At 44.0% G+C, this 57,671-nt stretch carries 54 protein-coding genes and 1 pseudogene (2 of these 55 running past the window's edge); 34 read left to right on the top strand and 21 right to left on the bottom strand.

The window, feature by feature from the left end:
- The 7 genes from ACS8E3_RS04920 to ACS8E3_RS04890 form a co-directional block, all read left to right on the top strand.
- Positions 1 to 93: the 3' portion of a hypothetical protein gene (locus ACS8E3_RS04920; protein ID WP_439241845.1), read on the top strand. It extends 1,419 nt beyond the left edge of the window; 93 of the gene's 1,512 nt are visible here — the last part of the coding sequence; its start codon lies off the left edge, out of view; it ends in the stop codon at positions 91 to 93.
- Positions 94 to 233: 140 nt separating this feature from the next.
- Positions 234 to 479, top strand: a complete 246-nt coding sequence (locus tag ACS8E3_RS04915; RefSeq protein ID WP_439241843.1) for a PA3496 family putative envelope integrity protein — start codon at positions 234 to 236, stop codon at positions 477 to 479.
- A 156-nt stretch (positions 480 to 635) separates the two neighbouring features.
- Positions 636 to 1,196 carry a UPF0149 family protein gene (locus tag ACS8E3_RS04910; protein WP_439241841.1) on the top strand — a complete coding sequence of 187 codons (561 nt, stop codon included), beginning with the start codon at positions 636 to 638 and terminating at the stop codon, positions 1,194 to 1,196.
- Between the two features lie 72 nt (positions 1,197 to 1,268).
- Positions 1,269 to 1,742 (top strand): YbjQ family protein, encoded by a 474-nt coding sequence (locus tag ACS8E3_RS04905; protein ID WP_439241839.1) that lies wholly within the window; start codon positions 1,269 to 1,271, stop codon positions 1,740 to 1,742.
- Positions 1,743 to 1,820: 78 nt separating this feature from the next.
- Positions 1,821 to 2,324, top strand: coding sequence for a YbjQ family protein (locus ACS8E3_RS04900; protein ID WP_439241837.1), 504 nt, complete (start codon positions 1,821 to 1,823; stop codon positions 2,322 to 2,324).
- Positions 2,325 to 2,381: 57 nt separating this feature from the next.
- A complete protein-coding gene (locus ACS8E3_RS04895) occupies positions 2,382 to 3,290 on the top strand; it encodes a hypothetical protein (RefSeq protein WP_439241835.1) in 909 nt (302 codons plus the stop codon).
- Between the two features lie 428 nt (positions 3,291 to 3,718).
- Positions 3,719 to 4,612 (top strand): bile acid:sodium symporter family protein, encoded by an 894-nt coding sequence (locus ACS8E3_RS04890; RefSeq protein WP_439241832.1) that lies wholly within the window; start codon positions 3,719 to 3,721, stop codon positions 4,610 to 4,612.
- A 140-nt stretch (positions 4,613 to 4,752) separates the two neighbouring features.
- On the opposite strand, the gene ACS8E3_RS04885 is transcribed toward ACS8E3_RS04890, so the two are convergent.
- Positions 4,753 to 5,934, bottom strand: a complete 1,182-nt coding sequence (locus ACS8E3_RS04885) for a formate/nitrite transporter family protein (protein WP_439241829.1) — start codon at positions 5,932 to 5,934, stop codon at positions 4,753 to 4,755.
- 295 nt (positions 5,935 to 6,229) lie between these two features.
- On the opposite strand from ACS8E3_RS04885, the gene ACS8E3_RS04880 reads away from it, so the two are divergent.
- The 7 genes from ACS8E3_RS04880 (at position 6,230) to ACS8E3_RS04850 (ending at position 13,009) form a co-directional block, all read left to right on the top strand.
- The gene (locus tag ACS8E3_RS04880) at positions 6,230 to 9,190 is read left to right on the top strand and encodes a valine--tRNA ligase (RefSeq protein ID WP_439241826.1); all 2,961 of its coding nucleotides are present in this window, start codon (positions 6,230 to 6,232) and stop codon (positions 9,188 to 9,190) included.
- A gap of 31 nt (positions 9,191 to 9,221) precedes the next feature.
- A complete protein-coding gene (locus ACS8E3_RS04875) occupies positions 9,222 to 9,533 on the top strand; it encodes a BrnT family toxin (protein ID WP_439241823.1) in 312 nt (103 codons plus the stop codon).
- Positions 9,520 to 9,789, top strand: coding sequence for a hypothetical protein (locus ACS8E3_RS04870; RefSeq protein WP_439241821.1), 270 nt, complete (start codon positions 9,520 to 9,522; stop codon positions 9,787 to 9,789). Before ACS8E3_RS04875 ends, ACS8E3_RS04870 begins: the two co-directional genes overlap by 14 nt.
- 299 nt (positions 9,790 to 10,088) lie before the next feature.
- Positions 10,089 to 10,625: a toll-Interleukin receptor gene (locus ACS8E3_RS04865; RefSeq protein WP_439241818.1), complete on the top strand. Its 537-nt coding sequence runs from the start codon at positions 10,089 to 10,091 to the stop codon at positions 10,623 to 10,625.
- A gap of 61 nt (positions 10,626 to 10,686) precedes the next feature.
- Positions 10,687 to 11,814: a toll/interleukin-1 receptor domain-containing protein gene (locus tag ACS8E3_RS04860; RefSeq protein ID WP_439241816.1), complete on the top strand. Its 1,128-nt coding sequence runs from the start codon at positions 10,687 to 10,689 to the stop codon at positions 11,812 to 11,814.
- The gene (locus ACS8E3_RS04855) at positions 11,799 to 12,383 is read left to right on the top strand and encodes an SLOG domain-containing protein (RefSeq protein WP_439241813.1); all 585 of its coding nucleotides are present in this window, start codon (positions 11,799 to 11,801) and stop codon (positions 12,381 to 12,383) included. The genes ACS8E3_RS04860 and ACS8E3_RS04855 overlap by 16 nt, the downstream gene beginning before the upstream one ends.
- Positions 12,383 to 13,009, top strand: coding sequence for a TIR domain-containing protein (locus ACS8E3_RS04850; protein ID WP_439241810.1), 627 nt, complete (start codon positions 12,383 to 12,385; stop codon positions 13,007 to 13,009). Before ACS8E3_RS04855 ends, ACS8E3_RS04850 begins: the two co-directional genes overlap by 1 nt.
- 288 nt (positions 13,010 to 13,297) lie before the next feature.
- Here the strand turns inward: ACS8E3_RS04850 and ACS8E3_RS04845 are convergent, their stop codons facing one another.
- Entirely contained in the window at positions 13,298 to 14,428 is a 1,131-nt protein-coding gene (locus ACS8E3_RS04845) for a sterol desaturase family protein (RefSeq protein ID WP_439241808.1), read from the bottom strand.
- 379 nt (positions 14,429 to 14,807) lie between these two features.
- Here ACS8E3_RS04845 and ACS8E3_RS04840 point away from each other — a divergent pair, with 379 nt between their 5' ends.
- The 3 genes from ACS8E3_RS04840 to cspE all read left to right on the top strand — a co-directional run bounded on the left by ACS8E3_RS04840 (position 14,808) and on the right by cspE (position 16,384).
- Positions 14,808 to 15,296, top strand: coding sequence for a hypothetical protein (locus tag ACS8E3_RS04840; RefSeq protein ID WP_439241805.1), 489 nt, complete (start codon positions 14,808 to 14,810; stop codon positions 15,294 to 15,296).
- 216 nt (positions 15,297 to 15,512) lie between these two features.
- Positions 15,513 to 15,935 carry a YbaN family protein gene (locus ACS8E3_RS04835; RefSeq protein ID WP_439241802.1) on the top strand — a complete coding sequence of 141 codons (423 nt, stop codon included), beginning with the start codon at positions 15,513 to 15,515 and terminating at the stop codon, positions 15,933 to 15,935.
- Positions 15,936 to 16,174: 239 nt separating this feature from the next.
- On the top strand, positions 16,175 to 16,384 hold the full coding sequence (cspE, locus tag ACS8E3_RS04830) for a transcription antiterminator/RNA stability regulator CspE (RefSeq protein ID WP_025644841.1): 210 nt from the start codon (positions 16,175 to 16,177) through the stop codon (positions 16,382 to 16,384).
- Positions 16,385 to 16,619: 235 nt separating this feature from the next.
- On the opposite strand, the gene ACS8E3_RS04825 is transcribed toward cspE, so the two are convergent.
- On the bottom strand, positions 16,620 to 17,702 hold the full coding sequence (locus tag ACS8E3_RS04825) for a YeiH family protein (RefSeq protein WP_439241800.1): 1,083 nt from the start codon (positions 17,700 to 17,702) through the stop codon (positions 16,620 to 16,622).
- Positions 17,703 to 17,950: 248 nt separating this feature from the next.
- On the opposite strand from ACS8E3_RS04825, the gene ACS8E3_RS04820 reads away from it, so the two are divergent.
- Positions 17,951 to 18,880 (top strand): LysR substrate-binding domain-containing protein, encoded by a 930-nt coding sequence (locus ACS8E3_RS04820; RefSeq protein ID WP_439241798.1) that lies wholly within the window; start codon positions 17,951 to 17,953, stop codon positions 18,878 to 18,880.
- Between the two features lie 227 nt (positions 18,881 to 19,107).
- Here the strand turns inward: ACS8E3_RS04820 and ACS8E3_RS04815 are convergent, their stop codons facing one another.
- Together ACS8E3_RS04815 and ACS8E3_RS04810 are read right to left on the bottom strand one after the other, a co-directional pair.
- On the bottom strand, positions 19,108 to 19,563 hold the full coding sequence (locus ACS8E3_RS04815; RefSeq protein WP_439241795.1) for a universal stress protein: 456 nt from the start codon (positions 19,561 to 19,563) through the stop codon (positions 19,108 to 19,110).
- Between the two features lie 148 nt (positions 19,564 to 19,711).
- Positions 19,712 to 20,173 carry a universal stress protein gene (locus ACS8E3_RS04810; protein WP_439241793.1) on the bottom strand — a complete coding sequence of 154 codons (462 nt, stop codon included), beginning with the start codon at positions 20,171 to 20,173 and terminating at the stop codon, positions 19,712 to 19,714.
- A gap of 276 nt (positions 20,174 to 20,449) precedes the next feature.
- Here ACS8E3_RS04810 and ACS8E3_RS04805 point away from each other — a divergent pair, with 276 nt between their 5' ends.
- Complete coding sequence (locus tag ACS8E3_RS04805) at positions 20,450 to 23,500, top strand: insulinase family protein (RefSeq protein WP_439241790.1); 3,051 nt, start codon at positions 20,450 to 20,452, stop codon at positions 23,498 to 23,500.
- Between the two features lie 84 nt (positions 23,501 to 23,584).
- On the opposite strand, the gene ACS8E3_RS04800 is transcribed toward ACS8E3_RS04805, so the two are convergent.
- A complete protein-coding gene (locus ACS8E3_RS04800) occupies positions 23,585 to 24,148 on the bottom strand; it encodes an NUDIX hydrolase (protein ID WP_439241788.1) in 564 nt (187 codons plus the stop codon).
- 341 nt (positions 24,149 to 24,489) lie between these two features.
- Here ACS8E3_RS04800 and ACS8E3_RS04795 point away from each other — a divergent pair, with 341 nt between their 5' ends.
- Complete coding sequence (locus ACS8E3_RS04795; protein WP_439241785.1) at positions 24,490 to 25,263, top strand: NUDIX hydrolase; 774 nt, start codon at positions 24,490 to 24,492, stop codon at positions 25,261 to 25,263.
- A 40-nt stretch (positions 25,264 to 25,303) separates the two neighbouring features.
- On the opposite strand, the gene ACS8E3_RS04790 is transcribed toward ACS8E3_RS04795, so the two are convergent.
- From ACS8E3_RS04790 to nhaA, 3 genes are all read right to left on the bottom strand, one after another.
- The gene (locus tag ACS8E3_RS04790; RefSeq protein ID WP_439241783.1) at positions 25,304 to 26,659 is read right to left on the bottom strand and encodes an oxygenase MpaB family protein; all 1,356 of its coding nucleotides are present in this window, start codon (positions 26,657 to 26,659) and stop codon (positions 25,304 to 25,306) included.
- A gap of 144 nt (positions 26,660 to 26,803) precedes the next feature.
- On the bottom strand, positions 26,804 to 27,376 hold the full coding sequence (locus tag ACS8E3_RS04785; RefSeq protein WP_439241780.1) for a DUF2799 domain-containing protein: 573 nt from the start codon (positions 27,374 to 27,376) through the stop codon (positions 26,804 to 26,806).
- Between the two features lie 91 nt (positions 27,377 to 27,467).
- A complete protein-coding gene (gene nhaA / locus ACS8E3_RS04780) occupies positions 27,468 to 28,667 on the bottom strand; it encodes a Na+/H+ antiporter NhaA (RefSeq protein WP_439241778.1) in 1,200 nt (399 codons plus the stop codon).
- Between the two features lie 454 nt (positions 28,668 to 29,121).
- Here nhaA and ACS8E3_RS04775 point away from each other — a divergent pair, with 454 nt between their 5' ends.
- The gene (locus tag ACS8E3_RS04775) at positions 29,122 to 29,877 is read left to right on the top strand and encodes a TSUP family transporter (protein WP_439241776.1); all 756 of its coding nucleotides are present in this window, start codon (positions 29,122 to 29,124) and stop codon (positions 29,875 to 29,877) included.
- Positions 29,878 to 29,984: 107 nt separating this feature from the next.
- Here the strand turns inward: ACS8E3_RS04775 and ACS8E3_RS04770 are convergent, their stop codons facing one another.
- Together ACS8E3_RS04770 and radC are read right to left on the bottom strand one after the other, a co-directional pair.
- Positions 29,985 to 32,957, bottom strand: coding sequence for an acyl-CoA dehydrogenase (locus ACS8E3_RS04770; RefSeq protein ID WP_439241773.1), 2,973 nt, complete (start codon positions 32,955 to 32,957; stop codon positions 29,985 to 29,987).
- A gap of 298 nt (positions 32,958 to 33,255) precedes the next feature.
- Positions 33,256 to 33,939, bottom strand: a complete 684-nt coding sequence (gene radC, locus ACS8E3_RS04765) for a RadC family protein (protein WP_439241771.1) — start codon at positions 33,937 to 33,939, stop codon at positions 33,256 to 33,258.
- A 348-nt stretch (positions 33,940 to 34,287) separates the two neighbouring features.
- Between radC and coaBC the strand changes: the two genes are divergently transcribed.
- Positions 34,288 to 35,640 (top strand): bifunctional phosphopantothenoylcysteine decarboxylase/phosphopantothenate--cysteine ligase CoaBC, encoded by a 1,353-nt coding sequence (coaBC, locus tag ACS8E3_RS04760; RefSeq protein WP_439241768.1) that lies wholly within the window; start codon positions 34,288 to 34,290, stop codon positions 35,638 to 35,640.
- Between the two features lie 23 nt (positions 35,641 to 35,663).
- On the opposite strand, the gene ACS8E3_RS04755 is transcribed toward coaBC, so the two are convergent.
- The 3 genes from ACS8E3_RS04755 to ACS8E3_RS04745 all read right to left on the bottom strand — a co-directional run bounded on the left by ACS8E3_RS04755 (position 35,664) and on the right by ACS8E3_RS04745 (position 38,688).
- Entirely contained in the window at positions 35,664 to 36,584 is a 921-nt protein-coding gene (locus ACS8E3_RS04755) for a histone deacetylase family protein (RefSeq protein ID WP_439241766.1), read from the bottom strand.
- Positions 36,585 to 36,709: 125 nt separating this feature from the next.
- Positions 36,710 to 37,492, bottom strand: a complete 783-nt coding sequence (locus ACS8E3_RS04750; protein ID WP_439241764.1) for a YbjN domain-containing protein — start codon at positions 37,490 to 37,492, stop codon at positions 36,710 to 36,712.
- A gap of 83 nt (positions 37,493 to 37,575) precedes the next feature.
- Positions 37,576 to 38,688 carry a hypothetical protein gene (locus ACS8E3_RS04745; RefSeq protein ID WP_439241762.1) on the bottom strand — a complete coding sequence of 371 codons (1,113 nt, stop codon included), beginning with the start codon at positions 38,686 to 38,688 and terminating at the stop codon, positions 37,576 to 37,578.
- Positions 38,689 to 38,911: 223 nt separating this feature from the next.
- On the opposite strand from ACS8E3_RS04745, the gene ccmA reads away from it, so the two are divergent.
- The 5 genes from ccmA to ccmE all read left to right on the top strand — a co-directional run bounded on the left by ccmA (position 38,912) and on the right by ccmE (position 42,670).
- Complete coding sequence (gene ccmA, locus ACS8E3_RS04740; RefSeq protein WP_439241760.1) at positions 38,912 to 39,616, top strand: heme ABC exporter ATP-binding protein CcmA; 705 nt, start codon at positions 38,912 to 38,914, stop codon at positions 39,614 to 39,616.
- A gap of 104 nt (positions 39,617 to 39,720) precedes the next feature.
- Entirely contained in the window at positions 39,721 to 40,479 is a 759-nt protein-coding gene (locus tag ACS8E3_RS04735) for a heme exporter protein CcmB (RefSeq protein WP_439241758.1), read from the top strand.
- A gap of 246 nt (positions 40,480 to 40,725) precedes the next feature.
- Positions 40,726 to 41,514, top strand: a complete 789-nt coding sequence (ccmC, locus tag ACS8E3_RS04730; RefSeq protein WP_439241756.1) for a heme ABC transporter permease CcmC — start codon at positions 40,726 to 40,728, stop codon at positions 41,512 to 41,514.
- A gap of 214 nt (positions 41,515 to 41,728) precedes the next feature.
- A complete protein-coding gene (gene ccmD / locus ACS8E3_RS04725) occupies positions 41,729 to 41,938 on the top strand; it encodes a heme exporter protein CcmD (RefSeq protein WP_439241754.1) in 210 nt (69 codons plus the stop codon).
- A 231-nt stretch (positions 41,939 to 42,169) separates the two neighbouring features.
- Positions 42,170 to 42,670, top strand: a complete 501-nt coding sequence (gene ccmE, locus ACS8E3_RS04720) for a cytochrome c maturation protein CcmE (RefSeq protein WP_439241752.1) — start codon at positions 42,170 to 42,172, stop codon at positions 42,668 to 42,670.
- Positions 42,671 to 42,792: 122 nt separating this feature from the next.
- Here ccmE and ACS8E3_RS04715 read toward each other — a convergent pair whose 3' ends face one another.
- Positions 42,793 to 43,641, bottom strand: coding sequence for an aldo/keto reductase (locus ACS8E3_RS04715; RefSeq protein WP_439241750.1), 849 nt, complete (start codon positions 43,639 to 43,641; stop codon positions 42,793 to 42,795).
- Positions 43,642 to 44,008: 367 nt separating this feature from the next.
- Here ACS8E3_RS04715 and ACS8E3_RS04710 point away from each other — a divergent pair, with 367 nt between their 5' ends.
- Both ACS8E3_RS04710 and ACS8E3_RS04705 read left to right on the top strand, forming a co-directional pair.
- Entirely contained in the window at positions 44,009 to 45,223 is a 1,215-nt protein-coding gene (locus tag ACS8E3_RS04710) for an MFS transporter (protein ID WP_439241748.1), read from the top strand.
- Positions 45,224 to 45,279: 56 nt separating this feature from the next.
- A complete protein-coding gene (locus ACS8E3_RS04705) occupies positions 45,280 to 46,536 on the top strand; it encodes an amidohydrolase family protein (protein ID WP_439241746.1) in 1,257 nt (418 codons plus the stop codon).
- A 98-nt stretch (positions 46,537 to 46,634) separates the two neighbouring features.
- Here ACS8E3_RS04705 and ACS8E3_RS04700 read toward each other — a convergent pair whose 3' ends face one another.
- From ACS8E3_RS04700 to ACS8E3_RS04675, 6 genes are all read right to left on the bottom strand, one after another.
- On the bottom strand, positions 46,635 to 47,591 hold the full coding sequence (locus tag ACS8E3_RS04700; RefSeq protein WP_439241743.1) for a MetQ/NlpA family ABC transporter substrate-binding protein: 957 nt from the start codon (positions 47,589 to 47,591) through the stop codon (positions 46,635 to 46,637).
- Between the two features lie 303 nt (positions 47,592 to 47,894).
- A complete protein-coding gene (locus ACS8E3_RS04695; RefSeq protein WP_439241741.1) occupies positions 47,895 to 48,581 on the bottom strand; it encodes a methionine ABC transporter permease in 687 nt (228 codons plus the stop codon).
- A gap of 30 nt (positions 48,582 to 48,611) precedes the next feature.
- Entirely contained in the window at positions 48,612 to 49,382 is a 771-nt protein-coding gene (locus ACS8E3_RS04690) for a methionine ABC transporter ATP-binding protein (RefSeq protein WP_439241739.1), read from the bottom strand.
- 263 nt (positions 49,383 to 49,645) lie between these two features.
- Positions 49,646 to 51,757, bottom strand: a complete 2,112-nt coding sequence (locus ACS8E3_RS04685; RefSeq protein WP_439241737.1) for a sensor histidine kinase — start codon at positions 51,755 to 51,757, stop codon at positions 49,646 to 49,648.
- A gap of 81 nt (positions 51,758 to 51,838) precedes the next feature.
- Positions 51,839 to 52,558 carry a response regulator transcription factor gene (locus ACS8E3_RS04680; RefSeq protein WP_439241735.1) on the bottom strand — a complete coding sequence of 240 codons (720 nt, stop codon included), beginning with the start codon at positions 52,556 to 52,558 and terminating at the stop codon, positions 51,839 to 51,841.
- 386 nt (positions 52,559 to 52,944) lie between these two features.
- The gene (locus tag ACS8E3_RS04675; RefSeq protein ID WP_439241733.1) at positions 52,945 to 54,198 is read right to left on the bottom strand and encodes an efflux RND transporter periplasmic adaptor subunit; all 1,254 of its coding nucleotides are present in this window, start codon (positions 54,196 to 54,198) and stop codon (positions 52,945 to 52,947) included.
- Positions 54,199 to 54,600: 402 nt separating this feature from the next.
- Between ACS8E3_RS04675 and pilG the strand changes: the two genes are divergently transcribed.
- From pilG to ACS8E3_RS04650, 5 genes and pseudogenes are all read left to right on the top strand, one after another.
- The gene (pilG, locus tag ACS8E3_RS04670) at positions 54,601 to 54,978 is read left to right on the top strand and encodes a twitching motility response regulator PilG (RefSeq protein WP_025644776.1); all 378 of its coding nucleotides are present in this window, start codon (positions 54,601 to 54,603) and stop codon (positions 54,976 to 54,978) included.
- 91 nt (positions 54,979 to 55,069) lie between these two features.
- Entirely contained in the window at positions 55,070 to 55,432 is a 363-nt protein-coding gene (locus ACS8E3_RS04665) for a response regulator (RefSeq protein WP_025644774.1), read from the top strand.
- A gap of 3 nt (positions 55,433 to 55,435) precedes the next feature.
- A complete protein-coding gene (locus ACS8E3_RS04660; protein WP_439241730.1) occupies positions 55,436 to 55,966 on the top strand; it encodes a chemotaxis protein CheW in 531 nt (176 codons plus the stop codon).
- A 506-nt stretch (positions 55,967 to 56,472) separates the two neighbouring features.
- Positions 56,473 to 57,522 (top strand): annotated as a pseudogene (locus ACS8E3_RS04655) (methyl-accepting chemotaxis protein); the annotation flags it as partial.
- A gap of 64 nt (positions 57,523 to 57,586) precedes the next feature.
- On the top strand, positions 57,587 to 57,671 hold the 5' portion of the coding sequence (locus ACS8E3_RS04650) for a hypothetical protein (protein WP_439241728.1). Its footprint extends 80 nt past the window's final position; only the first 85 of its 165 coding nucleotides appear in the window; its start codon is at positions 57,587 to 57,589; its stop codon lies off the right edge, out of view.

Raw genomic sequence — 57,671 nt, 5'->3', positions numbered from 1 at the left:
GAATGCGCGATATTTGACGGGGGGAATGATGCTATGATGCAGCGCTTAGCCGATGTGCGCAACTCAGTGCTAATGACAGAAAGTGAAGCCTAAATAGCTTAGATAATAGAGAGCGTTATGAAGATAAAATGCGCTTAATGACGAAAAGCATTGACAAGACCCTTTAGAGACTTTATAAGGCATATATAAAGTGAATGATTTTGAATTTTTGGTACAAATAATAGGAGTTTGTCATGAGTGATCCTGATATTGATGATTTTAATGATGAATTTGCCGATGACGATGATGCAAAGATGGTAGAAGAGGCAGAGACTAGTGTACGTACGCGCCTTAGCAGTTTAGAGAAGCGTCGTCTCATTGATAATTTATTAGAAGAAAAGCGTCTAGCAAAAGCCTTAAAAGACGACTTAGCAGATGATAATGACGATGATCTCGATGACGATTGGGATGCCGACTGGGATGATGACGAAGAGCTCTAGCTCTCAACGTCCTTATGCCCTTTTGCCAAAAAGGGCAACACACTTAGCTGAAATAATATATTTGCTAATCGTGTTAAGCTAACACATCCCAATCTAGTACATCCTAATCTAAAAGTAGTCTTAAAATTTGCCAACCTAACAATAAGGAAGCGCCTCATGAGTAGCGACCCATTGAGCTTTGATCAATTACTAGATTTTTTGGACAATCAAGAGAGCCTATATGTGCTCGATAGTATCGCTACCCATGGGTTTTTGACTGCTACGGTGATCGGTCGCCCCCTGCCAAATTGGTTAGAGTCACTATTCGAAGGTCAAGCTGACAAACTACCAGAAAACGTGGTAGATGGCGTAAAACGGTGGCGTCAGGCTATCCTTGCTGAGCTCAAAAATGAGCAGCCAATCGAGCTACCATTTGATGAAGATACAGAGCATGAAGACACTGCGATGGACTTCTCTGAAGAGTCAGATATCGTCGCTTGGTCGATAGGATTTGTCGATGCGATGTATGCTGATGACGCTGAGGACTGGTTTGAGAACGAAGAGACTGCTGAGGATGTCGCTGTCTTAACTTTGCCTATGGTCGTATTCAGCGGCATCGATGATGAGGATGAGGAGCTGGTACAAATGCGCAGTGATGACAATAAAATGGCACAAATGGCTAACAGTATTGAAGGTAACTTGACTGAGCTATTTTTGTTATTTCATACCGACGATTAATTTCGAGTCACAAGCAATACATCAACACTGCATAGATGTTTTTAATGAGTCAATGACTAACAGGGCCATACCATGAGCGTGCAACTCTCCAATATTGAGCACTTACCCGGCTATCGTATTACTGAGCGCTTAGATGTCGTCTATGGCAGTACCGTACGCTCAAAGCATGTCGGTAAAGATCTATTTGCAGGTCTAAAAAACATCGTTGGCGGCGAGCTGACGGCTTATACTGAGCTGTTAGAGGAGTCGCGACAAGAAGCGATAGATCGTATGGTAGTCAAAGCAGAGGCTATAGGAGCCGATGCTATCGTAGGCCTGCGTTTTTCGACTTCTAGTATCGCCCAAGGAGCCTCTGAGCTTTTTGTCTATGGCACGGCGGTCAAGGCAGTACCCGCAGAGCAGCCATTACCAAATCAGTATCCTAGCGATACTGGTTATCAGTCTTATCAGACTCCTAATAACCAAGCTTCTAATAATCAGGAGCAGCCAACGTCTGCCAACCCTCCAGCAGATGACTTGCCTCGATTTAATCCTTTTGGTGAGTAGTGCCTTTTCACCAAGCTAAACCATACCGCTAAATCAAGCCGTTAAGCGCTTAGACCTTTTTATCACTAGAGACGGGTTATGAATAACTCTTTAACGCAGATGTTGATCAACTATGCACCGCTCATTATTTTATTTATAGTAGGGTGGTTCTTTGGTGCGCGTCATGAGCGTCAGCATTTAGGTCGTTTATCGGTAGCAGAAAAAGAGCTGAGCCATATTATCGTTTCAAGCGAGCGTTTTTATCGTCCTAAACTTGCGCCTAATAGCGAAGGGGAGCTGGTATTAGGCAGCGTTGTCATCGCTCAAGACTACTTTAAGATGGTTATCGCCAAAGTGCTTAGCTTATTTGGCAAAAACCTCACCACGTACGAGACTTTGCTGGATCGCGCTCGCCGTGAAGCGCTCGTGCGTATGCGCGCGCAAGCGCATAGCAAAGGCTGCAATCATATCTATGGGCTGCGGCTTGAAGTCAGTAACATCAACCAGCTTGGCAGTATGGTCGAAGCTATCGCTTATGGCACCGCGGTCATTAGCTTTGACAATTCTCAAACCTCGCTACCACCATCTACTAGTTCGCTGTAAACAAGGTTTCAAACTCGTTTAAACCACCCTTCCTTTACTACCTCTTAGGTATCCCTTATGAAAAATATATTGGCATTTAGTGTACTTTTGGGCGCCTCTATAGGGCTTGTCGCTTGTGGTGACGATGATTCGTCCTTTAACACGGTAATAGCGCCTGATAAACCAGACGATCACGCTACTGAAATAGCGTATTCAAAGATAGCGCTTGGCTTTAGCGAGGGTTTAGCATACTCAGAGCGCTCAGATATAGTCCTTCGTGATGGACAAATTCAAACCACGTCTAAGATCTTTAAAGGCGTTAATAATAGCCCTAATTTATCATTTCCTTATACTTATATTGCGTCCAACTATTACCGAGCATTTGAAGCTACTGATGAAGAGTTTAAGGCGCTTATTAGTCAGACATTGAAGGTGTTAACGCCTACCTCCTACTCATACACTTTAGATTCTTTGACAAATAATAAGTCATTAACGCTTACCCCTAGTTTAAAAGCATACGATATATCGGGTATAACTACAGCCGACGAAGAACGATTTTTTACCCCGCTATCGCTTTATGAGCTCAATAACGCCCAGTTTCCAGCTAACTCAATTTGTTATACCGAGAGTGTTGAGAAGGTAAGCTTTCCTGTCTTTAAAGTTGGATTCGCATTTTTTAATGAAAATACTATCGAGGAGTGGCTAGACCAAGCTAATGCCATAAACTCAAATCAGTATGATTATGAAATAGTACAAGTTGGTGAAGACAATCAACACCGTGCCATACGATTAGTAGACCCTAGCAACTATAAAGGTGAGGTGGGCTATGAAGCAGCTGTAGAGATTGATGGTAGTGTTTATACCGCTGATTATATTGTCGACGGTTATCGCCAATATACAGGTGCTGATAGCAGTAGTGTCAATTGTACTTATTTTAATGAGGTAGCCGCCGATTATTTAGAAAACCAAATTTTAATAGAAGATTAACTGGCTCAGCCTCTTAAAGGAGTACACGAGACTGATAAGAGGCAAAGTATAAGAAATGCTTAGCCACTTTTATTGCTATGTTATTAGCAGCGATACTAGCCTTAATTCAAACACAAAAGCCCAATGTTGACTGGAGAGTAGTGCAATTAGCATAGTTGATAACGAGATAACCTCGCTATACTAATTTGCCGTCTTTATTTTTATGGTTCGTTTAGAGGGTTTTATTACGGCTACTAGCATTCGATAAAAACGGTGAAATTTGTAGCGAACCATTGCGGTAGTAGCCTAAAGGTACAGTGAAAATATCAGCAGTAATCGTTGATAGCCTTAGTAAAATTTTTTTTATTTAATCTTGCGCCATGGATTAGGTGGAGGAATTAAAATTATTAACACATAACCTTATTGGTTATGTCTACATGGATGTAGTTATGGATAGTCTTCAACTAGTTACCTTTGTCAATTCAGTCGTTATTCCGATCTGTTTATTCTTGATCATGATGGGTATGGGCTTGACCCTAGTCGTAAACGATTTTAAACGAGTGGTAAAATTCCCTAAAGCAGTAAGTATAGGGTTGGCCAATCAGTTAATTATGCTACCGCTTATCGGCTTTGCCCTTGCCAATATTATGCCGCTGCGTCCTGAATATGCAGTAGGGGTAATGCTATTAGTCTTATGCCCAGGCGGAACCACTTCTAATCTATTTACATTTTTAGCCAAAGGCGATGTGGCACTCTCGGTGACGATGACTGCTATCGCTAGCGTCATTACGGTCTTCACTATCCCAGTTGTACTGAGTTATTCGCTTATTCACTTTATGGGCGCAGGCAGTGAGTTTCAGTTGCCTATCGTCAAAACCATGATTTCACTGTTTGTCATTACTATCTTGCCTATCAGCATTGGCATGCTAATAAAGCGCTATAAACCTAAATTAGCCGATAGCTCGCAAGTGCTTGTCTCCAGATTTGGAGTCACGTTTTTGGCGATGTTAGTAGTGTTTTTGAGCTATGTGCAAAGAGATATCATCGTTGAAGCTTTTGTTAATACCGGTCCGGTTTCGTTGATTCTCAATCTAGTTACTATGGCGCTCGGCTACTTCTCTAGTAAGCTGCTGGGTTTAAACTTAGCACAAAGAACTTCGATTACGATGGAGGTTGGCCTACAAAACAGTACGCTATCGATATTTATGGCGCTGACACTATTGTCTAACTATGATATGTCGATGACACCGGCTATCTATACGCTGATTATGTTCTTTACCGCCGGTATCTTAGTTAAAGTATTCAGTGGTAAGGCCAGAAAAGAGCAAGCGGCTTATGCTTAATTAGTAAAATAAATAAAGTTTATTTACAGTCGCTCGTACAGAAAACCCCATAGTTAACTTCTATTACGAAGCTAGCTATGGGGTTTTTGGTGGTTTGTGCGGAATAAAAACATTTCAACACAAAGACTTTTAGTCATTTTTTAACGCTCGCGACCGTTAAGCCTTGCTAACTTATTAGACTTATCCTCAGCGCTTTCTTCTCGAACTTTAGCCACATCGAACAAGAAAGTCCGGTTTTTAAGTACCGCCACAAACACCACACCACCTACGGTGTTACCAGCTAATACGACGAATAAAAACAGCATATAATTGGCGAGGGTGACGTAGCTACCATACATCAAAGCGGCGAAAACCTCGATATTGCCAACGATACTGTGATGCAGTCCCAAAAAGCCAATGCTACCGGTGATAAGTGTCACCAAAACAATACGGCTAAGAGTGTCGCGCGCAGAGGTCACAAGCCAAGCGGCGATACCCATCATCCAGCCGGCGAGTACCGCGCTGCCAAATATCACCCACCATTTAAAGCCCAATACGTGCTCGGCATAAGCATCGATATTAGCAACGGTAAATAAGCCCATATTGAGACCTAAGCCAATCATCAACGCAGCAAACAGGCAGCCGCCGACAACATTACCCGCGATGACGATGCCCCATAGCCGCAATAACTTATGCAAAGGTTCAATCTTGTTAAGTACCGGTAAACTCAGTAGAGAGGTTTGCTCAGTGAACAGCAAGGATTGACCAATAACCACGATAATAAAGCCAATGGGGTAGAGGAGTGAGGCTAGAACCATCGCGTATTTATTCGGCATAAAGTCGCCAATCAACGTAAAGGCCGACAAGATGACAAAAAAGCTAATGCCAATCTCAAGGCCTGCGGTAAAGGCGCTGGTGAATAATGAGCCTAATGAGCGACCAAAAGTTTCTTTGGCATCGATGAACTGCTCAACTAAGATACTCGCTGAGCTTTTGGCTTTACTTAAATTATCGTCGCTGGCGACCTTTTTTATGGTCTCTTTTTCTTCGTCGGAGAATTCTTCTGGGAAGTCCTCGTCCGTTAGGTTTTCGGTGACATCACTACTAGACTCGCTATCGGCTTGTTGCGAATCCTCTTTGTCATTATTAGCTTCGCTATCATTAGCCTTGTTTTCGCTAGTTTCTAGATCCTCTTTATCACTCGCTACCGAATCAGAGTCAATATTAGAAACAGGCTTAGAAACATAGTCAGAATCGGTGCTTTGCCCTTGCACATCTTGCTGACTTTGAGTATCAGAAGTGTCGTTTGGTACATTCTGTGTTTTATCGTCATTTTGAGGCACGGCAGGCTCGCTATTTTTTGTGTTTAGTAACAATATTTTTAATATTCTTAAATTTTAATATTTCAGTATCAAGCAGTCGCTGTGAAAGTACTATACTCCATTATATTTAGCATTAGGCGGATTGCTGTTGTTGATTGTTTAATGAGAATTAATAATAGCGCTGAAATCTGCGCTGATAAATCACCTTAACGCTAACAAAAACTAGCTATCTGCGTTAAAATCACTCTATTCGCGATTAACCTTATATTTATATCTATATTTTTTACCTTCATTATTAATAAAAGACCAGGCCCTTATGAGCAATCCTAATTCTAACACCAATCTAACCCAGTCTATCCAAGCCGCACTAAGCCAATTAGAGAACGCCTATAATCCGAGCGCAGTAGAAGCGGGTATGTATCAAGGCTGGGAAGAGAGCGGCTACTTTCAGCCAACTTTTGATAAAGACGACTCCTTCTCCATCGCTTTGCCGCCGCCAAATGTCACCGGCTCCCTGCATATGGGTCACGGCTTTAATAACGCTATCATGGATGCGCTCACGCGTTTCCACCGTATGGATGGCGACAATACTTTATGGCAGCCAGGTACCGATCACGCCGGTATTGCTACACAAATGGTGGTAGAGCGTCGACTCAATGCCGAGGGCATTAAGCGCCATGATTTAGGTCGTGAAGAATTCATCAATAAAGTTTGGGAATGGAAAGCCGAATCGGGCGATAATATCACTACCCAGATTCGCAGGCTTGGCAGCTCAGTCGATTGGTCGCGCGAGCGCTTTACCATGGATGATGGTCTGTCTAACGCGGTGAAAGAAGTGTTTGTGCGTCTGTTTGATGAAGGGCTTATTTATCGTGGTAAGCGTTTGGTCAATTGGGATCCTAAATTTCAAACAGCGCTTTCTGATTTAGAAGTCGAAAACCATGATGAAAAAGGCAACCTTTGGCATTTTCGTTATCACTTCACCGATAAAGACGTGCGCACGCAAGACGGCAAAGACTATCTGGTTGTCGCCACCACCCGTCCTGAGACGCTACTTGGTGATACCGCTGTCGCGGTCAATCCTAGCGATGAGCGTTACGCGCACTTAGTCGGCAAGACCATAACGCTCCCAATTACCGGCCGCGTCGTGCCTATCGTTAGCGACGATTATGTCGAAAGCGACTTTGGAACCGGCTGTGTGAAAATCACCCCTGCGCATGACTTCAATGACTATGAACTCGGCCGCCGTCATAACTTACCGCTGATCAATGTGCTCGACGCCCATGCCAATATCTTGGCTGAGATGGAAGTCTATCCTGATCTGCAAACTCGGGAGCCTAATCTAGAAACAACGCCAAGCGATCATGAGGGCAATGCTTATGCAGGCCTTGAGCGCTTTACTGCCCGTATCAAGATGGTGGCACAAGCACAAGAAGAGGGCTGGCTTGATAGCATTGAAGACTACGAGCTAAAAGCGCCACGTGGCGATCGTAGTGGCGTCATCGTTGAGCCGTGGCTGACTGATCAATGGTATGTCGCGGTGAATAAACTTGCGGGACCTGCTATTGACGCGGTCGAGAATGGCGATATCGAATTCGTCCCCGCACAATATAAAAACATGTATATGGCGTGGATGACCGATTTGCAGGACTGGTGCATCAGTCGTCAGCTGTGGTGGGGACATCGTATCCCTGCGTGGTATGACGATGCGACTGGTGAAATCTATGTCGCCCGCGATGAGGCCGAAGTACGCAGCAAATATAATCTAAGCGACGACGTAAAACTGCGCCAAGATGATGATGTGCTCGACACATGGTTTAGCTCAGGTCTATGGACGTTTAGTACGCTTGGCTGGGCTGATCCGTCTGCCGATAAAAAAGTGCTTGAGACTTTCCACCCGACTAGCGTCTTGGTCACCGGCTTTGACATTATCTTCTTCTGGGTCGCGCGGATGATTATGCTGACCATGCACTTTGTGAAGAATGACGATGGCAGCCCGCAAGTGCCGTTCAAAACCGTTTATGTGCATGGACTGGTCCGTGATGGCCAAGGACAGAAGATGTCTAAGTCCAAAGGGAACGTGCTAGATCCTATCGATATCATAGATGGGATTGATTTAGAGACGTTAGTAGAAAAACGCACTAGCAACATGATGAACCCGAAAGACGCCGCCAAAATTGAAAAGCAAACGCGTAAAGAGTTCCCTGACGGCATCGCCGCTTACGGTACGGACGCGCTGCGTTTTACCTTTACCTCACTTGCTAGTACCGGTCGTGATATCAACTTTGATCTCAAGCGTGTTGAGGGCTATCGCAACTTCTGTAATAAGATCTGGAACGCCAGCCGTTTTGTGCTCATGAACTGTGTCGATAAAGACAGCAACGCGCTGTCTATCGATCAAAACGCCAAGCCAGAGGTCTGGGAGCTACCAGAAAAGTGGATCATGAGCCGACTAAACTCGAGTATCAAAAATATCCATCAGCACTTTAACCAGTATCGCCTAGATATGGTCAGCCATGATATCTATGAGTTTATCTGGAACGAGTACTGCGACTGGTACGTTGAGCTTGCCAAAGCCAGTCTCAATGATGACTCAGTATCGGACGAGCGTAAAGCGCAAATCCGCTATGTACTGCTGCACGTGCTAGAGACCGCGCTACGCTTTAGCCATCCCATCATGCCGTATCTGACTGAGCAAATCTGGCAGACGGTTGCGCCGCTACTCAATCGTAAAAATACCGACAGCATTGTCATCGCTGACTATCCACAAACCGATACTGCCCAAATCAGTGAGCAAACTGAAGCCGATATGGAATGGCTACAAGAGCTGATCGCCAGCGTGCGTAATATCAGAGGCGAAATGAAACTCGGTAATGCGGTACGTCTGCCTGTGCTTCTGCAAAATATCTCAGATGAGGAAGACGCGCGCCTAGCCCGTATCGCCAATCAGTTTAAGGCGCTCGCCAAAGTAGAGAGCTTGGATATATTACAAGAAGGCGATGAGGTACCGTTGTCATCATCAAGTATGGTCGGGCAGCTACGCGTGCTTGTGCCGATGAAAGGGCTGATTGATCCAACAGCTGAGCTTAATCGCCTAGGTAAATCCTATGAGAAGCTGCAAAAGCAAGCGGAAGGTATCTCGCGTAAGCTAGGTAATGAAGGTTTTGTTAGTAAAGCACCTGTAGAAGTAGTCGATGCGGAGAAGACCAAACTGGCTGAGTTAGAAGGGCAGTTGACCGCGATGACGGCGCAGATGGAAGAGTTGAAGGCGTTGTAGTCAAATCAAATTTTAGCTATGGACGTATTAAATGGGAAAATTGGAGCACGACTACCTCGTATTTGAATGGGATGACCATAAAAGTCAGAGTAATTTAGCAAAGCATGGTTTGCTGCTTGAAGATGCTATCAATGCCTATTTAGATCCTAATGCTCTAACACAGACTCATCAAGTGGTAGATGGTGAACAGCGTTGGCGCACCCTCGGGCGCGTACACAACGCTGTATTACTCTTTATCGGGCATTTGTTATATGATGATGAATTAGACCGTGAGGTTGTCAGACTGATTACAGTTAGAGAGGCTACCTCCCAAGAAGAGAGAATTTACTATGACAATCATTAGAAAGATTATTCATAAAGATGATATTCCATCATTATCCGCTGAACAAAAAGAGCGTCTTGAAGCCTTAAAAGACCGTCCCGTTGACTTGTCTGATGCTCCTGAAGAATTGGACTGGAGCAATGCGGTGCGAGGCAAACTAACTAAGAAACGTCTGCCCGTCGATGACGAAGTGTTTGAATGGCTACAAAAAGATGGCAAACCTGCTGAGGTACGTCTCAATGAGCTGTTGCATAAGTTAATGGAAGATGAAGGATAGGGGGTTAGCACTTTAGAACGTTGGCAGAGACTTTAAATAAAGAGAAAAGCAAAAGCTTAAAAAGCATGGCCTCAGCATTGGAGTTCTTTACACCGTAGAAATATGCAATGCATGGGACAGTGTTTTTATAAAGACTTCTCTCGGCGTTCGTCACTCGCGTAAGGGTAACGCCACCGTAGAAAATGATGATGTATTTTATTGTTTACCAGCTATGCTATTCTCTACTAAATCTGTTAGTTCTTATATAACTAGCAGATTTGTTTTCTAGAATATTTTGAATGTTCTCAATAGGGTTCTTTATGGCATTTTTAACATTGAGTGAAGTACGCAGCAAAGCTCGTAGTAAAACATCTGTTGGCCTTGAATCAAGAGAAGCTCTAAACAGACAGTTTCAGTTCGATAGTATTAGTCCAGACAAAACTTACGATATTTTCTTATCACATGCATTTCTAGATGCTGAAGCAATCTATGGTTTAAAAATTACTTTAGAAGAAGCAGGGTTTAGTGTATATGTTGATTGGTATGAAGATTCACATCTTGATAGAGGTAAGGTGACTAAAGAAACCGCAGTAGTTATCAGAAAACGTATGCAAAGATGTAAAACACTGATATTTGCCATTACCGAAAATTCTGAAAATTCAAAATGGATGTTGTGGGAAATTGGGTATTTTGATGGTCTCAAGGATAAGGTTGCAGTATTAGGTCTTACAGAAAATAGCGAAGATAGCTTTAAAGGTAAAGAGTTCTTAGAGTTATATCCATTCGTACAACGTTATGGCTCTATACTTGTACTTGATGATCCTTTTGAACTTCTTGAGTTCTGGATTAAACGATGAAGGAGTATAGTTAGTGAAAAATTATTGCTATCAGTTAATAATCCTAGGAAGAGATTTTGATATGCAAGAAGCTATTATTAGTAGTCTCAAGAATAAAGTTAAAGAAATCGGTATAGACTTTAGTCATTTTAAAATAATTAACGATGAAAATTTTGACGAATATACTGATGCAAGCCCTTCTTTTTGTATTTACCTAGGACGACACGATGCAAATAAACAGTTTGCTGATATAGAGTTACTAGAAAAAGTAGTTGTTGATGCATCATTGGTATTGCCTATCGTACAAGGCTCGCTAGACGATTTTAATCAATGTGTACCTAAAATTATATCTACATACAATGGATTAGCAATTTCGGAGCAAGATAAAGATGTAAAGGTTGAAAAAATTGCAAATAATATCTTAGAAGCTTTTTCTCTTCTAAGAAAAAATCGTCGTATTTTTATCAGCTATAAGCGTGATGAATCCGCCAGTATAGCCATTCAACTATACGAAGCTTTAGAAAAAAATGGCTTCGATGTATTTCTTGATACGCATAGTATTAGACCATCTGAACCTTTTCAGGATGAACTATGGCATCGTATGGCAGATAGTGACGTAGTTGTACTATTGAATACTTCTAATTTTTTAGGGAGTATGTGGACAACTCAAGAGCTAGCCACGGCAAATAAGTTGCTGCTAGGAATGGTTGTTGTTTCTTGGCCTGAGCATTCTATAAAGGATCATAAAGATGCTGAAATATCGTTTCCAATTCAATTAAAAGCTAATGACTTCAATGATAAAAACGAACGACTAAATGGTAATATTGTCGATCAAATCATTAAAAACGTAGAAAGTATAAGAGCTAGAACGTTAGCTGCTAGAAGAGATAATTTGATATCAAACTTTGTAAAAATAGCTAAGTCCAATGGTTATGAACCACAACTAGATAGTTATAAGATTATCACAATGTCTAAGGATGATGAAGAGATAGTTTTAGTTCCAGCAGTAGGTATTCCCAATTCTTTAAATTACGAAAGCTCTTCCACTTTGATTAAAGAAATTAAGAAAAAAGATTATGAACACATTTGCATACTCTTTGACGAAACTTGTATTCGTGATTTCTGGTTGAAACATTTGGAATGGTTAGATAGTAGCCTTACAGTAGAGACACTGAGTATTTTGAGGGTACAAAAATGGCTAACAAACTAAAAAACATTTTTCTTTCAGCAAGTATACCTCTGAAAGAACGTAACCCTATGTATTATGATACAGCTGATGTAATTGCAATTCGAGATTGTATTAGCAGTTTAGCTAAAGTTGTTTTGCCTGAATGTCGTCTAATCTGGGGCGGGCACCCATCTATTACACCCTTAATAAGCTCAGTCTTAGAAAGTTTGGACGTAGACGTTGCTGAACATGTATACCTTTACCAGTCAGAATATTTCCGCAAAATGTTTCCTGTAGAGAATGAAAAATTTTCTGAATCTCTTGTTGTTACAGATGATATTGGAAGTCGTGATAAAAGTCTCGCTTTGATGCGCGAAAAGATGATTGTTGAGAATGATTTTATTGCTGGTATTTTCGTAGGCGGCATGGAAGGCGTAGAAGATGAGTATGAAGCTTTTATAGATGCTCATCCTGACTCATTAACATTACCAATAGCTAGTACTGGGGCAGCTGCTCTTGAAATATTTAAAAAAGGTAGTTTTGAAGAAGAGTTGAAAGATGACTACGCTTACATAGCTTTGTTCTATAGACTGTTTAAGGATTATTTGTGATGGCTAAAAAGATTTTTATATCTTACAAACACGGTGATACTAGTGTTCGCTCTTTAGGTAATACGTGGAGTTCAGAGCTAACGAAAGCACGTGACTATGTCAATATAATTGAATCACATTTTGAAAATACTGGCGATCACATATATAAAGGTGAGAGAAATAATGAAAGCCTTGCAGAATTCAAGAGAGATACTATTAGGGGAAGATTAGCAGATAAAATATACGATAGTACAGTTACTATAGTTTTACTATCTCCAAATATGAAAGAGTGGATGAGTTTAGAAAAAGATCAGTGGATACCGTGGGAAATATCATATTCATTAAGAGAAAAAAGTCGTAATGGTATTCCAAGTAAACCTAATGCGATATTAGCTATTATTCTACCTGATAGAAATGGAAGCTATGAGTATGCAAGGAATCCAAATTTTGGATTTGGAATTATTAATAAAAATAGAAATAATTTAGAATACCGTTACCCAACAAAAATGTTTAAAAGCGGTTGTTCCGAATCTTATATATTAATGCCTACATGGGAGAAGTTTACAAGTAATTATAATGGCTGGATTGAGGCGGCTTTAGAGATAAGACAAAATATAGATAAGTATGACATTTCGAAAAGTGTATAGTTGTTTCAAGACGAGAAACCGTTACTGCGTCGTGCCGTAGCGGTTTTTTTATGCCCGTCATTTGAGCCGCTGTTGATAATCAAGCTGACCCATGCCGTGGGTGCGGTTTAGCCACGATTGACGCGGTAGCTTGGTGGGGTGTGGCGCATACAGCGCTTTGCCTAGAGGTGGTATCGAGACAACAGGAACGCCGCTAGGCTTAGGCGCTGTGCGCCACGCCCTGCCAACTACAAGCAGAAAGCGGGAAGGGCTACCCTATATTTAAATCAGGATAGTCAATAAATTAAGTCAACTTTTCTTACGTCGTTCATTTTGCAGCGGATATACCAACTGCGCCACAAAGCCCTCTGGTATTTTTGTATTCGCTGTCGTACCATATTTTTTGGGCAAATGCTCTGGCAGGTGCGCGGTTTTGAATATCACATCATAAATGGGTAAAAAGGCGGCAAAGTTTTTGTCCCACGCTTCTTTTTCTGAGGAATGATGCCAATGATGAAACTCTGGCGTTGCCAGCAGCCAGCGAAAATACGGAAAACGAAAACGTACATTGGCATGAATAAAGATCGCATGAAAAGAGATAAACACCAAATAAGCGTAAGTTGCCGCTGGAGAGAAGCCCATAAACAATAAGGGAATATAACCGACAAAACGATTCGTAATCAGCTCAAACACATGCACCCGACTTGCCGCCAGCCAATCCATCTGATGCGAAGAATGATGTACCGCATGTATGCGCCACAGCGACGGGACTTTGTGCATAGTGCGATGAATCCAGTAACTAAAAAAGTCCACTATGATCAAAATCTCTATAAATTGCAGCACTAAAGGCTGACCACTGACCAGCTGATGCCATGAGGGATTAAGCCATTGATTAAATAAAATCTGCGCAGGAATGATCGTAAAAAAACTAAGTAGCTGAATACCTAAATGGCTAAACATGAAGTATTTGATATCAGTTACCCAGCCCGAGCGCAGCAGTTTTTGTTCTTTATATTTGGCATAAAACCGCTCCATAGGAATAAACACCAATGCGGAAATCACCAGCGTTAAAATAAAATAGTCCAAGCCTGCATACAGATTACGCTCATAGTAATTGGGCTCGATTTGTCCTGAGGCGAGCAGCGCGGCCAAGGCATTGAGTAACATACCCGCCATTCCCCAGCGCTTAGACGGATTACGTAGTAGGCTAATCATACCTGAAACAAAGCCGATAACTACACTGGCAAACAATAGGTCGCGTAAAATATTGGCATTATATAAGGGTCTAAAATCTGGCGTAGTAAGCAGATTAGGGAATAAAAAACACAAAGCAGCAAGCGTAGTCAGTATGCCCAAAGATACCGCGATAAAGGCAGCCACTTGCCCTGAGCCTCTTTTTATTTCACGGTCTTCAAAGTGTTTTCGCAGTAGTTTGCTCATAAGTTTAATTCATTAATGCCATTTGAGTTTAATTTAGCATTGTTTATCGAAAATGAGTATATTATTTACTCAACATTATTAGAGTGTATTCGCATAATTTGCATTCTACTCCTATAATCAAATCACAGCTTACCCTTAGCGTTTAAAATTAAAGTAGCTAAAATTTGTCTTTTATTTTGTCTAGGATAAAAAGATATTTACCTCCTCAAGCTATAGCGGTTCTTATATCAAATAGTCGAACCAGTCTCATTACTCTTAAATTGCTCACAGTGTAGCGAGACTAATAACCAATGCGTGCACTTGTTAGTCTTATTAATACATAATATGATTGATATAAATGATATATTGAACGCATAATTATATAAGTCTTGAGGTAGTTATGAGCTTGAACTTGTACGTCTTTTTGTGGATTGCCTTTACTTTTTTTACCTTCCTGATTACGGTCAGTAAGATAAACTCTTATAGAGCCGTCGGAAAAAGAGGAGCGGCCGAAGTTGGCCATGCTGAAAGTCACTTCGGTATTGAAAACAGCTTTTATAGAACCACGGCTTCTTGGCACGATATTATCTTTTTTCATGCCTCCGCATCGGGGCTTGCCGCCGTACTATTGATACTGGTTATTAAAGGTAAAATTCTGTTCCCGGGCACGGAGACCTTTTTCGGTATCGTCTCTCCGGTAGTGATCTTCATTATCAGTATCACGCTATTGGCTTTAGCATTTTACTTTTTTGCCATCTCTATGCTCAAGCTTGGCACGACGCTCAGTAAGATCGAGATTAATAATAAAGAGATTAAGACATTTTATGCGATTGCGGGCGTCTTTATTTACTTCGTCATCTTCACTGTGATTGTGCTGCTATTAGTATAAGCTCCTTTTAAAATGAAGAAAAAACCACTTTGGCGTCTGCTGTAAGTGGTTTTTTTTGGTCTGATGGTTGAGACAGAGCGCTAGATATGAAACAACCACATAAAAATGCAAAAATAATATTGAGCCAGATTAGTCTTTATTGCATGATTGTCGAATTATAAAAATAGCTTTGACACTCCCATTAGCGAAACACCCATTAGCATTGATGTAATCAATATGACTGACAAAAAAGCCTTTTACTATCGTCCCAAGACCAATCAGTCTAATAGCCCAACGGTGCGCTGGACGTTTGTGATACTAGGCTGGATATTTTTTGTGCTGGGTATCATCGGCGTATTGTTACCAGTGATGCCGACCGCACCTTTTATACTCTTGGCAGCAGGGTGCTGGGCACGCAGCTCAAGACGCTTTCATTTTTGGCTGATTAATCATAAGTATTTCGGTAAGTTTGTCCGCGATTGGGAAGAGAATCATGCGGTGCCTTGGTACGCCAAATGGCTTGCGACTATCATGATGGGGTTATCCACGGCGATGCTATTTTATCGACTGCCCGATGATGTTATGTGGATGGCTTGGCTCGTCGCGATCGTCTGTACGGGCGTTGCTATCTATCTTTTTCGCTTACCAAATGCTCAATAAAACAACAAGTTAACCATGAATAATGCTTATTTGTAACCAGTTACACAAAAAGCTATATATCGCTTGCGATAGTGCGATAAGGCTTCTATAATACCCACAAGCTTAAGAGCAGTTCTGCACAAATCATTACCTCGTAGTATTAGTTATAATCCTTCGTTTTAATATTTATCGTCAGTAGCTATTTGCAAGCGTTACCGGTCAATGAGACCACCAATAAATTAAAAAGTAGGATTATCAACATGTCAGACGTTCAAAAAGGTACAGTTAAGTGGTTCAACGAAGCTAAAGGCTTTGGTTTTATCGCTCCAGAAAACGGCGCAGACGTTTTTGCTCATTACAGCGAAATCTCTGGTTCTGGTTTCAAAACTTTGGCTGAAGGCCAAGAAGTTGAGTTTACTGTAACTCAAGGCCAAAAAGGCCCACAAGCACATAACATCGTTGCTATCTAAGTTGTCTTTTTAATGACAAATGATTAGATAAATAGATGTAAAAAAACGAGCCTAAGGGTTCGTTTTTTTTTGTCTACGATTTGGATTTAAGCGTTTAATTAACCTTTAAACTTGTTCTCACAGGGTGAGGTTAGTGCAGTGTAACCCGCCGATAGTAACAGACATTAAAAAACCTACGCTAAGATCATGCATCGCGTAGGTTGCTCTGTGTTTTTATTTATGCTGCTTATAAATATTAAATAAAGCTAATACCTATATTGATTAGGCCACCGCCAAGGATCAACCAGCCAAACATAATAGCGCCTAAGATAAGCGGTTTGGAGCCAGCCTGCTTGATCGCACTTAGATGAGTGGTTAGTCCTAGCGCGAACATTGCCATAGTCAGCAAAACATCATCGAGCAGGATCATTCTACTCTCAAAACTCTCTGACATAGTTAACCAAGTATGCATCAACACAATTAAGATAAAAATAAAAGCGAACCAAGGCACTTTGACTTGTTTAACTCGGCTCATGACCGACAGTTTCTCGCCCTCGCCATTACCGCTTTTGGTTAGCGCAAAGGACAAAATCAGTAAAAATGGCGCTAGCATCATCACGCGAATCATCTTAGTCACTACCGCCGTATCGCCAACCTCTGCGCTGATGGCGTTACCAGCGACGACCACTTGCGCGACCTCGTGAATGGTAGATCCAGTGTAGACGCCATAGTCTTGCGGGCTGAGCCAGACTTGTAACCAGCCTAGATGATAAAGAAAGGGATATAGTAGCATGGCAAGAGTGCCGAACACTACGACAGTTGCCACCGCGATAGTGACTTTGTGCGCTTCTGCTTTGATGACAGGCTCAGCGGCGATAACGGCCGCCGCCCCGCAAATACTCGCACCAGAACCAATGAGCAAAGTCGTTTCTTTATCGACTTTTAACAGTTTAGTACCGATCCAATAGGTTAATAAAAAGGTAGAAGTCAGCACTAAAGCATCACTCAATACTGCAGGCATCCCGACGCCAGCCACTTCTGTCAAGGTCAACTTAAAGCCATAAAACATAATAGCCAAACGTAGAATCTGAGCTTTAGCAAAGCCAACTCCAGCGCTCAGACTGGCTGCAAACTTGGGATAAATGGTGTTGCCCAAAACCATGCCAAGTAAAATCGCCAGCGTTAACGAAGATAAGCCTATAATGCGCCCTTGACTCCAGATGTCCAAACGAGTATTTAGCCATAAGCAAAATAAGCTACCGATGAGCACGACGATCAGCCCTGCTAGATGGCGAGTCCGAGGCATATAATCAGTTATGGCTTGTACGAAAGAGGGCATACTCATATCCTAACGGGCGTTTTTTGCTCATTGACTGCTGTTGTTAAGACTATTTGAAGGCGTTGCCATCATACTTACTTATAGTCTTAATAAGCATTAGCTTATGTGTAGATATTATAAGCAAAGCTCTTATATAATAAAAACAGATTGATAAGATAGGAGCTATCGATTTTTTAGGTAAGTGGGTATCTATAAGCTTGATTGTATCTGTCTAGCAATGGCTTACTCGTTATAGGATGTTTATTTTAATGGAAAAATCTAGCCAGACACTGCCAAAGATTACCCTAAAACAGCTTTCGGTCTTTGTCAGTATCTATCAGACGGGGAGCACTAGCCGTGCCAGCGAGCAGCTGCATTTATCACAGTCAGCGGTCAGTAGTGCCTTGGCCGCGCTAGAAGAGCGCTTGCAAATGCCGTTATTTGAGCGCGTAGGCCGTAGCCTCAATCCTCATAGCAATGCCCAAGCAGTTTACGTGCAAGCACAGGCTATATTAGGGCAGGCGCTTACACTTGAGCATTACCATAAGCATCAAGCGGGTCAGCTGCATATTGGCGCGAGTACCACTATCGGTAATTATGTTTTGCCCGAGCTAGTGGCTAAGGTATATGAGGCGCTGCCCAAAGCCAGTATCGAGCTGTATATCGCTAATACGCGCGAGGTCGTTAGCGAAGTCGAGCAACTCAATATCGATATTGCCCTTGTAGAAGGTATGCCAAGACCTAGTGATAGCAAGGTGTTAGAGCAACGCGCTTGGCGTACTGACACTTTGATGGTGTTTTCTAAGCGTCATAGTCGATGGTTGAGAGGGATAAGTGATTATAACGAAGCGGGCGGGTATTATGAGCTGACAACCGAACAGCTTTCAAAGCTGCCCCTGCTAGTGAGAGAAGCAGGCTCAGGCACTCGGCAAATTATTGATGAGCAATTACTACAGCATCTGCCCGGTGCTGAGGTGATTCGCGCAGTCGCGCAGTCAGAAGCCATAAAAAACATGGTCAATGCCGATATCGGATTGGGCTGTCTCTCGCAGCACGTCATTGAAAAAGAGCTTGCCGAGAAAAGCTTAGTACCTGTCAAAATTCAGGGAGTAGATCTAACACGGACGTGGTGGCTAGTTTGGCACAAAGCTCGGCATCAAAGTCCAATTTGGCAGACCTTTATTGATATTATTCAATGAATGAAGCGCTATGCAGTCTCTGCACAGCACTTTTGAGTAATATAGTCGATTCTAAATAAAATAGAGATATAGTTTTTCAACGCGGAACTGGTATAGATTTTACTGGCGTGCTGTGCCTACGCATATAGAGGCTGCATAAAATTCATCCCAGTCCCGCTGTATCGTTTTTATAATGAACTGACTATAGCTTATATAATTTTTAAGCAGATAGAATATTAAAGCGGTAGCTAGTCTGGTTTATCGAGTCTAACGACTAAGCTGTCGCAGGGCACGTTTGGTAGGATGTTATCAGCGGTGGCTCCGCTTAGCCAAGCAACGATACCGTGACGCTCATGGCGACCGATAACTAACAGATCGACTTCGTGTTTATGACAATAATTGACAATGCCTTCGCTGTTAGAGATAGCGGTAGTCACTTGCGAGTTGACAACATTTAGCTCATTGCGATCCAAAAACTGCGCTAGCTTTGCGCGCGCCTCTTGGCAACGTTCATCATCGATCTCATCATATAGGCTGGACGCTGGCACCAGCTCATAACCGAAGCCGACCATCGTATCTTTGACAATGTGTAGCACTGATAACTTAGAGTTTGGGCGGTTAGCCACAATATGCTTGGCTTTTTGGGCGACGATATCAGCATCTGGCAAAAGATCGGTGACTAATAAAATATGTTGATAGCTCATAGTGTCTTCCTCGTGTCATATACTATTTACTATAGCACTACTGATAGCCGCTGTTAAGTAGCGCTCATAGCTATTTGCTGCATATGATAGGGGATGTTGACCGAGTCGTGTTCGCCGTATTAACCCATGTTTACCGTAATGACCTTAGCTATTTTGCTACTGGTTCGTCAAGCTTGACTACTAAGCTATCACAAGGCGCATTGGGCAAGATATTATCGGCGGTGGCCCCAACTAACCAAGCTGCGATACCGCGGCGCTCATGGCGTCCAATAATTAGCAAGTCAACGTCCTTTTCATGGCAGTAATTGACGATACCTTTATCGTTGGAGATCGCGGCTGTCACTTCAGAGTTGACCGCATGTAGCTCATTACGCTCAAGAAATTGTACCAGCTTCGCTCTAGCTTCTTGCCAGTGCTCACCATCTTTTTCGCCAGATAAGCTAGAGGCCGGTACCAGCTCATAACCGAAGCGCACCATGTCATCTTCAACGATATGTAATACCGATAATTTGGCTCCAGGAGAGCCTGCAAGCACGCGTTTCGCTCTTTGGGCGACGATGTCGGCATCTGATAGTAAGTCTGTGACTAATAAGATATGTTGATAACCCATAACTCACTCCTTTGTTGACGTTGCTTTAATTCATAGTAGCAGTAGTGCTGAGCTTTGTTAAGTAAAATCCATAATATAATTGTGGTTATAAAGAAAGCTATACGCCTAAAGTTCATGAGCGCGAGTCGAGTAGTGATAGTTATCGCTTGTAGCTTGACTTATGAAACCACTAGCCCCATCTAGCAGCAACGATACTTTTTAGAAAACTCATTAGTAAAAGCACTAACTATTTAAAGAACGAACTAAAGAACAAAATAATAGCCCACAAGGATCTTTATGACTGATACATTTACCGCAGATCTTACTTTGCATCCTGAATTTGCGCTTATCGAACATCGCCACATCGAAGCGCTCTCTATCGATGTACTCATCAGCCAGCACGTCAAAACCGGCGCTATGCATTATCATTTGGCGCACCCTAGTGACGAAAATGCGTTTTTGGTGGGCTTTCGTACGCAGCCGATGGACTCCAAAGGTGAGGCGCATGTGTTAGAGCATGTTGCGCTGTGTGGCTCTGAGAAGTTCCCAGTGCGTGATCCTTTTTTCTCTATGATTAAGCGCTCGTTAAACACCTTTATGAATGCAATGACGGCAGCCGATTGGACCGCATATCCTTATGCAACACAAAACAAAAACGATTATTTTAATTTATTAGAAGTCTACCTTGATGCCGCTTTTTTTCCGAATATTCATCCGCTTGATTTTGCGCAAGAAGGCATTCGTGTTGAGTTAGATAGTGAAGACAAACCTCAATTTAAAGGTATTGTATTTAATGAGATGAAAGGGGCGATGAGCGGCGAGATTGATCAGCTCTATCATACGGTCGCGCATCACCTATTCCCGACGACGACTTATCATTATAACTCTGGTGGTGATCCTGCTGATATTCCTGATTTGACCCATACTGAGCTGGTGGAGTTTCATCAAAGCCATTATCATCCCTCGAATAGCGTCATCATGAGCTTTGGTAATATTCCCGTTAGCGAAACGCAAGCGCGAATTCATAACGATGCGTTAACTCAGTTCGCAGCGGGAAAAAAACACGTCTCGCGTCCAGAAGTACGCCTATCGGCTCCGATTAGCGCGATCGATACTTATACCGCTGATGAAGCGGGTCCAAATCAAACCCATCATGTCATCGCTTGGTTGTTACCCTCGATTACTGATCCCAAGCAGCGCTTGGCTTTGCGCTTGCTAGAAGGGGTGCTGATCGAGCACGCCGGCTCGCCACTACGGGCTTATCTAGATAGTCATCCACTAGGCACGTCACCAAGTCCGCTACTAGGCCTTGACGATAGCCATTATGAAATGGTGTTCTATACCGGACTGCGCGGCTCTGAACCTGAACATGCTGAGGCGGTCGAGCAAGGTGTTATGGACTTACTCACCGATGTCGCAAGCAAAGCTATCGAGAGCGAGACTATCGAGACGATATTGCATCAGATCGAGATTGATCAGCGTCATATCGGCGGCGATAGTATGCCTTATGGCCTAAACTTGATGTTAGAAGGCTTTAGCACCGCCATTCACGATGGCAATCCTATCGACGTGTGGGAGGTTGATGAGCATCTGGCGTGGTTACGCGAACAAGTGAAAGATGAGCAGTGGTTGCCCAATCTGATTAAGACGCATCTACTCGAAAATAACCACCGAGTGCGCGTGACTTTGGTTCCTGATAGTGAAAAATCAGCGCGCCTAGCTGCCGCTGAGCAAGTGCGCCTTGATACTATCGCGATGGATTTGACCGAAGATGATAAGGCAATCCTTGAGAAGCAAGCGCTAGATCTAGCGGCGCGTCAAGCTGCGCCTGACGATTTGAGCTTATTACCCAAAGTGGGCTTAGAGGATGTGCCAACAGATATTAGCTTTAAGCATGGCAAGCAAAAGCAGATCACGTTAAGCGGGCAAGACAGTACGCTATTTGAATACGAAGCGGGGACCAATGGCTTGTACTATTATCAAGTGATTGTGCCGCTGACCGATGCTATCAATGGCAAAAGTGCTGAAGAGCTGCCGGTTAATGAGGTGATCAATCATCCGCTACTGCCTATCTACTTAAGCTTACTCTCAGAGCTTGGCACAGATCAGCTAGACGCTTATGAGATGCAAGCCAAGCAAGCGGCGCACTCATCCGGAGTGACCGCGCGTATCAGCCAACGTACCGCTATCGATGATAGCCACGCGATTAGCAGTTATTTTGTGGTGGCGACCCGAGCACTGAACCGGAAGACTGAAGCGATAGAGTTGCTAAAAGAAGTGATGCAGCATAGTGTCTTCGATGAGCACGCGCGTATCAAAGAGATTTTGCAGCAGCGTCAGGCCAGTTGGCAGTCGCGCCTCGGTAGTGCTGGCCATGCTTACGCTCTACAAACCGCTAGCCGCGCGATGAGCCGTCAAGCGCAGCTTGAGTATGTGCGTAGCGGTCTGCCGGCGCTTAATGCCTTAAAGGACTTCTTGGGTCATGCTAGTAGTGATGATACAAAATGGGATGAGCTTGCTACTAGCTTGATGGCGCTACATCAGCGTCTACTCAGCTTGCCAAAGCACGCAGTTATCATCTGTGAAGCCGAGCAAACCGAGCGCTTAAGCGACTTGATTGTGGATAGCTGGCAGGACGATAAGTCATCAATAGCTAATGCTAAGCTGATAGAAGATAATATCCCAAGCGAGTTCACTCAGCTTGAATTAGATCCAACGTTAAGCGGTGAGCCAGATGCTGTCAAGGCGCTTGAGAGTGATCCTATCGCCGAAGACTTAGCTTGGCTAGTCGCCACGAACGTCTATCACAACGCTAGCGCCTACAGTGTGCCTGCAGCCGATCATCCAGATACGGCAGCCCTAATGGTACTAGCGCCATATCTACGCAATGGCTATTTGCACAGTGCCATTCGTGAGCGCGGTGGCGCTTATGGCGGCGGCGCAGGTTATGACGCCAACGCTTGTGCCTTTAAATTCTTCAGCTACCGTGATCCGCACTGCGCTGAGACTTTTGCGCACTTTGAAGCTAGCATTGAGTGGCTACTAAATGAGCCACAAAGTGCTGAGCAGTTAGAAGAAGCGATACTTGGCATCATATCTGGTATGGATAAGCCTGGCTCTCCAGCAGGCGAGGCGATAAAGGCTTGCTTTGCCAATCTGCATAATCGCGACGAGGACTGGCAGCGTAAGATGCGAGCCGCTATCTTGGCAGTGACTATTGAAGATATACAGCGCGTTGCCAAGCAATACTTGCAAGGCCAAAAGCACGTGCGTGCGGTGCTAGCGCCTTATGATAAAGAGGAAGCTGTAAAAGATCTGGGCTTTAAGGTCTGTAAAATCAACAGCTAACCGATACTGAGGTTTTAAAATAAGAAAAGCCAAGCACTATGCTTGGCTTTTTTGCGTGAAGAAATAAGCTATTATGTTTAAATTTTAATACCGCTTAATACTTTTGTCTTTAGCAATCTGATCTTGATGAATCGGAAAGCTCTCGCGCTTATCGAACCGTTTACGATCAGCGAAGTAGTTGTTTAGTGTGCGTCTGACCGCTTCAAAGGCGATCTCATCCCACGGGATATCTTCTTCTTTAAAAAGAGAGCTATCTAAGCTCTCAGAGCCAATACCATAAGCGCCGTCCTTTAGATCGTTTAAGTAAATCACGTATATCTGACCGATATCAGGAATGTCATAGAGGCAATAAAGCTGAGGGTTAATGACTACCGCATCCGCTTCCTCAAAGCTTTCGCGCGCCGCGCCTTCTGCCATAGTCTCACCGTTTTCCATAAAGCCTGCTGGCAACGTCCAAAGGCCATATTGTGGCTCGATAGCACGGCGACATAAGAGCACTTTGTCTTCATAAATTACTAACGATCCACAGATGACTTTAGGGTTTTCATAGTGAATGTAGTTGCAATTAGGACAGACTAAGCGCGGCATATTATCCGTAGGAGGAATTTTGCGTTCGGCTTCATGACCGCACTGGAGACAATATTGCATAACAGCTGCCTTATTTAATTTAAAATCTAGAGAAGTTTAGCTTTCGAATATTTAGAGCTTAAGCTTAGATAGCTCTAAGATAGCATAGTTTTTAGTTTTAGCAGGGAGCGATATCATAATGCTCTCATTCTAGAATAAAAAAACACCATATAAACGGTAATGCAGGAGCAGGTGTTAGTTATTGATGCGATATACGACAAGCTGTATAGGCGGTGTATGAGTTATAGACAACTTAAGGGACAGGGCAGCTAAATTGGCCTACGCAGTCATCAACACCATACGACTGACATGCTAAGATGATCCTTTATATAAGCTACTGATGACGAAAATAGGCAGTAACAATGACAGTAATCCATGATTTTGAAAGCTTCGATGAGCTAGCAGTAGCGCGGCCTGCTTTTATTCGTCATCCCAGGCTCAGACAGTTGGCGGAGCGTGTACAACAACAAACGCTACAGACCTTATCTGAGACGCCACCTAATTCTTTAGTTAGCGCATCCCCTTTTACTCTCTACGACAAAAATTATAACAACCGAGTGTTACAAAGCCTATATCAGACTCCTATCGCTGATGCGTCTGTACTCGTAGCGATTACTCGTGAGCGCCGGCCTAAGCTGCTACTGACGCGCCGCGCGGCGCACATGAAAAGTCATGCAGGAGAGGTCTCATGTGCGGGGGGTAAGTATGAGCTGAGTGATGGTAATAACGTAGTCACCGCGCTGCGTGAAGCTTGCGAGGAGACCGCGCTGCCGCCCAATAAAGTTCAGCTCATCGGCCAACTGCCTATCCAGACCTCAAAAAGTGGGATGAGTGTCCGTCCTATCGTGGCGCTTATTGCGCCAGACCTACCATTAGTACCTGAGATCGGTGAGATATCTCGTATCTTTTGGGCGGACTTTGAGACGCTCATCACTCAGCCGACTACGGAGTATGCGATAGAATATACGATGCTTGAGCAGACGGCAACGATACTTACCCCAAGCTGGGAGGTCGATGGTGAGACCGTTTGGGGGCTGACGGGCAAGGTTATTGCCAACTTACTAGAGACCGGATTCGATCGCCAGCTTGAGTGGTATTACCGTCTAAAAGATTCAGGGATAGAGTTAGACCGCTAACCAAGCGCTCTAATCCAAAGTCATTTTTAACAGACGCCAACTATGACTCTTTATAATAGCCGTCGTTTTTCTTCAGCCACCAGTTCATATTATCTTGGCGCTTAGCGCGGAACTGTTCAAGCTTCGCAGCCATAGTGCTATTATGCTGGCGTGCAGTATCGAGAGCAAAAAGAATCGGCACTGAGGATAATACGCCGAAACGAATTCTCGATTTGGGCAGTCCTAGCCCATCGCCAATATCGTCACCGACTAAAGTGCGAGTGACACTAGCATTGACCATCTCTACAAAGCGCCCGCGGCGATTGTCCTCGCCCATGAGCTGACGCGGTAAGTCGTGCAGCGCTTTAGCTAACGGTTGACCCATCTTAAAGTCAAGCTGCTGAATAGATAGGTAGGTATAAAGCCACTCCCAACACGCCGCTTCAGTCTGCGGTAAACGCTTTAAGTCTACTCCCATCCAGTAGCTGGCTAGATTCCATAAATGTAAGATACCTTCAGCTTCCTCGCTACTGATACGTGCTCCTAACAAGCGCAGGCCGCGCATGATCAGTAAAGAGAATTGCAAATGAGTAGCAATCATATCGGTCTGATTGATTGGTAGACCCCAATAGTCGCTATTCCAGCTGCCATCAGGGTTATGATGCTGAGCGCTCGCGCTAATCACCCCATCCGCTGCGGTAAGTTTGCCGGTTAACAGTTTTTGTCGCACTAAGGTATGGATTTGCCGCACCTTAATAGACTGACGCCAGCCCTCAGAGCCAATCGCTAACACTTGTGAGAGGGGTGCTTTGTTGTTAGAAAAGTCGTTTAGGTGTGGATGCTCAGAGACGGCTAGAATATAAGCATAAGTACGCATCAAACGCGGCAGCGCATCGTGCATCAAAGCCCCAGTCTGAATCAGCGGTAAAGACAGCGCTGGAATGCTATAGCCTGCCATTAGCGCCACATTACGCAGCAACCAAATAAGCATGAGCGGATAACGGCGATAGGCGACAGCGCCAATCTCTGCTAGCTTTGGATCGAACCAATCAGGATGAGCGCTAAATTGCTCAGTCATAGCTACAAAACCAGGATGAGAGCGAATATTGCCCTCTATACTATCGTTATCAAATAGCTTATGATTTGTCTGAGCATCGCCAGTATTTGCTTGCAAGATGAGCTGCTGTAAAGGCTTGGCAAAGCGGATATTATCAGCAGCCAGTTGATCTGCTAAGGGGTCACCAATGTCGTAACCCTCGACAATCTCAGCCAATAACTTCAGGTCAATCTCAAAACCTTTGGGTAATAAATAACGCTTAATGCGCTTGAGTACTTGCAGATCACTATGGTCATCAATAGCAGTGCTACGACCATGATGCTGATAGCCGTCTGTTTTCATGTCGTTATAGTGAGCCATATTTGCAGCACCGTTTCGATAGGGATTCATAGCTTTATTATAGCATTGAGGTTGCCACTCACAAGATGGGGTCCGCCTCATAAAGCGCCTACAGCAGCTAGTTTGAATGTTCTGAGCCCGAACGACATAACGAGTGAATCGTGGTTAGTAGGGATCAATATGGTCTAAGCGATTGAGCCGTCTCTCAGTGCGGCTTATTTGGCGTTCAAGCCTTCGAAGCTCATTCGGCAGAGATAGCAAATAGCGACGTGCTTCTTTTTCGTCTTCAAAATCGAGCATTTGACCATCGCGCAGCTTGATATACTCTGCCTCGTACTTATCTAGCAGCTCCTTATCATCGCTAAGCTGTTTTTTCAAACGGTAATACTCGCGGCCTTGTTGGTTGGCTTTTTGCAGAGTACGGCTTATTTTGGCGGGGCACACGCTATTTAATTCAAGACCACGTAGACCGATATTATAAGCGTTACTCACAGTGCAGTATTTTTCTAGTCCTAATTGGCGGCCGCGCTCCCAGGATTCAAAGTCCACGGCGACATCCGCCTTAGCGCAAGCCTTTGAATGCGCGGCAAGCCTATTAGCAGAGTAGCCTGCCACACCGTCATTGTAGCCGATAGCTTGCCAGTTACCGACCACGCATTCTTCCACTGATAACGTCGCGCAGCTTGAGAGCAACGTAACGCTACTAACAACGATAAAGATTAGCTTGGTAAGCCGCATAGTAAGCTCTCTTTTATCCGCTTTATTTAATAAATGCTAAGTCTTTAGGTCTGATATATCTGCCTATTCAAAGTGATTATTAGTCCCCGTATTAATGACGAGTCAAGTCCACAGAAGTGCTACTAATATTATCCTTTAGAGTCGCTTTGAGCATGAGATAACCGGCGATACCAGAGACGATAGAACCCATGATAATACCTAAGCGCTCATCGAATAATGGCGAGCCACCACCGAATGCTAGGCCGCCAATAAATAAGCTCATGGTAAAACCAACACCGCATAACAGCGCGGCGCCATAAATTTGTTGGAAGTTCATACCGCTTGGCATTTTTGAAATACCAAGTTTGAAGATCAGCCAACAAGCGAGCATAACGCCAACTTGCTTGCCGATAAATAGGCCTGCAGCAATACCGAGTGGTACAGAATGGAATAACTCAGCAAACCCTGCGCCTTTAAGTGAGATACCAGAGTTGGCAAAAGCGAACAGCGGTAGAATACCATAAGACACGGTATTTTGTAGATCGTGTTCAAGCTCTTCAAGCGGGGAGTGCTCAGGATCAGTGCGATCAAACATCGGAATAAATAATGCTAATACCACCCCGGCTAAAGTGGCATGAATACCAGATTTTAGTACCGCTATCCACATGATTACACCAACGAGGATATAAGGGGTGATAGTAGTCACATTGCGGCGGTTAAGAATATATAGAACAGGTAGACAAAGCGCCGCGAAGCCTAAAGAGCCAAGCGATAATTCATTGGTATAAAATAAAGCAATAATTAAAATAGCGCCAATATCATCAAAAATAGCAATCGATACTAAGAACACCTTTAGAGAGTTAGGGACTCGGTTGCCAAGCAGGCTTAAGATACCGAGGGCAAAGGCAATATCCGTAGCCGCCGGAATCGCCCATCCTTTCCAGTACTCTGGATTATTTAGATTGAATAAAATGTACACGATGGCCGGAAAAATCATACCACCGATAGCGGCACCGGCCGGCAGGATGATTTGTTTGACGTTAGAGAGCTCACCGATAAGTACTTCGCGTTTGAGCTCAAGACCGACCAAAAAGAAGAAAATCGCCATCAAACCATCATTAATCCAATGATGGGCATCTTTGGCGATTGCAAAGCTACCTATTTGGATGGCTACTGGCGCATGAATAAAGGATTCGTACCAAGTGCTAAGAGGACTATTGGCAATAATCATCGCTACGATAGCTGCTAACGCTAATACAATGCCGCCTGACGCCTCGAGCTCAAGAAACGCTTTAAATCTTTTTACTGCCATATCATCCTCATATGTTCAATGAATACTGTCAACTTAAGTAGCTCTACTTATATTTTATAAGGTGACAAATAGTTTGCTTTAGTTTCTCACAAATCTCTCAATATAAAAAATTTAATGCATTAAATGTCACTATAAGACAATACAAATGAGCAAAAATTTTTTGATTTCTAGGGTCAATTACTTAAAGTTAGAATGGTTTGTTATTTTTATCATAAAAAATATTGGTCAACCCCTAGAGCATATAAAGTACTTTAGACAAATTTAGCAGACTTTGTCATGCTTTTGGGTTTTCTTGTCGATTTGACTCTATAATGAGCTATTTTAACCGTCTTGTTCCACGATTTTACCAATACAGGGCTTAGAGCATGCTAGTCTCTGGAGCTTGAGGCTCAAATAACATCAAAACCGCTAATCAGCAGTTCTTTCGTCATAAAGTATTTATAAGGCCAGTGACATGGACGTATCGCTCTCTTTAGAGATTATCTTAATGCTGACGGCAGTCGCAGCGCTGGCCGGCTTCATTGATGCTATTGCAGGTGGTGGCGGCTTACTGACTATTCCGGCCATGCTGCTTGCTAATATTCCGCCAGTGCTGACATTAGGCACCAATAAATTACAAGCGGCATCAGGAGCGCTCGCAGCCTCACTGACGATGATCAAAAAAGGGGTAGTGAAACCAGCTCGTATAAAGACGGCTATTATCGCCGCTTTTATTGGATCGATTATTGGCGCTATTGCCGTACAGCTATCGCCTCCTGATATGCTAGAAAAACTCATTCCGTTTTTTATCGCTGCTATTGGGATTTATACTTTATTTGCCCCTAAGCTTGGTGAGGTGGAAGCTGCGCCGCGTATCTCTGAGGGCAAGTGGCAAAAAGTAGCTGCTCCTCTCATTGGCTTTTATGACGGTTACTTAGGTCCAGGCACTGGCATGTTTTTTGCTTTAGGCAACGTAGCGCTACGAGGCCAAAAGATCGTTGAGGCAACGGGCGCAGCAAAAGTGCTCAATCTATCTACCAATATTGGCTCATTAATATTTTTCATTTTAGGCGGTAACGTGCTTTGGATTGTGGGGCTCGCGATGATGGTTGGGCAAACGCTCGGGGCTTATTTTGGCTCGCACATGGTGGTCAAAGGCGGCAGTAAACTGATCCGTCCGATGATTGTTATGGTTTGCTTAGCTATGATCACGAAATACGTTTTTGGCTGAGCCAAGCGTAGCCATTGTTGGCTAGTAACAACTGACTTATCGCAAATAAAAACTTCAGCCTATTTTAGACTGAAGTTTTTTGGTTTTGGCGTTGAGCAGCTATTTATCTATGCTTTATCGCTTTCATCGGCTTCACTGCGACGTAGACCATCTTGCCATTTACTGGTTTTGGTATCGCTTAGGCCATGATCACGACTATGAGCAGGCTTATCTGTGGTCTCAGCAGCATCGCCCGCTTTGGTGAACGAGTCTTGAATAGAAGCCGTATCGTTATCTTGAGAGCCATTGGTTTTTAGAGCGTCACTACGACTGTGATTATAGCTCATGCGCTCATTCAGCGTAGATTCTGCATCGCGATGACGATGTTTAAGCGCCTCTTCTTCAGGATGAGCTTGCGCAAAGTTGGTTTGCTCAGTAGTTTCTTTAACGGTATCGTGCTCGCTGAGCATCTCCACATCACCATCCTCTTCATAGCCGTGATTGGGATTGGCATCACCGGTCTGCTCATGAAAGCTAGGTGTCGCTTCATCATGAGTGGGTGATGGCGTGTTTTTAGCTGCGGCGTCACTACTGAGCTCTGCATAATCGGTAAGCTTATGGACGGCATTCTCTAGACTATGAGGATTATCCCGCTCCTGCGCTTGCTGCAGATGCTTATCAAAGACATCTGTCAATAAAGAATCGTAACGGATTCCGTTATAACTGATTAACTGCTCCGCTTCACTTTCGGTAATATCACCATTTTGACTGGCTTGCACGACATGATCTTCAAAAGTCAGACCAGCAAACTCGCCTTTGTGCTCCGCTTTTTTAAATTTCTGCCATAACGGCTCAACCTCAAGCAAGGTTTGATAAGCGTTTTCCATGCGGCCATTAGGATCATTAGGATCTGTATTATAATAGACCATAGTTTTGAGATAATTGCGGAACGGGTTAGCTTCAAAATCGTCCATAAAGGTGTCGCCAAGCTTCACCTTTAGCTCATCGCTTGTCGGCGTAAAGATACGACCACTAGGGAAAGTAACAAAGCTAACTACGTTTGCTGCTATCCGGTTGGGGAAGTTGGCAAACAAAGAGACAAAGGCTTCTTGGATAGTGTACAAGCTATCTTGTAGAGCGACCTCAGCATGCAAGCGTTCTGCTGCTGACTTGCTACCATTTTCATAAAACTGCAAAATAGCCGTAGCAATAAATAGGTGACTGTGGATATCCGCTAGGCGGCCAGAGAGCATCTCTTTGCGCTTTAAGTCGCCTGCTAGTAGCCCAAGCGCCATGTCTGCGGTTAGTGCGAAGCTAGCACTCAAGCGGTTGATGTGCTTGTAATAAGGGCGAGTGAAGGTATCGGCAAAGCTTGGCGCTTTATTACTACCACCAACATAGCCTGCTATAAAGGCACGCGCACCGCGATTAAAGGTATAGCCTAGATGTTTAAAAAACAAAGTATCGAATTCTTTAACAGCGCTTTGCTTATCTTCGCTTTGTAGGAGTTGTAGCTCATCGAACAAATAAGGGTGACAGCGCATAGCGCCTTGACCAAATATCATCAAAGAGCGCGTCAAGATATTAGCGCCTTCAACGGTAACGGAGACGGGGATAGCTTGATAGGGCGTAGATAAGAAGTTGCGTGGACCCATCTGGATACCGCGGCCACCCAAGACATCCATGCCATCGTTGACGACTTCACGCATGGTCTCTGTAGCATAGTATTTTGCCATAGCAGTCATCACCGAAGGCGTACCACCTTGATTAAGACCACAAGTCACTAAATGGCGAAAGGCTTCAAGCATATAAGTTTGGCTTGCCATCCGGCTCGTTGCATCTTGCACACCTTCAAACTTACCCACTGAGATTTTGAACTGCTCACGTACTTTGGCAAAAGCACCAACCGAGAGATAAGTCATCTCGCTTGCTGAGGTCGAGAGCGCCGGCAAGGAGATACCGCGGCCTACGCCTAAGCACTCCATCAGCATCCGCCAACCGCGCCCCGCATTTTCGACCCCACCGATAATATAATCAAGCGGAATGAAGACATCACTGCCATCGACTGTGCCATTCATAAAGGGCGAACCACTAGGATGATGACGAGGGCCAGTAATAACGCCCTCGTGGCTGGCTGGAACTAAGGCACAAGTAATACCATAATCTGTCTTATCGGCATCGCCAAGTAGACCTTCTGGATCGTACATCTTAAAGGCTAGACCGACCACCGTAGCAATAGGTGCTAAAGTAATCCAACGCTTAGAGAAGTTCATACGTAGGCCAAGGACTTGCTTGCCCTCATGATTGCCATAACAGACCACACCCGTATCAGGGATAGCGCCTGCATCTGAGCCGGCTTCTGGTCCTGTCAAACCAAAGCAAGGAATCTCCTCACCACTGGCGAGCCCCGGTAACCAGCGCTGCTTTTGCTCGTCTGTACCATAATGCATGAGCAGCTCACCTGGACCGAGCGAGTTTGGTACCATACAGCTGACCGCCGCTGTGGGCGAGCGTGAGGCAATCTTACTCATTACTAGGCTTTGCGCGTAAGAGCTAAATTCTAGACCACCAAACTCTTTAGGAATAATTAAACCCAAAAAGCCATTATCTTTGATAAATTGCCAAGTCTCTGGGGATAAATCCTTATCTTCATGTTGAATCTGCCACTCATCGATCATCGCGCAGAGCTCTTCGACTTCATTATCGATAAAGCTTTGCTCCTCAGCAGATAGCTTGGGATAAGGGTATTCAGCAAAGGTATTCCAATCAGGCGCCCCCATAAATAGCTCTTTTTCCCACCAGCTCGTACCCGCATCGAGTGCTTCACGCTCAGTATCACTCATGCTAGGCATCGCTCCGCCTAAGGTTTTGTACACAGGCTTAGTAATGAGCGCTTGCCGGACAGGAGCAATAAGCAGCACTAGGCATAATAGGGCGACAGGCACCCCCAAAATCAGCGACCAAGGACTGATAAAAGCAGTCACTATTACAGTAGCAATAGCGACTATGCTACCCGTCACCCTTGATAATGACATTAAAAAGATGGCCAAAATCACGGCTAACTGAATAAGTATTGCCAAAATAAATAAACCAATCGCCATGATGGTCTCCTTAACAAGCGCTAGTAAAAACTAAAAAATAGTGATAAATAAAGAGTCGTTATAAAATTATGGTAGTCACCAGTAGGTGACTCTCGATATAACGTCAAAGAGTGCAATGATTGCAACAGAAATCTAACGATCAAACTTTCAGTCTGCAATAACACAGTAATGTAATTTTATCTCTCAATATGAAATAATACTTGACAATTATCAAGGATAAAAATGCTGTTCTATGTCGGGAATATGTATCCTCTGATAGCTGATAACTTTTATAATCCTCATTTAAGATAATGAGTATTCAAGCAAAAGGGGCTAAGCCTTTTTCGGCATAAGACAACGTATCATTGCGGCCAACGATGATATGATCGACTAGAGACAGATCTAATAAGTCGCAAGCTTTTTTGAGTTCATAAGTGAGTATATTATCTGCCGCTGAAGGCTTAGAGTCGGTATGAGGATGGTTGTGAGCGATTATCAACTGGCTAGCGGCATGAGTGAGTGCGTGGCGTAATACATGTTTGATGCATACAGAGCAGGAGGAGATACCGCCGGTGAATAGTATCTCAAAGTTCAGCAGACTTAAGGCATTATCTAAACACAAGACGGCAAAGACCTCTCGCGGTTCGCCGCGCAGCTGAGTGCTAATGTAGTCTTTGACCACTTGTGAGCGACCTAGCGCTTGTCCGGTTTTGAGCTTGCTATCTAAGTAGCGCGTGCCCATCTCAAGCGATGCCAGTATTTGTGCGTATTTGGCAGGACCAATGCCATGGCAGGCAAGGACGACCTCCTTTGGCGCAGCTAATAGCTCGGCAAGTGAGCCAAACTCATCGATTAAGTGCCTTGCTAGCTCGATAGCAGACTGCGATTGGGTACCGGTACGCAAAAATATTGCCAATATCTCGGCGTCAGAGAGATGACTGGCGCCAAATTTTAGTAACTTTTCTCTTGGTCTATCATCTTCGTGCCAGTCCTTGATCGCCATTATTTTTCCTTTCTTCGCTAAGATTCATAGAAAGATTTGGAGCGCGTTTCTTAACTGAGTTATAGTCAGTTGAAATGAAAACTATCATATGTTCAAGAGCGCTACTGGTATAAATTTTACTGGCGTGCTGTATTTTTTCGATGCTACGTAAAATTCATCCCAGCAGCGCTATACCGTTTTTAAAATGTATCGGCTATAGGTTAATCATAAAGCTAGCTATAGTTTTAGTTATAAAAATGGCTTAGCTATCGATAGCACTATAAAACCTTACCTAACTTATCTCATACTTGTTACTATAAGCGCAAATTTTATCTTTTCTTTTACCTTTTACCTATCGATGTCATGCTTATGTCAAAAGTTCTACTCGCTATCACCGGTGGTGTCGCCGCTTACAAATCTGCTTTTTTTGCCCGCTTATTGATTAAAGCAGGGTTTGAGGTGCGCGTCATCATGACCACAGGGGCGCAAGCTTTTATTACCCCGCTCACCTTGCAAGCTCTGACGGGCAATGAGGTGCATACCTCACTGCTCGATGAAGAAGCTGAAGCTGGCATGGGGCATATTGAGCTGGCAAAGTGGGCCGACTTAGTCATTATCGCTCCCGCTTCTGCCAATACTTTAGCGCGGCTGGCGATGGGGATGGCGGATGATTTACTAACGACGGTCTGTTTAGCGACTACTGCGCCCGTTATCGTTGCTCCTGCGATGAATCAGCAAATGTGGGCGCATCCGGCGGTCAGTCTCAATGTGCAGACTTTGCGTGATATGAATTATCATATCATTATGCCAGCTAGTGGCGAGCAGGCCTGCGGTGATGTTGGTGCTGGGCGCTTGCCTGAGCCTGAGCAGCTGTTGGCTGAGGTGCAATTGTTCCATAAGCAGCAGTTTATTGAACAGCGCTTGACGGGCAAGCGCGTGGTTATCACCGCAGGACCAACGGTTGAGGCGATAGATCCGGTGCGTTACTTGTCCAATCACTCTTCTGGCAAGATGGGCTTTGCTTTGGCTAATGCCTGTCGTGATGCTGGCGCTGAGGTGGTGCTCATTGTCGGCGGTAAGGTGAGCCTACCAACGCCGCTAAATGTCACTCGCATCGATGTTCTGTCAGCCGAGCAAATGCTCATCGCCGCGCAGCAGTGTGTCGATGGCACTCATAGCGCGTTGCAAATGATACCAACCCTATCGTTCGATCATAAGCATAGCTACGACCACGAGCATAGCGACTGTTGTGATTGTGAGGAGACGGATAGCTTTACAGAAGATAGCGGTCTAACTAAATCGGCAGATATCTTTATCGCTACCGCTGCCGTTGCCGATTATCGGACTCGCGACGCTGCTCCGCAAAAAATCAAAAAAACTCAAGACGCCATGTCGCTTGATCTGGTTAAAAACCCAGACATTTTAGCGTCGATTTCTTTGGCGCATCCAGAGCTGTTCGTGGTTGGGTTCGCTGCTGAGACTCAAGACGTTGAACGTTATGCGCGTGGTAAACTTGCGGCTAAAGATTTAGACATGATTGCCTGTAATGATGTCTCCCGAGCAGATATAGGCTTCGCTAGCGATGACAATGCTATGCAAGTGTTTTTTGCCAAAGCCTATGATCAGGACTCAGTGGTGCTCGATAAAACCAGCAAAGATAAGATCGCAGAGCAGTTAACCGCTCTGATCGGCGGAGCGCTGGGGCAACGCCGTAAAAGCTAACATAATAAGTAAGCACAAAAAAACTAGGAGTTAGCGGTTTTACCAAAATAAAGCCGCTGCGCTACTCGAAAAGTATTACAGTGCGCCTCAACCACATCCTCAATATCCTCTGAATAGCCGCCGCCCATAACGATAGCGACTGGGGTATCGGCGTCTTTTGCTTGCTGCAATACATACTCATCACGCGCTTTGCAGCCCGCATGCGTCAAGGCTAATTTGCCTAACTTATCAGTGGCTAAGATATCGACCGCCGATTGATAAAAAATCATATCGGGGGCGACTTCTGCTATCAGGCGCGGCAAAGTCTGCTCTAATACCTGCAAGTACTCTTCATCGCCGGTATCGTTATCGAACTCAATATCTAAGTCAGAGACTTGCTTGCGAAAAGGGTAGTTTTTGGCGCCATGCATGCTAAAGATAAAGACTCTAGGCTCATTCGCCATAATACTGGCGTTGCCATTGCCTTGATGTACGTCCAAATCGATAACGAGTATTTTATTAGCCTGTCCGCGATTTAGTAGTAAATTGCTGGCGATACAGACATCGTTAAACACACAAAAACCCTCACCATGGTCAGCAAAAGCGTGATGAGTACCGCCGGCGACATTCATTGCCACCCCATACTGTTGGGCATACAATGCACACTCATAAGTCGCATGCGCGATATGACGACCTCGATCGACCAAAGCCTCCGTCATCTCAAAGCCAATAGGTCGCGCCTCTTTGCGAGTCAAAGTTTGAGTCTTGAGCTTATGCCAATATTCCGACGTATGCGTAGTTAAAATCTCCGCTTCTGTCAGCCGTTTTGGCGCAAAGAAGTTATCGGGAGTAATCGTACCTTCACGCAGTAAACGCTCAGGAATCATGGTGTACTTTTGCATAGGGAAGCGGTGTCTTTCAGGCACTGAATAACGAAAAACTTCGGAATAAGCTATTTTTAACATAATTCAACTTTTTATAACGGTGTTTATTTAAGGGTATAATGGATAAGCTAATAAAGTAGCAGTCGATGATTTTGGTTTGTTTTTATTTAGCAGTAATAGTGTTTTCATAGTTTTGTGTAGCGCTGCTATTGCATTTTTTTGCTAGCTAAGAAAAAAGTACGCGCATCCGCTTGCGCGCGTAATTCACCTAATAGGGTGGGCATATCTTCGCTAGGCTCTTGCGTATTCAGCAAGTCACTAAACACCTCATAAGCGACAGTGGTCATAGCGACAACGCTTTGTAGTAAATGCTCGATAATATCGTCATCGAGCCCTAATACTTCGACATCAAGCGCGTTTTTGTAGCGTATTTCACCATCATTCACATCCATCTCCAAATTACCAACGATCATATCGTAGTTGATTTGGGTAATCAGTAACATCGCCGCACTTTGATGACTCTCTGGTATCAAAAACGGTAAAATCCCATAAACCGCGAGTAAACCCTCTTTTTCTTGTACTCGAAATAAGTAGCCGCAATCTATTTTACGATTCCTCATGCGCAGTGATAGATGATGTGACTGCTGTGCGTCCGAGATCCTTGGCTTGTAGTGAGTATAATGCCAGTGTTTACTACGAAAATAGAGCTTCAAATAATCGATAATCGGCGTCTGATTCGGACCAGTAACAGAGTCTTTGCTTAAAGAGATTTTGGCCGACCTGCTAGTGGTGGCATTATCGGCTGCACGGTTGGCGTTTTTATTATTATCATCCTTTACACTGTGTTCAGCGTTTAAGCTTTCAGGCTTTATAGTGTCAGCATCAACAGCATTTTTAACATTGACAGCAGAACTGATGTCTTGCGGCGCTCTACTGGTCAATAGCCGTTTGAGTTTTTGCCATAAGCTGAGTTTAGACTTACTATCCATAGGTTTCGTCTTATAAGTTTGAGCTAATTAATTCAGAGATAATCCATTATCTTCTCGTTTGTAAAATAATAGCAAATAAGCGACTATTCGTCTTTTTTTGCTAATGCCTGTTGAATATTAGGCTGTCTATAAAATGCTTGCAACATATCCCGCATATGAACGCTGAGCCATTCGCTATTGATGGCATCATTGATGATAGGCAGTAGAGTAGGAGTGAGTTTCAATACGGCTAGCTCATCAATATTGACGCTAGCGGCTAAGGCTGCGATAGTGTCGGCCTGGTGGTTATCATACCAAGTCTCGACACTAGCAGCGACTAAACTGCGCAGATAAGGCGAGAGCCGCAGACGATTATAGCTTTGCTGCACGCTGGCTTCGATATGATGAATACTGCCATTATCAGGGTCGTTATTTAAGTAGGTTTTTAATTGGCTAACTGGCTGATCTTTAATACGGGCCCAGCCCATCACTAGCAGCCTTGAGACTTCGTCGTTGGACAAATGCGCTTGGGCATTCGCTTCTGCTTTATTCGTCAAGTCCTTAATATTACGATGTAAGTAAGTTTGTAGTTTTTCGTCTAAGTTACGATTGGTGGCTTTTTCAAAAGAGCTGCGCCCCATTTTCATCAGCTTGCCGACGCCGCCAGCTTTATCAAGGGTGCTCTCCATAAAGTCATTGATAGCGTGGTATAAGGTTCGAGTCAGCAGATCGGCAAAGGTATCATTACCGATGAGCGCGTGTATCAGCCCATTACGCTGCTGCTGATGACTGCCGATATAATTCGCTAGCGTATGCACTTGCGTTTCATCCACCAGATCAGCTAGCGGCACATTATCATTAACAGGATGATAAATAACGGTCTGCAGGATAGTTCTAATATCCGTGCGCATGACCTCAGTCATTGGTTGACTCAATAGCCAGTCATTAATGAGACGCTGCAAGTCCTCGCAGCTTAGGTATCGACTCATCGGCTGGGCGCTGAGCCATTGCCAAGCTTCATTAGCCAGTGGCTCAGCTTGCTGAAGGAGCCACTGCTGCATAAAGTCAATTTGCGCCTCTATTAGCTCATACAATGAGGAGATGGGCAGCTGCTCTTTATTGACATCATGGCTTGGTTTATTGTCTTGTGAAGTATTAGGCATAGAGTGGTTTGAAGGCTTTGCTGATGTCGTGTTTGATGAGATATTTGCGGTCATATTTACAGCCATATTTAGAATTATGAGATTCGACTATTTGTTATACTATAGGTTTGCAGTGGTTTTATTAGCATAGCGTATTATGACATGAAGGTAACGGATGTTTTTGGTGAATGTTAGTGTCGGTGAGGACTATTTATAACAAGTACTTAGAGCATATTTTAAATCCGCTGCGAGTTTGCGTCTCAAGCTGTGCCAAGACATTAATAACTAAGAGGTTGTGATGAGCGAGTCATCTTTTTCTGCTACTCAAACGTCGCCTGTGCTAGCGCTCGATAAGGTGACTGTGCAGCGCGGTGAGACGCCTTTGTGTAATGGCGTCGATCTGCAGTTAGCGGCTGGCGGTATTTGTCATCTCATTGGTGCTAACGGTACTGGTAAAACCACACTACTTATGCAGCTGGCTGGACTGTTACCTGTGCTAACTGGCACGATTGAATATCAAGGCCGCGCCGGTTTGCCTATACAGCCGCTATATATCTCGCATCAACTTGGTATTCATCCCAACCTTACTGTTGCACAAAATCTGACTTTTTTGCTTAATTTATATGGTATAGCGCCAAGTCTTGATGATATCGACGAAGCTTTAGCTTGGGTAGGCTTGCAAGGTTTCGAGACCGTCAGCTCAAGCCATTTATCAGCTGGGCAGACGCGGCGGATTACTTTAGCCCGCCTCTATTTATTGACACCCGAAGTCACACCGCTATGGCTACTCGATGAGCCTTTTACGGCGCTCGATGTGGATATGGTGGCGCGAATGCAGCAGCGCTTACAAGCGTTTGCCGCGGCAGGAGGGGCGATAGTGATGACCAGTCATCAGGCGGTCGGCGTGGCCAATCAAATGCTTGATTTGTCAGAGTATGATTTATCAGATACTGATATAACAGAGCCTGATTGGTCAGATTATGAGGATTTAGATATACCGTGATTGTCTGAGGTAGCGACAGTTTTTGAATAATAGCAAGGCTAGACACTGATTACTTTAATCTATGATGCTATATAGATAAAATAAACGGCTAGAAAGGGTAACGAATGACGGAGAGCCACATACAAAATATAAATAGTGAGCGTATCAATAATAATAGCGGCGCTAATGTTAGCGATATAAGTTATGCTGCCCTTGCTATTAGCTTCACTCAGTTGTGGCGGCGCGAATGGCAAGTCAAGCAGCAAGGAGCGGTACAGTGGTTATACCCGCTAGTACTGTTTTTGGTGATTATTACTTTGTTCCCGTTGGCAGTTGGTAGCGAGCCGCAGCTCTTACAACGCTTAGGCGTTTCAGCGGTGTGGATTGCCGCTTTATTGTCGCTAGTGATGGGTATCGATGGGTTATTTAAGCCCGCGCTCGACAATGGCACGCTCGCGCAATTAGTAGTCGCCAAAGCCTCACTGCCGTTATGGGTACTGATGCGCCTAACCATTCATTGGATCTTTAGTAGTGGAATTGTGGCGCTACTGAGTTTATTGGCTGTACCGCTATTTGGTTTGAGCTGGTTTGAGGCGGGTATTTTGATGGCGTCGATTATCGTTGGTAGTCCGATGCTATTGATGCTCTCGGCGATTGCTAGTAGTTTAACCTTATCGCTGAAAAACGGCGCGGTGCTAGTGCCGCTGATTGCGCTGCCGATGCAGCTACCGGTGTTGATTTTTGCGACGGGCGCCGTGGATTTGTTTGCGACCGGTCTCAATGGGTTACCTATTTTGGCTTTATTATTAGCCGGTAGCATTGTCTCAGTACTGGTGATGCCTTGGGTGATTGCGATGACGCTGAAGATGTCTTGGCTGAATTAAAAAACGCGCTTTAGCGACTATCTTTGTAAAAGCCTAAGCTTTGGGTTTGCAACGTGGTTAAAAGCGCCAACTTTGCTATAATAGAAGGCACTCGTTATTGTTGGTTTCCTAGTAGTGATAAGTTGACCAAATAGTGACTATAAACAAGACGTTAGCAATAATAACCAGCTTAATGTTGCTAGCTTTGATATTCATTAGTAAACCATTAGAATGCTTCATCCACTTGCTGTGTAATAGGTCTATTCCATGCCCAACCTAAACAATGTCTCATCGCCAAACGTGTGGCAGCGCCTCTGGCAAGGTTTCTTGATTACTGTAGGGACTAAGCAGTTCTTTCGTATCTTTGCACCTTGGGTGAAGTGGCTTGGTATTTTAGCAGCTATTTGTCTGACTGTAGGCAGCATTTGGGGTTTGGCTTTTGCGCCGCCTGATTATTTACAAGGCAATAGCTACCGGATTATCTTCATTCATGTCCCCGCTGCCAGCCTTGCGATCTCCATCTATTTTGCCCTAGCCGTATTAGGGGTAATCTTTATGGTATGGAAAATCAAAACAGCTAGCTTAGTGGCGCAGGCACTAGCGCCTTTTGGGTTTTTATTGTGCGTGATTAGTTTGTTAACGGGCTCTATTTGGGCCAAACCCACTTGGGGTACTTACTGGGTGTGGGACGCGCGTCTAACCTCGATGCTAATTTTAGCGTTTTTATACGCAGGAGTGATGGCGTTATTTGCTGCTTTTGAGCATACGCCTAATCGCGGTAAAGCCGCCGCCATTTTATCCATCGTTGGCGCGGTAAATCTGCCTATTATTAAGTACTCAGTTGAATGGTGGAATACGCTACATCAAGGCGCGACCTTTACGCTGACCGAAGCGCCAAAAATGTCAGCAGATATGTGGCTGCCATTGCTGCTAATGGTGATTGGCAGCTATTTATTAGTAGCAGCGCTTGCGATCTATCGGACTAACACCCTGATCTTAAATCGTGATCAAAGCAAAGCTTGGGTGAAAGAATATATCCGTAACCAACGTAAATAATGCCAAAATGCTCTGAGTGTTTTAGCATAGCGTTATGGTAGATTGCGGTTAACAAGTATAGTTAATTCTAAATAAAACAGATGTGTTATGTTGCAACGCGGAACTGGCATGAATTTTTCTGGCGTGCTGTGCTTACGCATACAGCGGCTGCAAAAAATTCATTCTAGCCCCGCTGTATTTTTTATATTGAACTCACTGTGTCATAGGAGAGCAAATGCAGCCTTACTTTTATAGCCTCTCAGAATTTCTTGCTATGGGTGAGCATGGTGTTTTTGTCTGGTCTTGTTGGGCCATTACGGTAGGTATTGTTTTAGCCTTTATCCTCTATAGCCGTGCTCAAAGAAAGACTTTACTGAAACAATTGACTATTCAACAAGCGCGGCAAGCACAGCGAAGCAGCAGAGCGCCTAAGCATAAAACTTAAGCCTCTATTTCTCAGAGGTTATTCAATAGGCTAACTCAAACCCTTTAGTTCGCTGATAACTTACTGTTTTTATTGCCATTAATACAATGACGGAACCATTTTGCCTAATGATGACAGCTGTCATTGATTTGTATGATAAAGGCTACCATATAAAAACTGTAAGGTTTTATTGAGCATTTTGAGCTGATAAATCTAAAGTTGGTAAAAGCGCCATTTTTAATGAGGTAAGATATGAACGCCGTTCGACGTAAAAAGCTTATGTGGGTTATGTTTACGCTAGCAGGTGCGGCTATCGCTGTGGTGCTCGTCATCTATGCTATTGGTCAGCAGACGGACTACTATTTCGATGCAACGGCGATTGCTCAAGGCGAGGCGCCGCAAGATAAGCGCATTCGTGCTGGCGGCATGGTGGTTGCGGGTAGCGTACAGCGAGCTGCTAGTGATCCTTTGAATGTTGAGTTCGCTATTACTGATTTCCAATCGACAGTACCCGTCACCTATCAAGGTATCTTGCCAGACTTATTCGCTGAAAACTCAGGAGTGGTTGCTACTGGTAAAATGCAAGGCGAAACTTTTGTCGCCGGCGAAGTATTGGCTAAGCACGATGAAAACTACATGGCACCAGAGGTCGCAAAATCGCTAAAAGAAAATAACCGTGCGAGTGTTACGCCGTCATCAGAACAATACAATCCTGCTGAACCTATCCATAAAACTGAAACATTACAGCAGTAAAAACGGCAGTTAAAAATTTAATTGCTCAAATAAGAAAGCCACCAATACTTATATCGGTGGCTTTTTTGCGTTTAATGATTTTATTTTAAAAAGTAATTAACCTACTGAAACACCCTTTAAAATCAGTCGTCCCATTCAGGCGTATAATCAGGGTGCTCGATTTTGCGGCCATCACTACGAGCCAAGTTGCCGATTTGCTCTAGCTCATCAGCGCTTAGTTCGAGCTCAGTCGCGTCTAAGTTACCTTGTAAGTGATCAGGGTTGGAAGTCTTGGGAATAGCGACGCGATCCTTATCTGAGAGTATCCAAGCTAATGAGACTTGCGCTGGGGTAACATTATGTTTATCAGCGATTTGTTTAATCACCTCATTATCGAAGACATCGCCGCGCGCTAGTGGCGAGTAAGCTTCTAATAAAATATGGTGGTTGTTTAAAAAGGTCTGTAAGGTATTTTGCTTAATAAACGGATGAAACTCGACTTGGTTGACTACGATAGGCACATCAGCGTGTTTTTTCGCTTCGATAATGTTAGCAATGTTGAAGTTAGAAACGCCAATATGACGAGTCAGGCCTTGCTTTTGCAGCTCACACAGTGCAGGAATCGTCTCGGATAAAGGTACGCGATCATCTGGCCAGTGTAGCAGCAACAAGTCCACATAATCGGTATCTAAGTCTTTTAGCGAGCGCTGTGCTGAAGCTTTTAATTTCTCAGGCTCAAACTTCATATCATCTGGAAATATCTTAGTGGTCAAAAAGAATTTATCGCGAGCCACGCCAGATTGCTTGATACCTTGACCGACTTGTTTCTCATTACCATAAGCCTGCGCGGTATCGATGTGCTCATAGCCCATCTGTAGCGCTTGGCTAACGACTTCAACGCAGTCATCACCTGTCGATTGCCAAGTACCCAAACCTAATACCGGAATGTTGGCTTGACCCGCTGTGCGAATATTATATTTTTTTGTGCTCATATTATTATCCTTATCATCTGTATTTACTGTTTTTAGCTATAGAAAAGCGCGCTAAAAGGTGGGGTGGAAGGTAAGTGAAAGTTTAGGAGTCTTTAAAATCATTCAATTACTATAAGGAAAAATTATTCAATGCAAAAGAGGAAGTGACGCTTTCCTACAAAGCACAAACAGCTTGTAACGTCCGCTAAATTTTGACGCTGTCTTACTGGCTTACAAATCCTTACTGCGATAAAGGTTTTATATATACCCTTTATGCTATAGTTGAATGAAAGAAAATTTAGAATAAAACGTATATTAAACAACTACTAATAACAGCAAATACTAGGTATAGAAATACTGTTTATAAACAGTATTGTCAGGAGTAATCATGTCAGATGCTATAACCGATAGCGCTATAGGAGCGGGTGAACCTATGGCGCAAAAGCCTATTTCGTGGTTTGTCTTTGGGCTGATGGCGAGCGTCACCTTTATCGGTATTCTCTCAGAGCTGATGCCGTCAGGTATTTTGCCGCAGATGACCGCGGGATTAGGCATCGAACAGACGCAAGTGGGTTTTTTAGTTGGTATCTATGCGCTTGCCTCAGCGATATTTGCTATCCCGCTTATCAGTGCCACCTTATGGGTCAATAGAAAAATCCTGTTGATGGTTCTACTGGCAGGTTTTGCAGTTTCCAATATCGTCGTTGGGCTAACGTCCTCTTATTATCTTATCGTTGTCATGCGGATTTTGGGCGGGATCTGCGCTGGTATCATGTGGCCGATGATTGCCGCTTACGGTACCGCGCTGGTGCCCGAAAACATGCATGGGAAAGCGATTACTATCATCATGGCGGGTAATACTTTTGGCGTCAGTTTGGGACTGCCGATTATGACCTTTATCGGTACTCATGTCGGCTGGCGCATGTCGTTCTTGGTCCTTGGTGGGTTAGGTGCCCTTATTGCCCTACTGGCGATGAAGTTTTTGCCAGCGGTAAAGGGTGAGAAGCTGACCCAAAGTAACTCGCCGCTTGCGGTGTTGAAAATCCCTGGCGTTTGGATTGTGCTAGCGCTGACCTTTTTGGCTGTCGTTGCCCATTATAGTACTTATACGTATATTACGCTTTTGGTAGAAACGATAGCCTTTACTGGCGGTATTAGCCTTGCGCTGCTGATCTTCGGTATCGGTTCGGTGATTTCAGTAATATTATCGGCTCGAATCATCGATACCCATTTGCGTGGTTTAATTGTCTCAATGTTGGGCGGCGGCCTTATAGCGATGTTGCTATTTGTCTTCTTTAGAGGCGCTAATGGTTTTGCACATATTGCTTTTTTATTGTGGGGGCTGGCGTTTGGTCCGCTAGTAACTATGTTTCAAACGGCAGTCAGTCATCAGGTTACCGAAGCTAAAGCCGTTGCTACTTCAGTACAGTCTAGTGTGTTCAACTTCTCGATTATGATTGCCACGTGGCTAGCGGGATTGATTTTAGTCAATATGCCAGAGACTGGGGTCTTCGGTATTGTCTATTTGTCTATTCTTTGTTTTATCCCTGCGATAATCATTACTTTCATATCTAAGAGAACTTTAGATGCCCCTACTGTTTAAAAGAGCTTAGTTAATGACTTGTTTAATTACTTATAAATCAATAATAGGAGTTTGTTATGATTAAATTTACTAACGCTAATATTTATCGCAATGAAGATGCCAATGAAATCCTAGTTAAAGACGGTATCATCCAGCAGATGGGTAAGAATTTGCCTAGTGCCGAGGAAGAGATTGACCTAAAAGGTCGCTTGATTGTACCGCCCTACGTCGATTCGCATCTACATCTAGACTATGTCTACACGGGCGGCGGCGATGATGCGAAGAACGCATCTGGTACCTTGTTTGAAGGTATCGCGCGTTGGCACGATGTCAAAAAAACCCAGTCTTTTGAAGATGCCAAACAGCGTATGCTAAAAGGTATTCAAGAAGAAGTCTCCAAAGGCGTGCAATATATACGGACCCATATCGATATTTGCGACCCTGACCTCACCGGACTCAAAGCCATGCTAGAGCTGCGTGAAGAACTCAAAGACAAGGTCACCATTCAGATTGTGGCGTTCCCGCAAGAAGGCATGTATGCCTATAAAGGCGCGGTTGAGCTGATGGAAGAGGCGCTGAAGATAGGCGCGGACTGTGTCGGCGGTATTCCGCATTTTGAGTGGGCATATGAGTTTGGGCAGGATTCGGTGCGTAAAACCGTCGAATTAGCGCTGAAATATGACAAGCTTATCGACGTACACTGTGATGAGACCGACGATCCCATGAGTCGTCACGTCCAGCTATTGAATGCTTTAGTGATGATAGAAGATATCGGTGCGCGTACGGCCGCGAGTCATACTTGTTCCTTTGGCTCTGCTGATGATGCTTATGCGTTTCGGATGATGGGACTGTTTGAGCAATCAGGTATGAACTTTATTGCGTTGCCTACTGAGAACGCTTATCTACAAGGTCGCCAAGATACTTATCCTAAGCGCCGTGGTCTCACGCGAGTGAAAGAATTTTGGGAAAATGGTATTAATATCTCCTTTGGCCAAGACTCTATAAACGACCCTTGGTATCCAGCGGGTAATGGTAATATGATGAATATCTTGGATAACGGTATTCATTTGGCGCAAACCATGTCACTGCCGCAGTTGGATGTCTGCTTGGACTTTATTACCTTTAATGGTGCAAAGACTTTGAACATCGAAAAGGAGTATGGTTTAGAAGTCGGCCGCGCCGCGAACTTCTTAGTGTTAGATGCTGATACACCGTTTGAGGCGGTGCGCCAACGCGCTGATGTGCTAGCCTCTGTTCGTAACGGTCAATATCTGTTCAAAAAACCCGAACCTAGTTATGAGATTGAGTTGGATATGTATCGAGCGACTAAGTAGTGATAAGCGACATGACTACATGCTGTCTTTAAACTAAAAAACGCCCCTTACCTAAATAAGGGGCGTCTTTATGATAAAGCTTTTATACTCAAATCGGTTTATTCAGCTACTGCAACTTCACCAGTAGCAGACGCAGTACCAGCAGTAGCGGTAACTTCGTTACTATTTGCATCCCAGATTTTTGGATATTTATAACCAGGGAAGGTGTCATGCGCGTATTTTTTGAAAGCTGCAGAGTTATAAGCGTTAGTGACATCTTTAACCCATTTCTTATCGACGTCGGCTGATTTGATCGCTGACCAATTGACATAGTTAAAGCTTGGTTCTTGGAATAAAGCTTCAGTCAATTCGATACCGGCATCGGTCGCATAGTTGCCATTGATAACCGCGAAGTCCACTTCATCACGCGCGCGTGGCAGCTGCGCCGCTTCTAATTCAATGATATCGATATCATATTTGCTATTGTCAGCGATATCTGTTTTGGCTGCGGTTAGCGGGTCGATATTATCCTTTAAAGTAATCCAGCCCAGATCATCCATCATTACTAGCGCACGAGCGAAGTTGCTCGGATCGTTTGGCGCTGAGACGCTCATGCCTTTATAAGCTTCTTGCAGATCACTCTTTTTACCTGAGTAAATCCCTAGCGGTGCAGTTGGTACCTGGAAGACTTCTACCAAATCTAAGTTGTTTTCAGTCTTAAAGGTATCGAGATAAGGCTTGTGCTGGAAGATATTGATATCTAAGTCGCCATCAGCCAAGGCTAAGTTAGGACGGACATAGTCAGTAAAGGTAATCAGCTCAACTTCATAACCTTGCTCTTCTAGCGAACCTTTGACTTGGTTGCGCACCATGTCTGCAAAGTCACCTTCGGTGGTACCGATGACAATTTTGCTGTGTTCAGGGTCGATGTCGGTTGCCGCTGCAGTCTCGTTAGTCGGTGCTTCTTTAGTCGCTTCTGGCGCTGATGAGTTATTACAGCCGACTAATACTAAGCCCGAGACACCGACAGTGGCAAGTCCAAGCGCTAATTGGCGGCTGATATCTGTTAATTTCATAAATTATCCTTAATAAAAATGCATTAGGGGTCACGGCTTAGCAATCAGCCATTAAAAAGAACGATTAGAGTCTGTTGGAGATTCACAACAAGGAAATGCTGCTAAATAACATGCGAATAAAAAGAGCACAAAAGTAACTTTAGTACCGTATAAAGTCAAGCCTTTTGCTTATGAGTAATCTGCATCAAAAGTGGAGTAATATTCATAAGCTCATATTAAGCAGTGAGAGTCGATAAGTCCATTCTATCGGTATCAGCATCAAAACCAGCGCTAACAATAGCGTCTTGACAATAAAGTCTGAGACTAACGCTTATCTAAACGTGTCGCGAGCCAGTTACCAAAAGCTTGAATGGAGATGACCATCACAGAGAGCATAATGACAATAAACACCATAACTTCAGTCTGATAACGATAGTAACCGTAACGAATAGCTAAGTCGCCCAAACCGCCACCGCCAATCATACCAGCCGCTGCCGAGTATGATAGCAGGCTGATACATAGGATAGTCACCGACAGCACTAACCCTGAGCGTGCCTCATTGAGTAGTACTTTTATGATGGTGAAGGGGCGGGCGCCCATTGATTCAGTGGCCTCAATGATACCACGCGGGACTTCGCGCAGGTTTTGTTCGACCAAGCGCGCAAAATAAAAGGAGCCGGCAATAGCAAGCACTAAGGAGGCGGCAATCGGACCGATACCTGTACCGACGATAGCTTTAGTAAAAGGACTCATCGCGATCATCAAAATCACGAAAGGAAAGGCGCGCATAAAGTTTGTGACGCCGCCAAGCACAGCGTAGAGCACTTTGTTTTGTAAAAACTGCCGGTCACTAGATAAAAATAAAAATATCCCGAATAGACCACCAATAGTTACCGCAGCGGTAGTAGAGATACCGAGCATGATAAAAGTATCGAGGGTAGCCTGCCAGATCTCTTTTTTTAGAGCCAGCAACTTATCAATCGAGGCGGATAATTCAGCACCAGTCAACATATCTATTTCTCTTGCCTTATCAGGTTATCTCTAATCTTCGTGGACTAAGCCTTGGCCTATCGGAGTGGTGGCTTGAATTAGACCATCTTGGACTTGGGCAACTTCAAGTAACTGCCCCTCGTGCAGTAGGGCGGCGCGATCACACAATCTACGAATGACGCTCATTTCATGGGTAACAATAACAATAGTCACCCCAAGCTGCTGATTGATATCACGCAGACAGGTGAGTAAGCTACGGGTAGTTGCAGGGTCGAGCGCACTGGTAGGCTCATCGGCAAGTAATACTTTGGGACTCGGGGCGATAGCGCGGGCGATACCTACGCGCTGCTTTTGACCGCCGGAGAGCTGCGCGGGGTAGTGGCTGACGCGGTCTGTGAGATCGACAATCTCTAAGCATTCCATGACGCGTTTGTGAATATCACGACTAGGGTAGCCTGATACGGTCAAATTAAACGCCACATTGTCAAAGACCGTGCGATTCGACATCAGATTGAACTGCTGAAAGATCATACCGATGTTATGACGCGCGATGCGTAAGTCGCTAGCTGTCAAGGTGGTCAAGTCCGTACCATCGATGATGACTTGCCCGTTATCGGGACGCTCTAACATATTGATTAGACGTAATAAGGTCGATTTACCCGCGCCTGAATAGCCCATGAGACCGAATATCTCACCTTGTTTGACCGTCAAAGAGGTCGGCTTAACAGCGGTAAACCAATGCGCCTTACCATCTGCTCCTTTTATGGAGCGATCGCTCATAAAGCTTTTGGTCACATCATTTAGGACGATCATGTCACTCATGGAATGCTCAAAATTTGATAGAGAATAAAGTAAATAAGGACTAGCGTTAACGATAGAATAAGGGGCGGTAATATAGCATATTATTGAGTAATATGGCACAGGCAATTGTCAATCGAGCAGTAGAAATAGAGTGAATAATTCAGATGAGCGACAAGGTCAAACAAGATAAGAATAGGTAAGCGCTGTTAAGCCCACAATAAAACGGCAGCGGTTTTGGATGTTTAAGGTAGACGAATCTCACAAACTGACATTAGATCTGCCAATCAGCGATTAGAGTTAGGTTGTACGCTTTGGCTTTCTTTATAACTATAATGCGGATCATGCTTGACCGGTATCACGACCAAGAAGCGAGTATGCCCATTAATCGTATCCGTTAGAATGTGGCCTTGATGCGCGGTGACGATTTGTGAAACTAGCGATAACCCTAAGCCTGAGCCTTTTTTCTTTTGTTGTAAGCGCACAAAGGGGCTAAAGATTTCTTCGCGCTTGTCTTCAGGGATACCCGAGCCCTCGTCAATTACTGCAAGAACAGCGTATTTAGGAGCGGGGCGCACAGGGTCGGCTTTTGCTTTTTTGAGATGCTTTTTGAATAAGCCTTCTTTCTTTGGTGCTATCGTCGTTTCGCTCTTACGCTCGTCAGCGTCTGCTTTTACGTCTGTCTTATCATTAGCCTTTTTTGCAGAGCTATCGTTAGTGACTGAATGAGTAGAGTCAGCGGTAAGCTTCATGAGATTGCTAGCAGAGAACTGCGTAGGAATAGCTTGCCAAATCTCTTTTTTAATACTATCTATCCGCTCGGCTGTGAGCATAGGGTAGCGAGTAGTATAAACGTTAGCTGTAGCAGACGAATGGGTTAGTGCTGATGTTTGTTTGAGGCTTTGCGTTAAGGGGTCTGTTGCTTCGTTAGTGGTTACATTAGTGCTTATATCAGCGACCCTATTAAGGTCTATAGACTGCTCATCATCACTGGCCGGATTAATACTGATACTCTCACCGTTACGATAAATCGGTGGCAGAGGTGCTGCCGCATTTTGTCCCTCTGCTGTATTATTAAAAGTATGGTCTTCAACAGGCGAGCTCATAAACAGATCGAGCTCATTACTTAAGGGCTGATTGTTAGTGTCTAACGTCTCATAATCCTTATACTCCAAATTATCATGATCAGCAAAGCTACTATTGAGTACTGATTGCAGCAGATAATCAGGTACATTGCCCGCTTCTTCAATCTGCTGTACGCCATACAGAAAGACAGTAACAGGAGGGACGCCGTGTAGCATCGCATTATTTAGTAGATTGCGGATCAAATGAGTCAGCATCGCCGATTGACCATCGATGATTAGGTGTTCACCAATCAAAGTGGCTTCAGAATAATGTTGGCGCTCCTGATTGATCAAGTCATACAAATCTAGACGCTCAACTTGCTGCAGCACGTGACCGGCGTCCAAGCGACTGACCAATAAGATGCTCTCAACCAAATCATTAAGGCCCGATAGGTCGCGATTGATAGCTTGCGCGCGTTTGTCAAACTTCTTTTTGGTGTCTGGAGGCATAACGTTCGCTAGCATATCCATCATTTCGATCTGCAAACGAATACGGGTAATAGGGGTGCGCAGCTCATGTGAAGCATGCGCTAATAGTAAATTATTGGCATCGATAAGATGCTCAATCTTTTGCGCCGCCTGATTGAAGCCATGAGCCAGAGAAGCAATCTCATCATTGCCGCGAGCATTGACCCGTACGCTAAAGTCGCCGTCACCCAACTGAATCATTTGCTGACTTAACTGATTGATTCGCCAAGTCATTGTCCGGGCAATCCACCAAAGAACACCAGCCATAATCAAAAGTAGTAGCAGCGTTCCTGTAAAGAGATTAAGGACGGCGGAGAGTACTGGTTTTTTTGGCGGTAAACGAGACTCATATAATAAGGTATAGCCTGTACTGCTGTAGACTTGCGCTTGCTGATTAGGCGGAGTATCAGAAAAGGAGGGGAAAACGCGAGTCATCAAAGAGGGCTCGTCAGGCAGTAGTAACGGCAAATCGCTATTGTCGGTCTGCATCAGCAGATGACCTTCGTTGTCATATAAGCCCATCTTCGCCTGTAAGGACTCATCAAAGATATCGAAGCTTTTTTTGACGACCGCTAGCATAAAGCGAGCTTGCAGACGATTATCCTTACTGACAGCGATGTTTAAATCATTTAAAAAAGGATCTATCTGCCCCAGGATTTGCGTCGCTAAAACTTCTGAGCGGATACCCGCATCTTTATCGTGTACCAGCTGCGTCAAAAGCACCATAGCGACTGCAAACAAGATAAGTGCCAGCATAACACTGGCAAATAACTTGGCAAAAACAGAACGAAAACCGAGCTGCTGCATCAAAGAGTCTCTACTATCAGGCGCATATGTGTCATAGACGTATAGGCATTAGCATACTAGATACTAGTATATTAAGCACTATCATACCTGATCAGTGGCAAATTGATAGCCAACGCCGCGCACAGTAATAATGCGTTTGGGCTGGCGTGGATTGTCTTCGATCAAAGCTCGCAGGCGCGAGATATGCACATCGATGGCACGATCAATATTATCTGAGCTATCATCGTTAGGCATCGCTTGCCAGAGCTGCTCACGATTTAATACCTTGCCTGAATGAGTGGCAAAATAATGCAATAATTGGAACTGATGTGTTGTCAAGCGTACTGGCTGGTCGTCGATAGTGACTTCATGACTATCGGGAAAGACGCTCAAACGGCCAAAGGTCAAACTATCTGATTGGCTATCTGCTTGGTTTGGTTGCTCATGGCGACGAATCACTGCGCGAATACGAGCTAATAGCTCACGGGGTTCGAACGGCTTAGCAATATAATCATCCGCGCCCATCTCTAGCCCTAACACGCGGTCGGTCGTATCACCTTTTGCAGTCAGCATAATAATAGGTACCTTATTGGTCATACTATTATTACCGCGAATCTTCTGACAGACTTGCATACCATCCATGTCCGGTAGCATAAGATCAAGCACGACCAGATCAATGTCGCGCTCTTTGGTGTCTAAAATATCTAAGCCTTCTTGACCAAGACCAGCATGATGAACGTCATAATAGTTCATCGTTAAATAGTCGCTGATAAGTTCAGCCAAATCTGGATCATCTTCTATTAATAAAATCTGTTTACTCATGGTTCATCTCCTAAAAATACTTCCGGTGATAGATAGTTGCCATCATCTTAATAAGTACTATTTTATAAGGGCTACGTCATTATTATTTATATTGAGCTTTTCGATATCTTTTTTTAGTGCCTTTTAAAGTGAGCGCTATTTTGAGATAAGTTACTTTGCGCTTAATCTTTTGTGCTCAATCTTTGTATTTAGTCATCAGTTTGCCAAAAAAGCACCTAAGCAAACAAGACGCGCTTTGTTAATATTTCTACACAATGTAACTGTCTATTTAGGAATTTAGACGCTATTTAAGACCGTAGTAGAACTAAAGTAACAAAGTATTAAACCTACATAAACGAAGCTGCGTTAAAAAAGATAGCGCAGGACAATTATGCTGTAGTTACACGTTAAGAGATAACTACTTTTTTACCTGCTGACTCAACGGGTAAATCAGCCAAGCAGATCAGACTGTCGTTATTGACTCCAGCAATCAGGTATTGCTCTGTATCTGGGTTATATTCGATGATCTCGATAGGTTGGCGAGTCAAGCGCTGATCTTGTTTGATAATCCAAACGTTTGCGGTAAGCGGCACTAACGGCTGATAAGGAGGGCGTTTTAAAGCGCTCAGATCAGCATCATGTATGGCGAGCTCAGGCACAATAGTACCTACCGCTATTTGACCATAATTAACGCGACCTGTAGCAATCGTACCTACTTTAAGACTACCTTCGCGGCTGGCATCGTTCTTTAATACTTGCACATGAACTTTTAGTTGGTTCGGGTTATCGCCAACGCTAAGCTTGCTGATTTGGCCGGTAGCTTTTTTGGCATTATTGTCAGTACTGAAGTTGACGGTCTGACCGACAGAAAGCTGCGGTTCAGCCTGAATAGGTAGGGTTGCAATGAACTGCAAATGAGTATCATCCGCTAAAAATAAAAGCGCCGTACCGGCTGCAAGCTTATCGCCACTAGCCACAGGCAGCTTATTCACTCGTCCAGAAAAACTGGCCCGAACAATAATAGTGGTGTCTGGCGCTTTTGTCTGGGTCTGTGTGTCTAGTTGTGATTCTGATTGTGTTTTTAGGGCGGATTGTGGGTTGGTCTGCTTAGCGGCTTGCTCAATACTCTGTGCCTGCTGGTTGTCAGCGCTATCGCTACTTGCGGTCTCGCGGCTCGTATTGTCATTTATATTTTCATTGGCACTGTCGTTTATATTATTACTTGCAATATCATCAGCTTGCTTCTCAGCTTTTTTATTATGTGACAATGACTCTGCACCATTAGCAGTTTTATCTTCATTGCTAGCCTGCGCTTCTAAGATGAACAATGGCGAACCTTCTTCTACCCACTGCCCTTGTTGAACCAGCACTTTTTGTACGGTGACTGCTTTGGCAGTGACAAATTGCGACTGCCTGATAGGTTCTATCTCACCTTGTAGGCCGAGACTTGGCTGATAGCGTGAAGATTTGAGGTTTAAGATGCTATCAGAGGATAACGTAACGGTATCGTCGCTGATGATGAAAGATAAATCTGCGTCCTTAGTCACCGTCTCACCTTGCGCTATCGCAGATTGACTCGTATCTTCAGGTGGTTGGCATGCTGTCAGTAACAATACACCGATGAATAAAGCAGTATTTTTGTTATAAAAAAAACGTATCATATCAGTCACCGTGGACAGCAAATAGCTAAGTTAGAAGGAATATATAACCATATTTTAGGGTAAAGTGTCTAAAAAGTGACTTGAGCGGTTTTATTAATTGCAAATCAATCTTGTATTGTTAATACTTTGTTTAGTATATTATTAAAATAATTATAACTTTCGTCTTATATAGGTAACTTATCTTACACGATTATAGTAATGCTGTTAGGTTACCGTCATATTGCAATAGTTGATTTTTGGATGAATTTTAGATGTTATGCGACTGATATTGCTCTAATTATAAACAAAATAACAAAGTAGATAATAGTAGAAGCATAATAGGGCAAAATATTAGCTATTTATAGTACCTTCTATAGTACCTTAGCTATGGATAGTAAATTTAAAGTTTATAGGATAGTGAGAATGGATAGTAATTTTGAAGGGCTAACCGTCATGGTGATTGATGATTCAAAAACCATGCGCCGTACCGCAGAGACCTTATTAAAAAAAGCAGGCTGCGAGGTAATTACCGCTATTGATGGCTTTGATGCGTTAGCAAAAATTGTAGATAACAATCCGGATATTATCTTTGTCGATATTATGATGCCACGCTTAGATGGTTATCAGACTTGTGCTTTGATAAAAAATAATCCTAATTATGCCGATAAGCCTGTCATTATGCTGTCATCCAAAGATGGGTTATTTGATAAAGCTCGCGGGCGTATTGTTGGCTCTGATGAGTATTTGACGAAGCCCTTTAGTAAAGACGAGCTATTTGAGGCTATCAGTCATTATCGCTAATTGCTTTTGGGTTTTATAGATTATACTCGCTACTCGTTTTGGCATATTTTTATAACAGATCCTACGGATACTTAATACAAAGGAAACAATCATGACCACTGTTTTAGTCATTGATGACTCGCCGTCTGAGATGGCAAAATTTCGCGATATATTGGCTAAAAATAACTTTCAGGTTATAGAGGCTACCAATGGTATCGAAGGCTATCAGATGGCTACCGAGCATGTACCAGATGTGATTTTGATGGACGTAGTCATGCCTGAAATGAATGGTTTTCAAGCCACTCGTAAAATCACTCGCGATCGTACTACCAAGCACATCCCAGTGGTAATTATCAGCACCAAAAGTCAAGAAACAGACAGAGTATGGGGTAAGCGTCAAGGCGCTACTGAGTATCTGACCAAGCCTATCAACGAGCTTGAGCTTATGCGCATTATTCGTAAAGTTATGGAGTAAGTTGTGGCTTCTAGAGGGTTTATTGAGCTTTTGCGTCTGGCTGATTTGGCTAATGCGCGCAGTAGCGGTCGTCAGGGTAGAAAAGACTACGACTGGCGCGGAGTAGTCTTTGAGAGTAGTGGCCAACGTCTAGTTGCGCCTCTAGGCGAGGTGGCGGAGATACTGACTATGCCCGAGTATACGAGTATGCCGTTAGTTCAGCCTTGGCTGCTGGGTATTGCTAATGTACGTGGCCGATTGTTGCCACTGACGGATTTAGCGAAGTTCTTACAGACACCGAGCACCTCAGCCCAAGACAGCTCAAGAAAGGTATTGGTCATCGATCATCATACGGTGTTTTCAGGACTCATTGTCGACAAAGTCTTAGGCATTGAGCAGTTCACCCAAGATCAATATCGCCCTGAAGCCCTACCTAGTGATTCGGCTTTCGCGCCTTATAACCATGGTAAGTTTCACAAAGATGAAGAAGATTGGTTTGTCTTTATGCCAAGCTTACTGGCGCAAGATAAGCGCTATATAGACGCCGCTATATAAGTTCTGTCTCAAGCCTTGGCAATCAACGCTTGCGACTGTAGTTTTTTGAGTACGCTCGTTATGATAACCGCTAGATAAATAAAGCAAAGAGTAGACCCAGCACGCACAATTAATCAATTCAGTCATGATATAACTTAGACCACTGTTTGAAAGGAATAAGCACGATGAGTGATGTTATAAAAAGTCCTAGTACTGGTGCCAGTAACCAAACACCAGCTGTAAAAGATGCTGCAAGCAGGTGGAGAGTTGTATTAGCCGTTTTTGCTTTAGTGAGTGTGGCCTGTTTGATATGGCTGATCAGCTCACTTGCGTCGATCAGCCAATATGTGAACGATTTTAATCAGCTGATATCTTTGCCTGCTATTATATTTATAGTAGGGCTTATTGGGGCAGCTTACGCTTTGTCACGGCTGCTTAAAGAACGAGGTGCCAACGAGCGCTTATTGATTGAACAAGAAACGCTGCGTCGTCGTCAAGAAGCCAATATCGAATCAGAACGCTCAAGTCAAATTCAAGAAGAAAATGAGCGTAACCAGATGGCTATTTTACGCTTGCTTGATGAGCTCGCTGACTTGGCAGATGGTGACTTGACCGTAAATGCTACGGTCTCAGAGGACTTCACTGGGGCGATTGCTGATTCTGTTAACTTTGCCATCGAGCAGTTACGCGAGCTGGTACTGGTCATTAACGAGACGGCGGATAGGGTGACAAACTCTACCGAACAAACTCAGGTCAACGCCGTAGAGTTGGTGGAAGCTTCTGAAAACCAAACGCAAGAGATTGCTAGCGTCTCTAAAGCTATCAGTGAGATGACCGTCTCAATTGACCAAGTTTCTGACAACGCTACTGAGTCGGCGAATGTTGCCCAGCGCTCGGTTGCTATCGCTCATAATGGTGCAGAAGTGGTTCAGCGTTCGATAGAAGGTATGAACGTCATTCGAGATCAGATTCAAGAAACCTCTAAACGTATTAAGCGTTTAGGTGAGTCCTCGCAAGAGATTGGTGATATCGTCAGCTTGATTAATGATATTGCGGATCAAACTAACGTTTTGGCATTGAACGCCGCTATTCAGGCATCGATGGCAGGGGAGGCCGGACGAGGCTTTGCCGTCGTTGCCGATGAAGTACAGCGCCTAGCAGAGCGCTCAGCCAACGCTACTAAACAGATTAAAACCTTGGTCAATACCATTCAGGCCGATACTAGTGAGGCTGTGACATCAATGGAGTCAACGACCTCCGAGGTAGTACGCGGTGCTCGCTTAGCAAAAGATGCTGGTGAGGCACTAGAAGAAGTGCAAAAAGTATCGAATACTTTGGCTGATCTGATTGAGAGTATCTCAAATACCGCACAGCAGCAGGCCGCTTCTGCCGGTCACATTTCTAACACTATGACGATTATTCAAGGTATTACTTCACAAACCTCTTCAGGTACGATGGCAACCGCGCGCTCAGTCGGTGAGCTAAACGAGATGGCAGCCGCCTTGCAGCAATCAGTCACTGGTTTCAAAGTCTCTAATGACGACGAGCATTTTGAAGATGTCGAAGAGATTGTTTAACACCTTATTGATGTTAAATGGCACTACAAGCATTTGCTAGCTAGACCACTGCTCAGGATCAGGGATGAGTCACAATCTATCGTTATCGAGCTATGATTATAACGACTTTGGTCATTATAATCATAGTGTGATAACCAATCTTTGTGGCT

This window comes from Psychrobacter sp. 2Y5 (genome assembly GCF_051847375.1).
Lineage (GTDB): Bacteria > Pseudomonadota > Gammaproteobacteria > Pseudomonadales > Moraxellaceae > Psychrobacter.
This window is presented reverse-complemented; position numbering and strand designations above follow the sequence as displayed.

Coding starts and splice junctions, on each gene's coding strand:
- ACS8E3_RS04815 (WP_439241795.1), bottom strand. CDS start 19,563: ATGAGCTATCAACATATTTTATTAGTCACCGATCTTTTGCCAGATGCT.
- pilG (WP_025644776.1), top strand. CDS start 54,601: ATGGATAGTAATTTTGAAGGGCTAACCGTCATGGTGATTGATGATTCA.
- ccmD (WP_439241754.1), top strand. CDS start 41,729: ATGCAGCCTTACTTTTATAGCCTCTCAGAATTTCTTGCTATGGGTGAG.
- ACS8E3_RS04680 (WP_439241735.1), bottom strand. CDS start 52,558: ATGAGTAAACAGATTTTATTAATAGAAGATGATCCAGATTTGGCTGAA.
- ACS8E3_RS04870 (WP_439241821.1), top strand. CDS start 9,520: ATGACAATCATTAGAAAGATTATTCATAAAGATGATATTCCATCATTA.
- ACS8E3_RS04800 (WP_439241788.1), bottom strand. CDS start 24,148: ATGCAATATTGTCTCCAGTGCGGTCATGAAGCCGAACGCAAAATTCCT.
- ACS8E3_RS04700 (WP_439241743.1), bottom strand. CDS start 47,591: ATGAAATTAACAGATATCAGCCGCCAATTAGCGCTTGGACTTGCCACT.
- ccmA (WP_439241760.1), top strand. CDS start 38,912: ATGAGCGAGTCATCTTTTTCTGCTACTCAAACGTCGCCTGTGCTAGCG.
- ACS8E3_RS04820 (WP_439241798.1), top strand. CDS start 17,951: ATGGAAAAATCTAGCCAGACACTGCCAAAGATTACCCTAAAACAGCTT.
- ACS8E3_RS04890 (WP_439241832.1), top strand. CDS start 3,719: ATGGATAGTCTTCAACTAGTTACCTTTGTCAATTCAGTCGTTATTCCG.
- ACS8E3_RS04715 (WP_439241750.1), bottom strand. CDS start 43,641: ATGAGCACAAAAAAATATAATATTCGCACAGCGGGTCAAGCCAACATT.
- ACS8E3_RS04850 (WP_439241810.1), top strand. CDS start 12,383: ATGGCTAAAAAGATTTTTATATCTTACAAACACGGTGATACTAGTGTT.
- ACS8E3_RS04905 (WP_439241839.1), top strand. CDS start 1,269: ATGAGCGTGCAACTCTCCAATATTGAGCACTTACCCGGCTATCGTATT.
- ACS8E3_RS04845 (WP_439241808.1), bottom strand. CDS start 14,428: ATGAGCAAACTACTGCGAAAACACTTTGAAGACCGTGAAATAAAAAGA.
- ACS8E3_RS04840 (WP_439241805.1), top strand. CDS start 14,808: ATGAGCTTGAACTTGTACGTCTTTTTGTGGATTGCCTTTACTTTTTTT.
- ACS8E3_RS04900 (WP_439241837.1), top strand. CDS start 1,821: ATGAATAACTCTTTAACGCAGATGTTGATCAACTATGCACCGCTCATT.
- coaBC (WP_439241768.1), top strand. CDS start 34,288: ATGTCAAAAGTTCTACTCGCTATCACCGGTGGTGTCGCCGCTTACAAA.
- ACS8E3_RS04875 (WP_439241823.1), top strand. CDS start 9,222: ATGGGAAAATTGGAGCACGACTACCTCGTATTTGAATGGGATGACCAT.
- ACS8E3_RS04745 (WP_439241762.1), bottom strand. CDS start 38,688: ATGACCGCAAATATCTCATCAAACACGACATCAGCAAAGCCTTCAAAC.
- ACS8E3_RS04855 (WP_439241813.1), top strand. CDS start 11,799: ATGGCTAACAAACTAAAAAACATTTTTCTTTCAGCAAGTATACCTCTG.
- ACS8E3_RS04735 (WP_439241758.1), top strand. CDS start 39,721: ATGACGGAGAGCCACATACAAAATATAAATAGTGAGCGTATCAATAAT.
- ACS8E3_RS04895 (WP_439241835.1), top strand. CDS start 2,382: ATGAAAAATATATTGGCATTTAGTGTACTTTTGGGCGCCTCTATAGGG.
- ACS8E3_RS04785 (WP_439241780.1), bottom strand. CDS start 27,376: ATGCGGCTTACCAAGCTAATCTTTATCGTTGTTAGTAGCGTTACGTTG.
- ACS8E3_RS04825 (WP_439241800.1), bottom strand. CDS start 17,702: ATGCCCTCTTTCGTACAAGCCATAACTGATTATATGCCTCGGACTCGC.
- ACS8E3_RS04690 (WP_439241739.1), bottom strand. CDS start 49,382: ATGAGTGACATGATCGTCCTAAATGATGTGACCAAAAGCTTTATGAGC.
- ACS8E3_RS04695 (WP_439241741.1), bottom strand. CDS start 48,581: ATGTTGACTGGTGCTGAATTATCCGCCTCGATTGATAAGTTGCTGGCT.
- ACS8E3_RS04860 (WP_439241816.1), top strand. CDS start 10,687: ATGCAAGAAGCTATTATTAGTAGTCTCAAGAATAAAGTTAAAGAAATC.
- ccmE (WP_439241752.1), top strand. CDS start 42,170: ATGAACGCCGTTCGACGTAAAAAGCTTATGTGGGTTATGTTTACGCTA.
- ACS8E3_RS04835 (WP_439241802.1), top strand. CDS start 15,513: ATGACTGACAAAAAAGCCTTTTACTATCGTCCCAAGACCAATCAGTCT.
- nhaA (WP_439241778.1), bottom strand. CDS start 28,667: ATGGCAGTAAAAAGATTTAAAGCGTTTCTTGAGCTCGAGGCGTCAGGC.
- ACS8E3_RS04880 (WP_439241826.1), top strand. CDS start 6,230: ATGAGCAATCCTAATTCTAACACCAATCTAACCCAGTCTATCCAAGCC.
- ACS8E3_RS04675 (WP_439241733.1), bottom strand. CDS start 54,198: ATGATACGTTTTTTTTATAACAAAAATACTGCTTTATTCATCGGTGTA.
- ACS8E3_RS04705 (WP_439241746.1), top strand. CDS start 45,280: ATGATTAAATTTACTAACGCTAATATTTATCGCAATGAAGATGCCAAT.
- ACS8E3_RS04770 (WP_439241773.1), bottom strand. CDS start 32,957: ATGGCGATTGGTTTATTTATTTTGGCAATACTTATTCAGTTAGCCGTG.
- ACS8E3_RS04750 (WP_439241764.1), bottom strand. CDS start 37,492: ATGGATAGTAAGTCTAAACTCAGCTTATGGCAAAAACTCAAACGGCTA.
- cspE (WP_025644841.1), top strand. CDS start 16,175: ATGTCAGACGTTCAAAAAGGTACAGTTAAGTGGTTCAACGAAGCTAAA.
- radC (WP_439241771.1), bottom strand. CDS start 33,939: ATGGCGATCAAGGACTGGCACGAAGATGATAGACCAAGAGAAAAGTTA.
- ACS8E3_RS04710 (WP_439241748.1), top strand. CDS start 44,009: ATGTCAGATGCTATAACCGATAGCGCTATAGGAGCGGGTGAACCTATG.
- ACS8E3_RS04775 (WP_439241776.1), top strand. CDS start 29,122: ATGGACGTATCGCTCTCTTTAGAGATTATCTTAATGCTGACGGCAGTC.
- ACS8E3_RS04915 (WP_439241843.1), top strand. CDS start 234: ATGAGTGATCCTGATATTGATGATTTTAATGATGAATTTGCCGATGAC.
- ACS8E3_RS04865 (WP_439241818.1), top strand. CDS start 10,089: ATGGCATTTTTAACATTGAGTGAAGTACGCAGCAAAGCTCGTAGTAAA.
- ACS8E3_RS04810 (WP_439241793.1), bottom strand. CDS start 20,173: ATGGGTTATCAACATATCTTATTAGTCACAGACTTACTATCAGATGCC.
- ACS8E3_RS04910 (WP_439241841.1), top strand. CDS start 636: ATGAGTAGCGACCCATTGAGCTTTGATCAATTACTAGATTTTTTGGAC.
- ACS8E3_RS04685 (WP_439241737.1), bottom strand. CDS start 51,757: ATGCAGCAGCTCGGTTTTCGTTCTGTTTTTGCCAAGTTATTTGCCAGT.
- ACS8E3_RS04795 (WP_439241785.1), top strand. CDS start 24,490: ATGACAGTAATCCATGATTTTGAAAGCTTCGATGAGCTAGCAGTAGCG.
- ccmC (WP_439241756.1), top strand. CDS start 40,726: ATGCCCAACCTAAACAATGTCTCATCGCCAAACGTGTGGCAGCGCCTC.
- ACS8E3_RS04805 (WP_439241790.1), top strand. CDS start 20,450: ATGACTGATACATTTACCGCAGATCTTACTTTGCATCCTGAATTTGCG.
- ACS8E3_RS04755 (WP_439241766.1), bottom strand. CDS start 36,584: ATGTTAAAAATAGCTTATTCCGAAGTTTTTCGTTATTCAGTGCCTGAA.
- ACS8E3_RS04790 (WP_439241783.1), bottom strand. CDS start 26,659: ATGGCTCACTATAACGACATGAAAACAGACGGCTATCAGCATCATGGT.
- ACS8E3_RS04665 (WP_025644774.1), top strand. CDS start 55,070: ATGACCACTGTTTTAGTCATTGATGACTCGCCGTCTGAGATGGCAAAA.